The organism is Slackia isoflavoniconvertens, from assembly GCF_003725955.1.
GTDB lineage: Bacteria > Actinomycetota > Coriobacteriia > Coriobacteriales > Eggerthellaceae > Slackia > Slackia isoflavoniconvertens.
Genome location: NZ_QIBZ01000002.1, coordinates 115343 through 173013, shown reverse-complemented (window position 1 = coordinate 173013; position 57671 = coordinate 115343). Strand labels below are relative to the sequence as shown.

General features: G+C 55.4%; 38 protein-coding genes, 3 tRNA genes and 1 riboswitch (1 of these 42 cut by a window edge). Of the genes, 17 read left to right on the top strand and 24 right to left on the bottom strand.

Features of this window, described 5'->3' with window-relative positions; translation table 11 throughout:
• Positions 1 to 102: 102 nt before the first annotated feature.
• The 3 genes from DMP05_RS01675 (at position 103) to DMP05_RS01665 (ending at position 2633) form a co-directional block, all read left to right on the top strand.
• Positions 103 to 2022: a DHA2 family efflux MFS transporter permease subunit gene (locus tag DMP05_RS01675; RefSeq protein ID WP_123218879.1), complete on the top strand. Its 1920-nt coding sequence runs from the start codon at positions 103 to 105 to the stop codon at positions 2020 to 2022.
• Positions 2023 to 2258: 236 nt separating this feature from the next.
• Positions 2259 to 2346, top strand: a tRNA-Ser gene (locus DMP05_RS01670).
• A gap of 62 nt (positions 2347 to 2408) precedes the next feature.
• Positions 2409 to 2633: a DUF1653 domain-containing protein gene (locus DMP05_RS01665; protein ID WP_123218878.1), complete on the top strand. Its 225-nt coding sequence runs from the start codon at positions 2409 to 2411 to the stop codon at positions 2631 to 2633.
• A 185-nt stretch (positions 2634 to 2818) separates the two neighbouring features.
• Here DMP05_RS01665 and DMP05_RS01660 read toward each other — a convergent pair whose 3' ends face one another.
• From DMP05_RS01660 to DMP05_RS01640, 5 genes are all read right to left on the bottom strand, one after another.
• Positions 2819 to 4615: an FAD-binding protein gene (locus DMP05_RS01660; RefSeq protein ID WP_244594997.1), complete on the bottom strand. Its 1797-nt coding sequence runs from the start codon at positions 4613 to 4615 to the stop codon at positions 2819 to 2821.
• Positions 4616 to 4943: 328 nt separating this feature from the next.
• Positions 4944 to 5663 (bottom strand): 2,3,4,5-tetrahydropyridine-2,6-dicarboxylate N-acetyltransferase, encoded by a 720-nt coding sequence (gene dapD / locus DMP05_RS01655; protein ID WP_123218877.1) that lies wholly within the window; start codon positions 5661 to 5663, stop codon positions 4944 to 4946.
• Positions 5664 to 5853: 190 nt separating this feature from the next.
• Positions 5854 to 6570: a 4-hydroxy-tetrahydrodipicolinate reductase gene (dapB, locus tag DMP05_RS01650; protein WP_123218876.1), complete on the bottom strand. Its 717-nt coding sequence runs from the start codon at positions 6568 to 6570 to the stop codon at positions 5854 to 5856.
• Positions 6571 to 6607: 37 nt separating this feature from the next.
• Positions 6608 to 7498, bottom strand: a complete 891-nt coding sequence (gene dapA / locus DMP05_RS01645) for a 4-hydroxy-tetrahydrodipicolinate synthase (protein WP_211326829.1) — start codon at positions 7496 to 7498, stop codon at positions 6608 to 6610.
• Positions 7499 to 7675: 177 nt separating this feature from the next.
• Entirely contained in the window at positions 7676 to 8974 is a 1299-nt protein-coding gene (locus DMP05_RS01640; protein ID WP_123218900.1) for a diaminopimelate decarboxylase, read from the bottom strand.
• Positions 8975 to 9114: 140 nt separating this feature from the next.
• Positions 9115 to 9281, bottom strand: a riboswitch (Lysine riboswitch).
• Between the two features lie 87 nt (positions 9282 to 9368).
• Here DMP05_RS01640 and DMP05_RS01635 point away from each other — a divergent pair.
• Positions 9369 to 10505: an amidohydrolase gene (locus DMP05_RS01635; RefSeq protein WP_123218875.1), complete on the top strand. Its 1137-nt coding sequence runs from the start codon at positions 9369 to 9371 to the stop codon at positions 10503 to 10505.
• Between the two features lie 170 nt (positions 10506 to 10675).
• Here the strand turns inward: DMP05_RS01635 and DMP05_RS01630 are convergent, their stop codons facing one another.
• Both DMP05_RS01630 and DMP05_RS01625 read right to left on the bottom strand, forming a co-directional pair.
• Entirely contained in the window at positions 10676 to 16933 is a 6258-nt protein-coding gene (locus DMP05_RS01630) for a Spy0128 family protein (RefSeq protein WP_123218874.1), read from the bottom strand.
• 544 nt (positions 16934 to 17477) lie between these two features.
• Positions 17478 to 17553, bottom strand: a tRNA-Arg gene (locus DMP05_RS01625).
• Positions 17554 to 17802: 249 nt separating this feature from the next.
• Here DMP05_RS01625 and DMP05_RS01620 point away from each other — a divergent pair.
• On the top strand, positions 17803 to 21129 hold the full coding sequence (locus tag DMP05_RS01620; protein WP_123218873.1) for an ABC transporter ATP-binding protein/permease: 3327 nt from the start codon (positions 17803 to 17805) through the stop codon (positions 21127 to 21129).
• A 310-nt stretch (positions 21130 to 21439) separates the two neighbouring features.
• Here DMP05_RS01620 and galE read toward each other — a convergent pair whose 3' ends face one another.
• From galE to DMP05_RS01535, 16 genes are all read right to left on the bottom strand, one after another.
• Positions 21440 to 22507 carry a UDP-glucose 4-epimerase GalE gene (galE, locus tag DMP05_RS01610; protein ID WP_123218871.1) on the bottom strand — a complete coding sequence of 356 codons (1068 nt, stop codon included), beginning with the start codon at positions 22505 to 22507 and terminating at the stop codon, positions 21440 to 21442.
• Between the two features lie 145 nt (positions 22508 to 22652).
• A complete protein-coding gene (locus DMP05_RS01605) occupies positions 22653 to 23825 on the bottom strand; it encodes a pyridoxal phosphate-dependent aminotransferase (protein WP_123218870.1) in 1173 nt (390 codons plus the stop codon).
• Positions 23826 to 24094: 269 nt separating this feature from the next.
• Positions 24095 to 25438: a citrate/2-methylcitrate synthase gene (locus DMP05_RS01600; protein ID WP_375781747.1), complete on the bottom strand. Its 1344-nt coding sequence runs from the start codon at positions 25436 to 25438 to the stop codon at positions 24095 to 24097.
• Positions 25439 to 25608: 170 nt separating this feature from the next.
• Positions 25609 to 26889, bottom strand: coding sequence for a DUF1015 domain-containing protein (locus DMP05_RS01595; protein ID WP_123218869.1), 1281 nt, complete (start codon positions 26887 to 26889; stop codon positions 25609 to 25611).
• A gap of 183 nt (positions 26890 to 27072) precedes the next feature.
• The gene (locus DMP05_RS01590; RefSeq protein ID WP_123218868.1) at positions 27073 to 28236 is read right to left on the bottom strand and encodes a phosphoglycerate dehydrogenase; all 1164 of its coding nucleotides are present in this window, start codon (positions 28234 to 28236) and stop codon (positions 27073 to 27075) included.
• Between the two features lie 263 nt (positions 28237 to 28499).
• The gene (serC, locus tag DMP05_RS01585) at positions 28500 to 29600 is read right to left on the bottom strand and encodes a 3-phosphoserine/phosphohydroxythreonine transaminase (protein ID WP_123218867.1); all 1101 of its coding nucleotides are present in this window, start codon (positions 29598 to 29600) and stop codon (positions 28500 to 28502) included.
• A 453-nt stretch (positions 29601 to 30053) separates the two neighbouring features.
• Entirely contained in the window at positions 30054 to 31433 is a 1380-nt protein-coding gene (locus DMP05_RS01580) for an Nramp family divalent metal transporter (RefSeq protein ID WP_123218866.1), read from the bottom strand.
• Positions 31434 to 32783: a magnesium transporter MgtE N-terminal domain-containing protein gene (locus DMP05_RS01575; protein ID WP_123218865.1), complete on the bottom strand. Its 1350-nt coding sequence runs from the start codon at positions 32781 to 32783 to the stop codon at positions 31434 to 31436.
• 186 nt (positions 32784 to 32969) lie between these two features.
• Positions 32970 to 33046 (bottom strand) — tRNA-Arg (locus DMP05_RS01570).
• 124 nt (positions 33047 to 33170) lie between these two features.
• A complete protein-coding gene (gene gyrA / locus DMP05_RS01565) occupies positions 33171 to 35786 on the bottom strand; it encodes a DNA gyrase subunit A (protein WP_123218864.1) in 2616 nt (871 codons plus the stop codon).
• Between the two features lie 233 nt (positions 35787 to 36019).
• Entirely contained in the window at positions 36020 to 37966 is a 1947-nt protein-coding gene (gene gyrB / locus DMP05_RS01560; RefSeq protein ID WP_375781746.1) for a DNA topoisomerase (ATP-hydrolyzing) subunit B, read from the bottom strand.
• Positions 37967 to 38186: 220 nt separating this feature from the next.
• The gene (locus DMP05_RS01555) at positions 38187 to 38861 is read right to left on the bottom strand and encodes a DUF721 domain-containing protein (RefSeq protein ID WP_123218862.1); all 675 of its coding nucleotides are present in this window, start codon (positions 38859 to 38861) and stop codon (positions 38187 to 38189) included.
• Entirely contained in the window at positions 38858 to 40000 is a 1143-nt protein-coding gene (gene recF, locus DMP05_RS01550; protein ID WP_244594996.1) for a DNA replication/repair protein RecF, read from the bottom strand. Before recF ends, DMP05_RS01555 begins: the two co-directional genes overlap by 4 nt.
• A gap of 13 nt (positions 40001 to 40013) precedes the next feature.
• Positions 40014 to 41111, bottom strand: a complete 1098-nt coding sequence (dnaN, locus tag DMP05_RS01545; protein WP_123218861.1) for a DNA polymerase III subunit beta — start codon at positions 41109 to 41111, stop codon at positions 40014 to 40016.
• A gap of 195 nt (positions 41112 to 41306) precedes the next feature.
• Complete coding sequence (dnaA, locus tag DMP05_RS01540) at positions 41307 to 42914, bottom strand: chromosomal replication initiator protein DnaA (RefSeq protein ID WP_123218860.1); 1608 nt, start codon at positions 42912 to 42914, stop codon at positions 41307 to 41309.
• Between the two features lie 89 nt (positions 42915 to 43003).
• Complete coding sequence (locus DMP05_RS01535) at positions 43004 to 43672, bottom strand: ATP-binding protein (protein ID WP_311719061.1); 669 nt, start codon at positions 43670 to 43672, stop codon at positions 43004 to 43006.
• A 991-nt stretch (positions 43673 to 44663) separates the two neighbouring features.
• Between DMP05_RS01535 and rpmH the strand changes: the two genes are divergently transcribed.
• The 10 genes from rpmH to DMP05_RS01485 all read left to right on the top strand — a co-directional run bounded on the left by rpmH (position 44664) and on the right by DMP05_RS01485 (position 52797).
• Positions 44664 to 44798: a 50S ribosomal protein L34 gene (gene rpmH, locus DMP05_RS01530; RefSeq protein ID WP_114615639.1), complete on the top strand. Its 135-nt coding sequence runs from the start codon at positions 44664 to 44666 to the stop codon at positions 44796 to 44798.
• 17 nt (positions 44799 to 44815) lie between these two features.
• Positions 44816 to 45169, top strand: coding sequence for a ribonuclease P protein component (gene rnpA / locus DMP05_RS01525; RefSeq protein WP_114615638.1), 354 nt, complete (start codon positions 44816 to 44818; stop codon positions 45167 to 45169).
• Between the two features lie 37 nt (positions 45170 to 45206).
• On the top strand, positions 45207 to 45458 hold the full coding sequence (gene yidD, locus DMP05_RS01520) for a membrane protein insertion efficiency factor YidD (RefSeq protein ID WP_123218858.1): 252 nt from the start codon (positions 45207 to 45209) through the stop codon (positions 45456 to 45458).
• Positions 45459 to 45472: 14 nt separating this feature from the next.
• Positions 45473 to 46243, top strand: coding sequence for a YidC/Oxa1 family membrane protein insertase (locus tag DMP05_RS01515; RefSeq protein ID WP_123218857.1), 771 nt, complete (start codon positions 45473 to 45475; stop codon positions 46241 to 46243).
• 63 nt (positions 46244 to 46306) lie between these two features.
• Positions 46307 to 46879, top strand: a complete 573-nt coding sequence (locus tag DMP05_RS01510) for a Jag family protein (protein ID WP_123218856.1) — start codon at positions 46307 to 46309, stop codon at positions 46877 to 46879.
• A 129-nt stretch (positions 46880 to 47008) separates the two neighbouring features.
• Entirely contained in the window at positions 47009 to 47773 is a 765-nt protein-coding gene (locus DMP05_RS01505; protein ID WP_123218897.1) for a 16S rRNA (guanine(527)-N(7))-methyltransferase RsmG, read from the top strand.
• A 369-nt stretch (positions 47774 to 48142) separates the two neighbouring features.
• Positions 48143 to 49180, top strand: a complete 1038-nt coding sequence (locus DMP05_RS01500) for a ParA family protein (protein WP_123218855.1) — start codon at positions 48143 to 48145, stop codon at positions 49178 to 49180.
• Complete coding sequence (locus DMP05_RS01495) at positions 49173 to 50540, top strand: ParB/RepB/Spo0J family partition protein (protein WP_244594995.1); 1368 nt, start codon at positions 49173 to 49175, stop codon at positions 50538 to 50540. The genes DMP05_RS01500 and DMP05_RS01495 overlap by 8 nt, the downstream gene beginning before the upstream one ends.
• 68 nt (positions 50541 to 50608) lie before the next feature.
• On the top strand, positions 50609 to 51640 hold the full coding sequence (gene rlmN / locus DMP05_RS01490; protein ID WP_123218854.1) for a dual-specificity RNA methyltransferase RlmN: 1032 nt from the start codon (positions 50609 to 50611) through the stop codon (positions 51638 to 51640).
• Positions 51641 to 51843: 203 nt separating this feature from the next.
• Positions 51844 to 52797, top strand: a complete 954-nt coding sequence (locus DMP05_RS01485; RefSeq protein WP_123218853.1) for a D-alanine--D-alanine ligase family protein — start codon at positions 51844 to 51846, stop codon at positions 52795 to 52797.
• Between the two features lie 99 nt (positions 52798 to 52896).
• Here DMP05_RS01485 and DMP05_RS01480 read toward each other — a convergent pair whose 3' ends face one another.
• Complete coding sequence (locus DMP05_RS01480; RefSeq protein ID WP_123218852.1) at positions 52897 to 53556, bottom strand: hypothetical protein; 660 nt, start codon at positions 53554 to 53556, stop codon at positions 52897 to 52899.
• A 67-nt stretch (positions 53557 to 53623) separates the two neighbouring features.
• Here DMP05_RS01480 and DMP05_RS01475 point away from each other — a divergent pair, with 67 nt between their 5' ends.
• Positions 53624 to 56647, top strand: coding sequence for a helicase C-terminal domain-containing protein (locus DMP05_RS01475; RefSeq protein WP_123218851.1), 3024 nt, complete (start codon positions 53624 to 53626; stop codon positions 56645 to 56647).
• A 4-nt stretch (positions 56648 to 56651) separates the two neighbouring features.
• On the top strand, positions 56652 to 57671 hold the 5' portion of the coding sequence (locus DMP05_RS01470) for a hypothetical protein (protein WP_123218850.1). Its footprint extends 255 nt past the window's final position; only the first 1020 of its 1275 coding nucleotides appear in the window; the start codon lies at positions 56652 to 56654; its stop codon lies off the right edge, out of view.

Genomic DNA, 57671 nt, shown 5'->3' with positions numbered 1-57671 from the left:
TGCGCCTCTAACTTCGTGCGCACTTGGCCCAAATCGCTTCGCCGGGGTGCTATATCCGGCCCGAAAACATTGCGGCACACGCCGCGGAAGGGAGCCTTTGATTTGAAATTAGCTCGACACCAAATAATTATGCTTGTCGTCATGATTTTCGGCACATTCGTGACCGTGCTGAACCAAACCCTGGTCACACCCGCCTTGCCTTCCATCATGACGGAAATGAACGTCGATGCGGCAACGGCGCAATGGCTCACCACGGGCTTCACCCTGGTCAACGCCATCATGATTCCCATTACTGCTTACCTGATCGACCGCTATTCCACACGCAACCTATTCACGGTGTCGATGCTTATTTTCACCGCCGGTTCGGCGCTTTCGGGATGGGGCCCCAATTTCCCCGTGCTGCTCGCTGGCCGTTTGCTGCAGGCGGCCGGCGCGGGTATTTTGATGCCCATGGTCATGACGGTGCTCATGCTCACCTTCCCGCCCGAACGTCGCGGATCGGCCATGGGCCTGTTCGGCATCGTCATCGCATTCGCGCCCGCCATTGGCCCTTCGGCGGCCGGTTTCGTGATCGACGTCTACAACTGGCACGTGCTGTTCTGGATTGTGGTGGCGCTTTCGGCGGCGGGTATTATCTGCGCCTGGTTCGCGCTGAAAAGCACACCGAAGAATGAGTCGAAGAACCTGCCGCTCGACAAGCCTTCGGTCGCGCTTTCGACCATCGGTTTCGGCGGCATTCTGTATGGCTTTTCGACCATCGGTTCAAACGGGCTCAACATCGCCGACGCGGCAATCACGCTCGTTGGCGCCATTGTGGTGGCGCTGTTCTTCCGCCGCCAGCTGAAGATGGATCGTCCTATGCTCGAGGTGCGTGTGCTCGCGAACAGGAAATTCCTGGTGGGCACCATTATTGGCATGCTCGTTCAGGGCGCACTTTTGGCAGCAGGCATTCTGATGCCGATTTATCTGCAAAGCTACCTAGGTTATTCAGCGACCGTTTCGGGCTTGGTTATTCTGCCGGGCGCTATCGTGATGGGCGCGATGGGCCCCATTGCCGGACGCCTTTTCGACAAGCACGGCCCGCGCGTGCTGAGCCTCATTGGCACAAGCGCGCTCACCCTCTCGACGCTCGCGTTCGCATTCCTGGGTGACTCGACGGGGCTTATCTACCTCACCATTCTGTACACGGTGCGCATGTTCTCGCTTTCGCTCGTGAACATGCCTATCACCACATGGGCCATGAATGCGCTCGACAACAGCCTCATGAACCATGGTACGTCGGTGAACAATACCCTGCGCCAGGTGGCGGGCTCGTTCGGAACTGCCTTGCTCGTTTCCATTTCCTCTATTGCTACGAATATGAGCGCAGGCGCGACAGACCCCGTGCACGCAGGCATTTTCGGCGTGAATATGGCGTTTGCAGGAGCCACGGTAATGTGCCTTATTGGTTTCGTGCTTACCGTGATTTTCGTGAAAGACAAGCCGAGCGATGCGGCCGAGGCCGACCCCGACAACGTCAAGCGTTCTGTGCTCGAAAGCATCATGAAACGCGATGTGTTCACCCTGCCCGAGAGTGCAACGGTTTTCGATGCCGTGAAGCTGCTCGTCGACCATCATATTTCGGCGGCACCCATCGTGGATGGCGACGGCAAGCCCATCGCATTCGTCTCGGACGGCGACGTGGCTCGCTTCCTCTCGAAGCGCCACAGCACCTATACCGACCCTGTGGCGCTCATTATGCTCACTGAATCGAGCAGCGACGACTTCGCCGTGAAAGCCGCGAAGGTCATGAAAATGCGTGCGTACGATATCGCAACGCATGGCGTGATTTCGATTGACGTGCACACCGACATTCGCGAGGCGTGCCGCGTGTTGGGCGAGAATCACCTGAAGAAGGTTCCCGTGACTGACGAGGGCCAGCTCGTAGGCGTCATCAACCGAAGCGACATCGCGCACTATTCCATGAGCAAATACCTGGAGCAAAACGAATCGGAGCTGACGCAGGCCGCCGCAACGGCATAAGCACCGCCGCAAACGCGACAGCATGCACCGAGAATCGTTGCATCGCAGGCCCGAGCGCTAATTCGTGGTTGCAGTAGAACCCTCGAGATAACCCGCTGCCGAGGCGATGCAGGAAACCCGCGACAGGGACAAACATACAAGATGAACCCGAAATCGTGATGCACGCACGCAATTTCGGCGAACGTCGACGCATTTCCTTGAAGACACCACGCTTTGTGGTATGCTTTCAGGGCTTTGGAGGAATGGCCGAGTGGTTGAAGGCGGCAGTCTTGAAAACTGTTGTGCCGCAAGGTACCGTGGGTTCAAATCCTACTTCCTCCGCCAGATATGTCACAGGCCAGGCAATTTGCCTGGCCTGTTTTCGTTTAAAAGGAAGGCGACCAAGCATGGAACGCGAAATCACACCAGGCGTATATCGCCACTTCAAAGGAAACGAATACGAGGTCATTGGCGTGGCAAAACATTCGGAAACCGAAGAGTCCCTGGTCATTTACCGCGCGCTCTATGGCGAGCGCGGCCTCTGGGCGCGGCCGCTCGACATGTTCACAGGCGAAGTCGATCGCGATAAGTACCCCGACGCCAAGCAGCGATACCGATTCGAACGGGCATAACCGCCCTCCCCTTCTCAAACATTGTTTCGCGAGGACCAGCCCCGCCTAAAACAACAAAAGGCTCGAGCCGCAAAGCTCGAGCCTTTTCTAAAAAGGGGCCGATTCTTTGAAGGGAAGGTGGAGGGATGGAATCGGCCCTTACGAGTTATCGTGTTGCCGCGCTGCGAAACGTCAGCGCCAACTCATTATTTGCCGGCAGCAGCGTTTTCGCCAGCAATCTTGCCGTACACCATGCACATGCCGCAGGAAAGGCCCTTGAGCGAGATGGGGTACTGAACCGCGAAACGACCGCCCTGCGGAGCGCCACAAGCATACAGACCCTTGATGATCTTGCGATCGTTGTCGTACACATGGCACTCGTCGTCGGAATCGAAGCCGCCCAGGTTGCCCAAGGTAAGGGCGCAGCCGCACTCAGCAGCATAGAACGGGCCATTCTCCAGGGCGAACAGGCGCTGAGAGCTCTTGAAGAAGTCAGTGTCTTCGCCAGCCTTGCACAGCTCGTTGTAACGCTCGATGGACTTCTTGGCCTCGTCGACATCGATGCCCTCGATTTTGGAAAGCAGCTCATCGATGGTGTCGGCCTTCAGGCAGCGGCCGTCAGCGACAGCGTCGTCGATATCCTTCTGGGTACGCACATTGATGCGCAGGCCAGAGGCGGTGTACTCAGGAAGCTCCTCTTCGCGATAGATGCACGCAACGCCGTGGGCAGCCGGGAAGTACTTGAGCTGCTCGGGCCAGCTGGCGTCGAAGAACTGGTAAGCTTTGCGCTCAGGCTGAAGCTCAACCTGATTCTCAAGCTGCTGACCAGGAATGTCTTCGTTCATGAAGCGCTTGCCGCGCAGGTTCAGCCACAGGTAGCCGTTGTTGCCAATAACGCCACGGCCGTCGGGGCCAGCGCCGCCACCCATGTGGTGGATGACAGGAGCGTGCCACTGCTCGATGTGGGCACCAGCCCATGCGCCCATCTTGTGGCCCTCACCGATGTTGGTGTAGTTGCCCGCGGAGTCCATGTCGAGGGACAGAATCTGAACGCCGTTCTCAACGCACTGAGGAGCGTAGAACTTCATCATGTCCTCGTTACCCAAGTAGTCGCCGGTCGCGATAATAACGGCCTTCGCGTTGATCTTGATGTACTTCTCAGAGCCGGTCTTCTGGGCGAAGACGCCAGTCACGGTGCCGTCGGCGTCCTGAATAAGTTCGATGCCCTTGGTCTCGTAACGCACATCGGCGCCCGCGTCGATGGCGCACTGCAGGTTGTCCTGCATGACGGTCGCCAGGCTGCTGAAGCCGACCGATGTGGGGTAGCAGGGCAAATCTTCCTTAGTGTAATCATAGGTCTCAGGCACGGGATACATGTAAGGGAACATGTAGTTCTTCTGGCTTGCCTCGGGAATCTCGGCATAGCTTTCAGGAGCGATGTAAAGATCCTTGGAACCAGCCACAAACCAGTCGAGGGCCTCGCCCGACTTGTCGTAGTAGGTGGAAATGATGGACTGGTTCACATGATGGCTGCACTCTTCCATGTGCATGTTGACGACCATCTTCTTGTCAAGGAAGCCGTCGCCGCGGCCCCACTTGGCCTGCGTCTCGCCACCGAAAATAGCCATGTCGGAAGCAACGGAGTTGAGCTTCGGCGAAGACTCGAGCGCAACAACCTTCGCACCAGCCTCGGCGGCAGCGCGAGTGGCGGGAACGCCAGCGGCGCCCAGGCCCACAACGACAACGTCGGCGTCGACGGTCTCTTCAACGTCGGCATCGGCGATTTCAGGCTTCTCGCCAAGCCAAGGCATAGCGCCCGTGCCGTCGAAGCCCATCGTGGCCTCACCTGTAGCGGCAGCCTTGGTGTCGGCTTTGGCATCGCTCTTGGAGCTGGAAGCAGCCGGCGAGCAAGCGCTCAAGCCAGCCATGCCAGCAATCGCGGCACCCGCGACAGCAGCGCCGGACAAGAAGTTACGACGGCTCATACCATTCTCAATGCTCATGGTGTAATCCTCCCTTTGGATTGTGCAGCCCCCTCTGGCTGCGCTTTAACCATGTGGCCCTCACAGGCCTTGCTTATGGTTCGTGGCGCCTCCTGCACCCCGAACAGACGCATTGCATTATGGGAAGTTTTGCCGAAAAAAGAACCATCCCCCATGGTTGAATCAAGGGGATGGTAAGTGTTTCAAGATATGGACCAAATGTGTTGAATATATTGTTTACCCAGCTCAAAAGGCTCAACACTTAGAGATGATGATGGATTTTACCGTTGTTTTGCCATTGAAGCGCGTACGTGCGGCAAAGGGATGAGCCCTTCACCGCACCGAAAAGCTAAAGCGTGCGAAGCGCGTCGACCAGAGCAGTTTTGCCCTCGGTTTTTGCATCCTTCATCTTAATGACCTTCGCGGGAACGCCAGCGACAACCGCGCCCGCGGGAACGTCGTTCACCACAACGGCACCGGCGGCAACAACAGCGCCCTCGCCCACGCGGCAACCTTCGAGCACCACGGCGTTCGCGCCAATCATGACATTGTCCTCGACGATAACGGGGGTTGCGCTCGCAGGCTCAACCACGCCGGCAAGCACCGTGCCTGCGCCAATGTGGCAATGTTTGCCAACAATGGCACGGCCACCCAACACCACGCCCATATCGATCATGGAGCCTTCGCCGATAACCGCGCCGATATTAATAACCGCGCCCATCATGATGACGGCATTATCGCCAATCTCAACCTGGTCACGAATAATGGCACCCGGCTCAATGCGAGCGTTGATTTCCTTCATATCGAGCATGGGCACAGCGGAATTGCGGCAATCATTCTCGACTTCGTAGTAATCGAATGCGTCGGCGTTGGCTTCGAGCACAGGCTTGATGTCGGCCCAATCGCCGAACACAATCTTACCCTTGCGGCCACCAAACACCTTCACTTCGCCCTTCGTAGCGCTGGCCTTATAGTTAACCTTCTGGCCAGGCTTCTCGCGTACATACACCTTCACCGGAGTTTTCTTTTCAGACGTAGCGATGAAATTGATGATTTCTTCAGCGTTCATGTTGATCCTTTCGATTCTCGGCACCATTCGATGCCGAACGCCGCCTGGGGTCGCGCGAGACCGTCGGCGCTCAAATTTGCTCTTGTTTCTTAGTTAAGCGCCGTCAAGCGGGCGCATAGCGAGCGATAGCGAACGGTAGCCCGGTGTGGTCTTGCGCGACTCCGAGCGGCATTCGGCATCACCGCCGTCGTTAAAACATCAGCTCGTCGAAGCCGTAGAACCCAGGTTCACGTTCGACCAGCTTTTTCGCCGCAGCCACAGCGCCCGACGCGAAAATGCGACGTGACGTGGCGCGGTGCGTAAGGGCGACTTCCTCGTCTTCGCCGAAGAAGTGCACCGTGTGGGTGCCTGCGACCGTGCCGCCACGCAGGGCATGCACGCCAATTTCTCGAGCGGGGCGTTTTCCGCACATGCCTTCACGGCCGTACACTACGTCGCACTCATCGTCGGGATTCACGGCCGAGAGCAGCAGTTTCGCGGTGCCGCTCGGTGCGTCGACCTTCTGATTGTGGTGGGTCTCGACGATTTCGATATCGAAACCGGGCAGCGCTTTTGCGGCCTCGGCGGCAAGACGGCGCAATACCGCCACGCCAAGCGAGTAATTCGCGCTATAGATGACGGGCGCCTTCTCGCCGAGCGCACGAATGCGACCCATTTCAGCTTCGTCGTAACCGGTGGTACCGCTCACAAGCGCTGCACCCGTGCGATTCACGTAAGCCTCAACCAAGTCGAGCATGCTCTTATGGGAGAAGTCGATTGCGACATCGGCCGTAGGAGTCACGTCGGCGAGCTCATCCTTGTTGTCGATGCCGATAACGCCCGTAAGCTCGAGCGATTCGTCGGCTTCAACAAGCTCGCGAATGATGGTTCCCATGCGGCCATCGCCGATAACAAGTACTTTGGTCATGTTCGTTTCCCTTCATCAACTGAAAGCGGCGGCTGTGCTAGATAATGCCGGCATTCTTCATGGCAGCGGCAATCGTCGCCTTCGCCGCGTCGCTCGGCTCGCACAGCGGCTGACGATATACCGCCTTGCCAAAGCCCATGAGTTCCAGCGCGTATTTCACCGGAATGGGATTCACTTCGCAGAACAGCGAATCGACCAGCTCGATGCCTGCAAGCTGGGTTTTCAATGCGGCGGCATGATCGCCCGCGAGCCACGCGTGGCACATGTCGTGCACTTCTTTCGGCTGCACATTCGCCCAAACCGAAATAACGCCGCGGCTGCCCAACGCCATCATGGGCAAAACGATATCGTCGTTGCCCGAGAACATGCAGAAGTCATCGGACAGGTAGCGCGCGATTTTCGTCGCATAGCCAATATTGCCCGAAGCCTCTTTGATGCCGAAAGCGTTGGGGTGCTTCGCCAGGCGCGCGACATTCTTCTCGGAAATAGAGCACCCCGTACGACCAGGCACGTTGTACAGGATACAGGGAATATCAACCGCATCGAGCACCGTGGTGAAATGACGGTAGATGCCTTCCTCGTTTGACTTGTTATAGTACGGCGTGATAAGCAGCAGGCCATCGGCGCCCATCTTCTGGAAGCCCAGGCTCTTTTCGAGCATGGTCTGCGTACTGTTCGAGCCGCTGCCCGCGATAACGGGTACGCGTCCCGCCACGCGATCGACGACGAACTTGCACACCTCGTCGTCTTCCTCATGCGACATGGTCGACGATTCGCCCGTGGTACCCAACGTGAGCAGGGCATCGGTTCCGTTTTCCAAATGGAAGTCGACCAGGCGGCCAAGCGCCCCAAAGTCGACGCTGCCGTCTTCAGCGAATGGCGTGACGAGCGCCACGATGGAGCCGCTCAAGCCTTTCATGTCTGCCATGTTCTTTCCTTTCGTTGTTTCAACAAACGACGAAGTGCTCGACGCCGCAAGGCCGCCGGGCGCTTCGTCTAGCCCCTTATGCGCTTGCCCTCACGCATCGAAGTACGCTTGGCCGCACGGCGGGGCTCTTTGAAACACCGGGCGGTCTCTCGCTGACCTTCGATGGTCAGACAGCGCTTATTTCCGTTTCAACTTCTCTGTATCGTACGGGGCGTTCTGCAGCAGCTCGTCGCAACCATACAGCGTCGCGAAGTAGTCGGCTGGCGTCTCGGCGCGGCGAATAAGTTTCACGCTGCCGTCTTCACGAAGCAGCAGCTCAGCGCTGCGCAGCTTGCCGTTGTAGTTGTAGCCCATGGAGTGGCCATGCGCACCCGTATCATGAATCACGAGCACGTCGCCATCCTCGATTTCGGGCAGCGCACGGTCAATCGCGAATTTGTCGTTGTTCTCGCACAGGCCTCCCACCACGTCATACATGTGGTCGCACGGCGCGTCTTCCTTGCCCGCCACGGTAATGTGGTGGTAGGAGCCATACAGCGCTGGACGCATGAGGTTCGCTGCACACGCATCGACGCCGATATATTCCTTGTAAATATGCTTGTGGTGGATGGCCGTAGTAACCAAGCAACCGTATGGGCCCATCATGAAGCGGCCCATTTCCGTGAAAATCGCTACATCGCCCATGCCAGCAGGCACAAGGATTTCCTCATACACGCGGCGAACGCCTTCACCAATCGCCTGAATATCGTTCGGCTCTTGGCCGGGCTCATAAGGAATGCCCACGCCGCCCGACAGGTTGATGAATTCAATGTGCGCGCCCGTCTCTTGCTGCAGCTGAACAGCCAGCCTGAACAGCACGGCGGCGAGCTCGGGATAATAGTCGTTCGTCACCGTATTGCTGCACAGGAAGGCATGGATGCCGAAATGGTTGGCGCCCTTGGCCTTGAGCGTGCGGAACGCCTCGAACAGCTGCTCGGTCGTCATGCCGTACTTGGCATCGCCCGGGTTGTCCATAATGCCGTTCGAGATTTCGAAAAGGCCACCGGGGTTATAACGGCAGCTGATGGTTTCCGGAATGCCGCCAATCGTTTGTTCGAGGAAGTCGATGTGCGAAATATCGTCGAGGTTGATAATAGCACCCAGCTTCGCAGCCGCCTCGTAGTCGGCTGCGGGGGTTTCATTCGACGAGAACATAATGTCGTGGCCCGAGATGCCCATAGCATCGCAAAGTTGCAGCTCAGTTGCCGAAGAACAGTCGCATCCGCACCCGTAATCGCGCAGGATATTGATAAGGAACGGGTTCGGCGTGGCCTTTACCGCAAAGTATTCCTTGAAGCCTGGGTTCCACGCGAACGCGTCGCGCACCGCCTCCATGTTTCGACGAATGCCCGCCTCGTCATAGAGATGGAATGGCGTGGGGTAATGCTCGGTGATTTCGTCGAGCTGGGCCTTCGAAACGAAGGGTTGCTTGTTCATGCGCGTCGCCTTTCTCAAAACCTGCGCGCGGCCCGGCAGGAAAAGGGGCTTCATTCCGAGCCGCATAACAAAAAAAACGCCAGCAAGGCACGGCCTCACTGGCGTCGCATGCGCGGCCAGCGGCAGCGCAAAACATTTCACAGCAAGATAGCGCACCTGCGATTTCGCAGACAGTCTTGCGAGTGTTTCCCGCAAACCCATTCGCGCGCCGCGCCCGGCAAGGCGAATTCGGCGGGTTTGCCTCGCTTTGGGATCAATGCCCGCCGACTTCCCCAAGACCCATCGTACCCGCGCCTCTATCGTTCGAATGAAACTATCACTTTAGTGCGCTAAAGTCAAAGCGCGGAGGCTATAATGCGCGAGAATTCAAGGAACTTTTAGACGAAGAGGCACTATGAACGAATGCGAACCTTGCAGCGGCGTGTTTGCCGAACCCACGCTGGCCGACCTCACGCAATACCGCCGCGACCTGCACCAAATTCCCGAAGTTGACTTCGATTTGCCGAAAACCATCGCGTACGTGCATTCGATTATCGACAAGCTGCCATGTGAAGTGTTCGAGCCGTGCGCTTCCACGGTATGCGCGTGGTTCGATCGCGGAAGCGAGTGCGCAACCGCCATTCGCACCGATATGGACGCGCTGCCCGTGACCGAAAAATCGGGAGTGCCGTTCTGTTCCACGCATGACGGGCAAATGCACGCATGTGGCCACGACGGGCACATGGCCATGGCGCTGGGATTGGCGCGCCATATTGCCGCGAACCTCGATAAACTTGAGCGCAGCGTGCTCATCGTATTCCAACCCGCCGAGGAAACCACCGGTGGCGCACAGTACATCTGCGAATCGGGGGTGTTCGAGAAATACCACGTCGACCGCATTTTCGGCTTCCATTTGTGGCCCGATTTGCCGAAAGGCCAAATCGCAAGCCGCCCCGGCGCGCTGCTTGCCGCCACAAGCGAAAGCACGTTCACGTTCTTCGGCAAAGCTACGCATATCGCCAAGGCCGAAGATGGCGCCGATTCCATGGAGGCAGGCATGCGCTTCATTCTCGAGGCGTACGACTACATGGCGAAGCGTGCGCAGGAGGAACCCTGCACATTCAAATGCGGCCTGCTCGAAAGCGGGCAAGCGCGTAACGTGATTTCTTCGCGTACCTACATTGAAGGCACACTGCGCACCTTCAGCGAGAAAATGGGCGCTGAAGCGAAAGCAGCGTTGCGCGAGATTGCCGAACGTCGTGCCGCGGAAGCGGGCTGCACCGTCGATGTCGACTTCAGCGAAGGTTACCCGCCCGTAGTGAACAACGCGGAACTGTTCGAGCTCGCCTCGCGCCACATCGATGTAGCCGAACTTCCCAAGCCGCTGCTTATCGCGGAAGACTTCGCGTTCTACCAGCGCCACCTGCCTGGTGTGTTCCTGCTGTTGGGAACTGGCACGGGCATTCCATTGCATGCCGACACCTTCAATTTCGACGAGGAAGTGCTCATGGCGGGGCTCGAGACCTACAAGAAGCTGATTCGCATTCCGTAACCCAATATCGTCAGGCAACAACCCAATAATAGAACGACGCAGCAAGCACGACGACTTCGGAGTGCAAACCACTAGCTCACGCATGTGGCAACTTGCCACCTAGCTTAATTAACAGACGAAGAAAAGGCGCGACCCGTTTGGGACGCGCCTTTTTTCATGAAAGGCTTATGCTATTCGCTCCTCTTACGCAGACGGCGCAAAGAAACGGCACATGCAACAGCAGCAACAACGGAAGCGAGACCGAATATTCCCTGAGCGAGCATGTGGGTGGGGTCGCTCGTCTTGGCGAAGAACCCACCGTGCGGCACATCGGGGGTGCGAGAGTCCCCAGGCGTCTGAGGGTCACCAGGCGTCGGCGGCTGCTCCTCATACTTGTTGTCGAACCGAGCCGCTCCCTCGTAGGGCTGGGCCCCTTCGGCATCCTGCTTGTAGATGACCGTTGCCACAAGCCTGTTGTCGGCATTGCGCTTCAAAACTTTCACGGTAGCAACCACGTCGGGCGCCTTCACCCAGCCCTCGCCGAGATCACCTTCTTCATGGATGCGATAGGTATAAATCTCTCCGGCGTCCTTGTCGGAAAGCTCAACCACAGCAAAAACCGCCTTGCCATCGGCGTCGGTGGTCACATTCTCGAGCTTCGGGGCGTCGGAGGCGTTTGTACCCTCTGCAGTCGCGCTGAAACCGAACGTCTCACCAGCCTTGGGAGCGCCGCCGTTGACCGTCTTCACCGGGCCAAGCTGAAATACTCCCGAAGCCTGCTCGTATTTGTTGTCGAACAGCGCTGCCGAGTCATCGGCGGCGGCACAGGAGTATTCGACCGAGTTTGCCCCGAGCGTGCCGTCGCCGTTGTCGACACCAACGGTCACCTTGGCGGTAACGGGCTGAGCCATCGTCCAACCAGTGGTCGCAGGCGTGGTCTCGGCGATGACGTACTCGTAAGTCTTGCCGGCATCGGCCAGGCCGAACTCGATGCCACCGAAGGAGACAGGTTCGCCACCCACGGTCTGCACGATGTTCTTCTCAGGCATCGGCGCGCCGGGCGTCTTCGCCTCGAGCTTGAAATCGAATCTCGCATCGGCACCAGGCACCTGGCCGTTTACGGTCTTCACGACGTTTAAAGTCGCGGAGCCAATGGCTGCGTACGTATTCGCAAAGGCAGGAACAGTCTCGGAACCATCGTAGGTGGTTTTCGCGGAAAACTCGCCCGTGGTCGAATCCTGCGTCACGGAAACATGCACCTTGACCTGTTTAGTGTCATAGGTCACGCCCTTAGCGTCGGCTTCATCCTTCGCAATCTCGGAAAGAACGTAGTCGTGTTCGCCGACAACGTTGTAAGTAAGCGCGTCATCTGGGAAAACGACCTTTCCATCGACATCGTTGGTCGCAGTGGCAACCACCTCGTCCCCACTCTTGAGTTGGAAGGTGAACTCCCCCGCTTTGAGGGCACGGCCAGAGAGCGTCTTTGACGCTTCTACCGTTGCCGCCGTGGCGACAGGCCTGAAGGTATTGGTGATGGTTTGAGCTTCGGTCGACTTGCTGTCGCCATACGTAACGGTCGCGACAAGTTTGCCGTCTTTCTCGGCGACGTCAACATTGACCTTCACGACCTGGCTGGAGTATTCAATTGAGCTATCGGTGCCTTCGACTTCGGAAATAGTATACTCGCCGCCATCAGAGACGGAATTAATGGCAACATCCTTGAAAACCACCGAGCCATCAGCGGCGTTCGTGGTACGCGAGACTTCTTTATCGCCCTTCTTCAAAACAAACGTGAACTCATCAGCCTTGAGATCGCGGCCGCCATCGAGCACCTTTTTCACCTGTGCGGTAAACGACGTGGAGGTCGGCGCAGGCTTGGCGTAGGTGTTCTTGAATGCAGGGGCGTTGGTCCCATCGCCATCGTAACTTACGGCGGCGTGAAGCTGACCTTGGCCGTCGTCGGTCACAACGACCTTCGCGGCGTGCTCGGTCTCATCGTAGACAACGCCGAGCTCTGCGCCTTTAGACTCGCAAATTCCATACTCATAGGTGCCAGGGGCGGTGTATTCAATCGCGTCAAACGCCACATTGCCCTCGGTATCATTAGACTTGGTTTGCAGGATATTGCCGTTCGCGTCCTTCAGCTGGAAGGAAAACTGATTGGCAGCAAGTACCGCCCCCTCAAGGGTTTTCTTCGCAGCGAGAGACACGCTGGTCTTTTCAGCCTTATACATATCAACGAAATTCGCCGAGTCAGTATTCTCGCCGTCGTAGGTGATGCTGTCTATGACGAACGATTTGCCGTCGCCGGACTTCTTCACAACGACTTGAACGTTCACATCGGCAGCAGGCGTCCAGCCGTTTCCGTTATGGCCAGTCTCGTGAATAACGTAGTTATAAGTACCCGCAGTATCGAACGAAAGGTCGGCGAAACTGGCGGTCTCACCGTTTTTGACGGAAACAGCACCACCAACTTTCTCTTCGGTTTTCTTCCCTTGAGCATCGGCTTTGTAAAGCTCGAAGGTGAACTGCTCATCGGCGCTCACATTTGAGCCAGCTGGCGCCTCAACGGTCTTATGGACCTTAAGTTGCGCGGCCGCAGGATTGGGAGCAATCCAAGTATTGTTGAACAGCGCGGCGGTGCCATCGGCGTTCGCGTTGCTGTATTCGACCGCCACGGGGATGACCGTCGGCGCCGCATCGGTCGCCGTTCCGACCTTAACCGTCGCGACCACATCGCCCGCCATGGTCCATACGTTGCCATCATCGGGTGCAGATGAAGTCTCGTGAATGGCATAGGTGTAGGTCTTCCCTATGTCTTCCTTGGTGAAGTTGATTGCACCGAAGGAAGCGGCATTCGCTCCAATCGTTGCCGCCGAGTCGTGCTCGGGCATCTTCGCCTTAGAAGCATCATTCTCGCCCGCAACAGAGAACTCGAAACGCTCGTCGTTGACGGGGTCAGCGCCGTTAACTCGCTTCACCACGTTGAGCTCGACAGAGCCAGTCGGTTCGGTGTCCTTCTCATCAAAAACGCTGAACGTCGTGCCACTGTTGGGCGTAATGCCAAGCAACTGCGCCTTCGCGAACGCCGCAGCATAGTCGGCCTTGACCTGTTCGCTCGTACCACTAAACATCACGTAGGTCGGCGCGGTATTGGAAATCTTATAACCTGCGGGAGCCTTAGTCTCCTCGTAGCAATAAAGCGTGGCAGCGTCGAGCGGGTGTTCCTTGTCGCCGAACTTGGCAATGCCGTTCTTGCCCGTTGTCTTCGGGTTATCGCCGACGATCGCAACCTTCGACCTCACAAGGTTATCTTTCGTGGATTTATCAAGGTCGATCTGGTAAAGAGTGAATTCGGCGCCCTCGAGGGGCTCCTTGCCCGTCTCATCGGTTTTGATGACGGTAATGCCGTAGCTCGTGGCATCGGTGCCGGCGTTGGACTTCTGAACCGCCCACTTTTGACTATGCTCCGCGGATGCCGAAGCAAAGCCTTGCATGCTCACGTTGTTTTCAATTTGCACTTCAGTGCCAAGAGCGCCTTGGGGGGCAACGTCGTACGTTACCGTGAGCGCTTGAGCGTCTGGAACCGTAAGCGTAAGCACCGTCGAGGTGCTGCCGTCGGAATTCGGCTGATTCTTCAGCGTGTAGGAAACGCCGTCGGTAACCTCTTTGCCATCCTTGTCGGTAACTTTGAGGGTACCATTGGTGAAAATCGCACCTGCGTTCATGGTGTCAACCAACGTCAACGAGCCGGAGGCGCCGAGCGTCTGCGCGTTCGGGTTTACCGTGATGGTGTACTTAACATGCGAGTTGTCACTCGCGCGAACGGCCTGCTTGTCAAGTACTTTGTTGTTGATGGTAACTTTACCCGTTCCTTCAGGGAAGTGCGTCTCGCCCGCACGAGCCTCGGCGGTATTGAAGAAATCTTTAGATACACCGGCATCGACAGCGGACTGCTTGATAGCGGTCTGATAGGTTAGCTTTACGTAGCCCTTCCAAGAGCCCGCCTCATTCACCATGTCCCGCGTTGGGATGGTGAACACCACGGCGCCGTTCGAATCAGAAGGCTCCGCGTGAAGTTCCGGCCAATCGCCAGCGGTCTTGTAGCCTTCAGAGCCGTACTTCCAATAGCGAGAAGACCCGCTCACATATGACATTCCCTCGTCAAGCTTGTCTTTCACCACAACATTGTCGCCCTTAAGATCGGATGCGGCATTATGAGTCCAGGTATTCGGTTCATCGCAGTTCACATGAACTTCCCAATTAGCAATCCAGGCGCCCTTGGAACCATCGGGCCAGGTATAGTCGGCCTTCCATTGGGCATCACCAGTCGACTTTTTCGACACAGCGGGAGCAATTTCTTTATCAATCACGAAGGAATCGGACGCACTCCCCTTGTCAACGTTGCCGATCTTGACCGACGAGGTGTTGATGTAGGTACCGTTCGCGCCGCTGCACGTCGTGACATACGACACAACAACATCGTGCGTGCCGATGAGGCTCTTAACCTCATCAGTGCTTTTGAATCGAATAGTGATGTTGCTGTATTCCCCACCATCAACAAAATAATCGATGTCCTTTGTTAGCTCAGTGCCGCCATCAGTCTTAACCGCGATATCGCTGAACTTCATGTGCTCGAAATTGGGTTTTTTTTCGATGCTATCGACAAACACGACCGTACTCGGATCGGTATCCGCATCCATGGAGGAGAATTTCACGGTCGATTCCCAAGAAGCCTTGCCGTCGTTTTCGGCGGTGCTTGCATCGACGAGGCGCTTGGTCACATACGTGCGCCCATCAGTCGGCTGGTAGCTCGCGCTGCCTTCGCCAGCCATGCCTTTGTCGTTCGGCGGGGTCACCTTCGAAGTATTTGAGACCGCCTTCATGGAATCGACGTTGCTCATTGTGGTGGTATAGCTAACAGTGAGCTCTTGTTTGCCCAAGCCGTCGGGAAGCGTGAAATTGAGTTCCGAGCTATTCGGGTCCACAGCACCCGACGCCACCTGCTTGCCAGAAGCGTCGTTCACCACGTACTTCGTGCCTTCTTTGAATTTTTGGTCACCACTCAAGATATCGCTGAACTGGTACTTCGACATATCGGCCTTGAGGCTGCCCGAGTTCAGCTTGACAGCCCACATGATATTGTCGTTGGTGCTATCCGTCGCAACGGATTTCTGCACCATGGAATACTTAACTTTCTCAGGATCTTTCAGGCCAGAGGTGCCGTTGTTCTCGCCCGTGCTGCCCCAAATCCACTTCGCCGTATTGCCGACGTTGGAAACCTCCTGACCATCTTTGAGCGCATCGAGCGCCGACTGCTTCACCGTGGTTTTGTATTGAACGTAGTAATCACCTTTGGAAAGCGTGCCGAGCTCGATGGTCGCGCTCTGCCCGTTGATGGTTGCATCGCATTTTCCCGGCACCGGGTTGCCACTTTTATCAATCAGCCTGAAGGAGCCAGTGACAAAATCGAGGTTCGATCCAATGACATCCTCAATCTTTAAGTTAGTCGCAGTCGCCGATGGGGAAACCTTCACCGTCCAGGTATAGGAGTTGTCGGATGCGTCGAATTTCGGCATCTCCCCTTCTTTATTGGGATCGGCGCCGAACTTATTGCTGGAAACACTGCCATCCTTGGTTTTAATAACCACCGATGTCGCAACGCCGGGGAAATTAACTGTCACCTTCTTGCCATCACCCGTATCGTCGGCATTCATGACGAACTCGAAACTGACGTGAGCGATCACGCTAGAGTGCTCTTTTCTCAGCCAATCCTCGTTGTAGTGCAGATAAACGACACCATCTTGAATGAACCAGCTGCCCGCAACCCGGTTATCGCCGTCATAAAGCGTTTGGGGGCCGTTGTTTTCGAACTTCACATTATTCGGGAAGGTGTACTTAATGTTCGGCTGCGCGAGTGTCGGCATCTCTTTCGTCGCGAAATCAATGAACACTTTGCCATACAAATGCGCATCGGGGGCGATGACGTCATCCGAAGCGAGCTCTTCCGAGCATCCGTCGTCTTTATAAACATTCACCTTAATACCCGAAATTACCTCGCGGTAATCGCTATTTCCGTTATATTCTTCACTTTGAACTGAAGGAGTGCTAGCTTCGTCGTGCTGTGCGTCCGAGGTGTTTGAAGCAGGTTCGCCAACCATGGCGATGTTGCTAGGAGCGTCTTCAACGTTGTCGCCGCTGACAGCTGCGAGATCCTTGTTCGCGGCATCCACCGCGCTATTGCCCTCAACGGCTTGTGCGGCCTGCGTGGCAGAAGCGTTTTGGCCATCCTGCGTCGATTGCTCGTCGGAGGCGCTCGTCTGAGTCGCGGCTTCACCAATATTGGCCGCAATGGCTTGCGTAAACGGCGTAAGCGACTGCCACGACATAAGCATGCACGCCAGGGCGATTGCTACCAGACAACGTGGTTTTTTCAACTTCTCAAACATATGCCCCCCTTAAGAGCAACGCAAAAAGCCCGCAAAAACGAATGCGGGCGATACGACTCGCATATCGCGAGCCTTTTGCATATAAAGTTGAATACGATTGGATTTTGCGCAGAAAACGCCTATCGCTGCGTGCATGAACACACAATCAGAGAATCGAAGCATCATTCACTCGACGTACGCATGGCCAGCGATGCCTTCTTCCTTGTTCTGCGCCATTTATTCGCACGGAATGGTAACGCACCCCCCCCCGAACGTCAATAGACGCCGATAAATAGGTAATTCCTATTTATCCATATTGGGACGGATTTTATTCCGACTTCGAGAATCGCTTCACCGAAGCGAAGCCGAGGCACCAATCCTGAACCTAGGCCACAAAAGCACACGCGCTCGATATGATCGAGCGAATACGAATATGTCTAAGAATGCGCGGCAGGAATCGCATGTCATTACTATTCGTATAGCCGCCAGTGGCGAGCATGCATTCCCCTTGCCGCGAACCACCAATACGCAAAACGGCGCCGTTGCCGACGCCGAACGAAATCAATGGTGCCCCCGGGCGGATTCGAACCGTCGACACCCGCTTTAGGAGAGCGGTGCTCTATCCCCTGAGCTACGGAGGCATTTGAAAACCTTGTTATTCTAGCATGTCTTTCGCGCACGCGGGAGAAAGGTACGCCTCGCTTTTGCCAAGCAAACAGATGTTGGCCATAAATAACAGCGATTGCGACCAGAGTGAAGCTTCATCGATCACGCCCCGCTCAATCATGGCGTTTTCTTTTGCGGCTGGGCAACGAAGCAAGGCGAGCCGCGGCGATTGGGGCATAATGCTTTAGAAGCTCAATTATTTTCGCATTTTCGAAAGGCATTGCATGCTACAACTCAAAGACGTATGCAAGTCATACACCACGGCCAGCTTCACGCAGGTCGCGCTCGACCATGTGTCGCTCGCATTTCGCGATAACGAATTCGTCGCCATTTTAGGCCCTTCGGGTTCGGGAAAAACGACCATGCTCAACATCATCGGAGGCCTCGACCATTACGATTCGGGCGACTTGCTCATCGATGGCATCTCCACCAAACAATACCGCGATCGAGACTGGGACACTTACCGAAACAATCGCATCGGCTTCGTCTTCCAGGCATACAACCTCATTCCCCATCAAACCATTCTGGAAAACGTCGAATTGGCCCTCACGCTTTCGGGCGTGTCTCGTGCGGAGCGACACGAGCGAGCATGCGCGGCGCTCGAGCGGGTAGGCCTTCGCGAGCATATCAACAAAAAGCCAAGCCAACTTTCTGGCGGCCAAATGCAGCGCGTCGCCATTGCGCGCGCCCTGGTCAACGAGCCTGAAATTATCCTGGCCGACGAACCCACCGGCGCCCTCGACTCGAAAACGAGCGTGCAAATCATGGATTTGCTCACCGAAATCGCCGGCGATCGCCTGGTAATCATGGTGACGCATAACCCCGAGCTGGCCGAACAATATGCTACACGCATCGTGAACCTCGCCGACGGCGTTATCAAAAGCGACACGCGACCCTTTGACCCCAACGCAAGCAATGAGCCACGCCGCGAAGCCAAAGCCGCACGTCAAACAAGCATGTCATTTTTCACAGCGCTTTCGCTTTCATTCAAGAACCTGCTCACGAAAAAAGGCCGCACACTCATGACCGCCTTCGCGGGCAGCATCGGCATTATTGGCATCGCGGCCATTTTGTCACTCGCGAACGGCGTGAACCAATACATCGCCAACGTCGAAGAAAACACGCTTTCGGAATACCCACTGCAAATCCAAGACCAGGGCTTCGACATGACCAGCATGATGACGATGGGCATGGGCGGCGCAGAAGACGATTCAAACACAGGCACAAACTCGCAGGCAAACGATGCGACCGCTTCGAGCGATTCGGGCAAGCCGGTGCATGAATCGAAAATGATCACAGGCATGTTCTCGAGCATCGGAAGCAACGACCTCGCATCGCTGAAAGAGTATTTCGACAACGACGGCACCGACATCGATAGCTACGTGAATTCAATCGAATACGGCTATAGCGTCACTCCGCAGATTTTCAATTCAAACACCGACGACGGCATACACCAGGTAAACCCCGATAAATCGTTCGCGAGCGTGGGATTAGGCGCATCGAGCAACGGCATCATGTCGTCGATGATGAGCACGAACATTTTCTACAAGCTGCCTGCGAACATGAGCCAGGTCGATAACCAATACGACGTCGTCGCAGGCCATTGGCCTGAAAATTACGACGAGGTCGTAGCCGTGCTCACACCGAACGGCAACGTGAGCGATTTCATGCTGTACTCCATGGGCTTGCGCGACCATAAGGAACTCGAAGAAATGGTGCGCGAGTTTGCCAACGAGGAAGAAGTGCAGGTACCCGACAACACGCTCGACCTCGACTACGACGACCTCATGAATGTGGAGTTCAAGCTCGTCAATGGCGCCGATTTCTATCAGTACGACAGCGATTACCAGGTTTGGAAAGACAAGAGCGGCGATGCCGACTACATGAAAAGCTTGGTCGACCATGGCGAAACGCTTAAGGTATGCGGCGTTGTAAAGCCGAAAGAGGGCGAGAAGATTACTTCGCTTTCAACGGGCCTGTATTACTCGAACGATTTGATCAACCACCTCATTGATGAGGCGGGCGACAAACAAATCGTAAAAGACCAGCAGGCAGACCCCGCAACCAATGTGATTACAGGCAAATCGTTCGCCGAAGAAGAAGACGAATCGAAAGACGGCAATGGGTTCGATATGTCGAGCCTATTCACGATTGACGGCGAAAAGCTGCAGAGCGCGTTCACGTTCGACGAAAGCGCACTGGCCGCAGGCCTCTCGAACGCCGACCTCTCGAGCAGCATGGATTTGTCGAGTGCCAATATCGACTTGTCCAACATGCCAGCCTTCGATGCTTCGGGCATTCAAATCGACCCGAGCAAGATTGACATGAGCCAGTTAAACCTCGACTTCAGCAATATCAAGCTCAACTTCGATGGCGCCCAGCCCGATATCAAAACCGATGTTCTAACCCAGGGCATCATGAATATCATGGGCGCGTACCCCTCTTGGCTCCAGGAACAAATCAAGGGCGACCACCCCGAATACGCCACCGATCAAAAAGCGGCAGTTGAGGCATATCTCGCAGACCCCGTCACGAAAGCCGCCATGCAAAAGGCCATTGCCGACAGCATCGATTTCAGCGGAGTGAGCGAACAAATCCAACGGCAGCTTCAAGAGCAGTTTTCACAGCAACTACAAGCGCAGCTTCTACCCGCACTTTCTGCAGCTATTTCGCAGCAGCTGCAAGAGCAGCTTTCCGTCGCTATGCAGTCGTATATGCAAACAGCAATGACGCAGGTCATGACGCAATATGGAACAGCGATCCAAAACCAAGTCTCCTCCGCGATGACCACCTATATGTCCACCCTTTCGGCAAATATGTCAAAAGCCATGGGCATCGATGAGAGCGCTTTTGCCGACGCATTCCAAATGAATATGAACGAGCAGGAGCTTTCCGAGCTCATGGCGAGCCTCATGTCGACCGAGCAGAGCAGTTACGATAACAACATGAAGAAGTTCGGCTGGGCCGACTACGCGAAGCCAGCGAGCATCGACATTTACCCGAAGGATTTCGAAAGCAAGCAAAGCGTGATTGACATCCTCGATGGTTACAACGACAAAATGAACGCCACTGGCGACGAAGATAAAGTCGTGAACTATACCGACATCGTGGGCGCACTCATGAGCAGCGTGACTACCATCGTGAATATGATCAGCTATGTATTGGTAGCGTTCGTCGCGATTTCGCTTGTGGTGAGTTCTATCATGATTGGCATCATCACCTACATTAGCGTGCTTGAGCGCAAGAAAGAAATTGGCATTTTACGCTCGATTGGTGCGAGCAAGGGCGATATCAGCCGTGTATTCAACGCCGAAACCATCATCGTCGGTTTCGCGGCAGGCGTTATCGGCATCGGGCTTACGGCTCTGGCATGCATTCCCGCGAACGCGATTGTGTACTCGTTATTTGACGTGGAAAACGTCGCGATCCTGCCGTGGCAGGCCGCAATTGCCCTGGTCGGCATAAGCGTGTTGCTCACATTCTTGGCAGGCCTCATCCCTTCAAGCGCCGCCGCGAAGAAAGACCCGGTCGAAGCGTTGAGAAGCGAATAGGGAAACGACGAGAAACTTCCCCAACAGCTATTAAGAACAAGAAGCTCGCAGCTATCATGGCTGCGAGCTTCTTAATTGACTCGTTTCAATAAGAAAGGGGTGGCAAGATTACCCAGCCACCCCACAGCATGCTTTTTTGCCACATCCACACCCTCTACGAGCTTCTCTTCGCCGCTATAGGTAAAGAAAATGAGGATCGACGGCCAACCAAGGAATTCGGTACAACGAGCAACGACCGAACAGCAAATCGCCCGCCAAAGGCCTTTGCGGGCGTCGGCAATGAGCACCGTTGGACAAAACTGCGCATCGTTTAGTCGGCATACCCGTTCGGGTTCATCGATTGCCAACGCCACGAATCAGCACACATGCGATCGAGGTCGTATTCCGCAACCCAACCGAATACGTCTTTGGCCTTCTGTGGGTCGGCATAGTTTTCCGCAACATCGCCCGCACGGCGTGGCTGAATGTCAACGGGAAGCTCACGGCCGCATGCGCGGCTGAACGCCGCCACCACATCAAGCACACTCGAGCCTTTGCCGGTGCCGAGGTTCACAACCTCAACGCCCGTCTTGCCATCCATCCAGTTGAGCGCCGCTACATGGCCGCGTGCCAAGTCAACCACGTGGATGTAATCGCGCACACCCGTGCCGTCGGGCGTGGGATAATCGTTGCCGAATACGCGAACGGCCTTCATTTTGCCAATCGCGACCTGCGCGACATACGGCACGAGGTTATTCGGAATGCCCTTCGGGTCTTCGCCGATGAGGCCGCTTTCATGCGCGCCAATGGGATTGAAGTAACGAAGCAACACAACGTCCCATTCGGGGTCGGCGGTGTGCAGGTCGGTAAGAATCTGCTCGATCATCCACTTCGTCCAACCATAGGGGTTAGTGGCCGGCTTCTTTTCCGCAGTCTCGCTCAAAGGCACGCTATCGGGCTCGCCATACACCGTGGCGCTCGAGCTGAACACAATGCGCTTGCAGCCATGCTTGCGCATGACGTCGCACAAAATGAGCGTGTTGGTGATGTTGTTGTAGTAATACTCGAGTGGCTTTTCGACACTCTCGCCCACAGCTTTGAACCCAGCGAAGTGAATAACGCCGTAAATATCATTCTCGGCAAAGATGCGCTCGAGTGCGTCGCGATTGAGCACATTGTCCTCGTAGAACTTCATGCGCTCGGAAGCACCCGCCGGAGCCTTGCCGTCGGCTTCTGCCTGCTTCACGATTTGAGCGATGCGATTAACGGCCTTCTCGCAGGAATTCGACAGGTCGTCGATAATGACCACGCCATAACCAGCCTGGAGCAACTCGACGCACGTATGGCTGCCAATAAAGCCAGCGCCGCCAGTGACCAGGATATTCTTAACATCAGACATATATGTCCCCTTCTTGGTTGGAAAACCGCCGAACGAAATCGCACAACAGCGTTACGCACAACCATCTCGATACGCGAGATTGTGAACGACGTTATTCTACACCGCATTTGAGAGAGCAGGCCCTATCCACGGGAAACCCGTTCCACTATACGAAACGCTGTTCCAAGGTTTGGACAAAGGCCGCCAAGCGGTTTAATCCTTCCTCAAGGTTTTCCATGCTACAGCAATATGACAGACGCACGAATCCTTCGGCGGCAAAACAAGAACCGGGCACAAGCGCGACGCCCTTCTCTGCAATGAGACGCGTGCAGAATTCATCCGAAGACATGCCGAATTTCTCGATAGAGGGGAATACGTAGAAGGCGCCGTCGGGCTCGACGACATCAAAGCCGATTTCCCTCAAGCGAGCAAGCACGTAGTCGCGGCGGCCGCGATACACTTCGCGCGCCGGTGCAACGTCTTCCTTCAACGCTCGAATCGCCGCGCGCTGCACAAACGAAGGAACTGACGACACCATATACTGATGCATTTTTGCGATTTGTGCCGAAATCGGAGCATCGGCCGCAACCCAACCAAGACGCCAACCTGTCATGGCGTACGGCTTCGAAAAGCTGTCGCACACGATAATGCGGTCGCGTAGTTCGCCATAGCAACTCGCAAAGCCAAGATGCACGCCTTCGTCGCTTTTGTACACGCCTTCGTAAACGAGGCTTGTATACACATCGTCGCAGATGACAAATACGTCATGAGCTTTTGCGAATTTCGCAACCGCATCCAAGGAACGCGGATCGAGCACGCAACCCGTGGGATTGTTCGGGGACGTGAGTACGATTGCCTTTGTGCGATCGGTTGCCGCCGCCTCAAGCTGCCCCAATGTGAGCTGGAATTTGGTTGGACGCGTGTCGACGGGAACGAACGTCGCGCGGTTTACCGAGATGATCGATTCATACAAACCAAACGCCGGCGTAGGTACGAGCACTTCATCGCCAGGATTAAGAATGCTCGAAAGCGCCGCGAACAACGCTTCGGTCGCGCCGCAGGTCACGATGATTTCGTCTTCGCCATAGGCAAGGTTGCGCTTTTCCATGTGGGCCGCAATCGCACGACGCAATTCCACCGTGCCATTATTGGGCGGATAGTGCGTTTCGTTTGCAGCAAGAGATTTTGCAACTTCCTCCTTCACGACATCGGCGGTATTGCCATCTGGTTCGCCGAGCGTAAGCAAAATGCACCCAGGCGTCTGCTTCGCGAAAGCCGTAATGCGACGAATACCCGAAGGTTGCAGCTGCGCAAGCGCGGTATTGGTGGTCAGGGCCATAAGATTCCTTCCGTACACACATCTTCCAGCATTGTACGCGCCCTTTCCGCAGACACGACGAAGCCTTAAGAAAGAAATAGGCCGCCGAAGCGGCCTTTCTGGCAGAAAATTGCGGTTGTGAACGGTTGTTTTAGCGCCCTTGCATGCTTTCTGAATGGAAGCATGTATTTGAACTGGGGTTATGCGGAAGACTTTTCAGAAAGCCCATTATTTCAAGCACGAAAATCGTTCACAACCGCAAATTCGTGCCACAATTTAGTCAAACGGGACTATTTTCGATCGGCGATGTCGACATACTCGCGCGCATGGCCCGTTTTCTTGAACGCGGGGCGCATAATACGCTTGCCCGAGACAATTTCCTCGAAACGGTGCGCGCTCCAACCAGCCATGCGAGCGCTTGCAAACATCGGCGTGAGCAATTCGCGAGGAACGCCCAACGTGGAATACACGCAGCCACTGTAGAGGTCGACATTCGCGCAAATATCTTTGCTCTTGCCAGCCTCGGCGAGCAGCTGCGGCGCCAGGCGCTCGATAATCTCAAGCAAGCGGAATTCCGCTTCATGCTCGGTACCCACAACCAAACGCTCCGCATATTTATGAAGCAACTCAGCGCGCGGGTCGGAAAGAGTATACACCGCATGGCCCATGCCATAGATAAGGCCCGTGCGATCGTATGCTTCTTTGCGAACGATTTTACGCAGGTAATCGGCCACTTGACCTTCGTCGGTAATGTCGGCGACGTGCTGCTTGATGTCGTCGGTCATGCGAAGCGTGCGATTATTCGCGCCGCCATGGCGCGCACCCTTCAAGCTGCCGATCGCCGCGGCGTAAGCGGAATACGGGTCGGTATCGGCACTCGTAACAGCGCGGCAGGTAAACGTCGAGTTGTTGCCGCCGCCGTGCTCTGCATGCAGCATAAGCATAATGTCGAGCGTTTTTGCCTCGGTGTCGGTAAATTGTCGATCGGGGCGCAGCATCGACAGAATAGTCTCGGCGGTCGACTGGCCGGGAATGTAGTGATGAATGAACATGGAGTCGCCGAAGAATTTATCGCGCATCACATGGTAAGAAAGCACCATGATGCGCGGAAGGCGCGAGAGCAGCATGATAGCCGTATCGATTTCATGTTCCGGGCTGCGGTTTTCCGCTTCGTCATCGAAAGCGTAGAGCTGCAGCACCGCGCGGCTCATAGCATTCATCAGATCGCGCGTAGGCGGCTTCATAATGTAATTCGCCGTGAATCCATCGGGCAGGTCGCGCTGGGCGGCGATGAGGTCGTTGAAGGTTTTCAGCTGCTCGGCCGTCGGAAGCTCGCCCGCCATAAGCAGGTATGCCGTTTCCTCGAAGCCGAAACGGTTTTCGGCAACAGCATGGTCGACCAAATCGGAAATGCTGTAGCCGCGATACGACAAGCGCCCGCGATCGGGAACTTTATCGCCCTCGGAAACAACGTAGCCATGCACGTTCGAGATATTCGTAACGCCAACCACAACGCCCGTACCGTCGGCATTGCGCAAGCCTCGCTTGATATCGTAAGTGGTGTAATAACACGGATCGATTGAATGGCATTTCTCAAAATCGGTGTAAAGCGGCAAGCTTTCCTTCATGAGCATCAACCCTCCCGGCACCAAAAGCACCCACGATGTACTGCGAAAGAAAAGTGTATGACGAGCTTATAGCGGTTCAGACGGCCTTTCGGTAAACGAAATATACTTGTAACGCAGCGGTGCACCGCTGCTTGGCCTCACGAATGGGAAAGCAGCGGCAAGCTACCACGCCGCGATTAAATCAAATGAGCAAACAAACCACTGCGAAGCTTCGGCTCAAACCATGTCGACTTCGGCGGCATAAGGCGACCGGCGTCGGCCACATTGAGCAGCTCGTCGATCGACGTGGGAAACATCGCAAACGCCACCGCGGGACCATCGCCACGCGCATCGATGCGGTTCACCTTGCGCTCGAGCTCGCGCAAGCCACGAATTCCGCCCACGAACTCGATGCGTTCATCGGTACGCGGGTCACCAATTCCCAGAATAGGCGCGAGCACCTTTTCCTGAAGAATCGAAACGTCGAGGCCTTCAACGGGGTCGCTGCTCTCGAATTCGGGCTTCACGCCAAGGCCGTACCATTCGCGATCGAGATACATTCCCACAGCGCCCTTGTCGATTGGCTCGAGCTGGGACTCTTGCTTATGGATAATCTCGAACGGGCCATTTTCGCCAGCGAGGGCGTTTAGGAATTCATCCTTGGTGAGGCCGTTAAGGTCGCGCACCACGCGGTTGTAAGCAAGAATCGAAAGCTGCGACGCAGGGAAGAGCACGCTCATGAAGTAGTTGAATTCCTCGGTTCCGTCGTAACCCGGATTCGCCTCGCGGCGCGCCAAACCGACCTTCACGGCCGATACCGCTCGATGATGCCCATCGGCAATATAGGCGCATGGCACCTTGGCGAACGCCGCGACCAAACCGGCATACGCTTGAGAACAGGCAGTTTCCTCCGACGCCGCAGCCATGCGCCATACACGGTGCGTAACGCCATCTTCACCGACGAAATCGTAGAGCGGTGCGGTCTTCTTCACTGCCGCAACCAAAATATCGATTGCATCGGAATCGCGATACGTAAGGAAAATGGGGCCCGTTTGCGCATCAAGGGCATCGATATGGCGAATCCGGTCGAGCTCCTTCTTCTCGAGCGTATTCTCATGCTTCTTGATAACGTTTTCGAGATAGTCGTCAATCGCACAGCATGCAACGACACCCGTTTGCGAGCGCCCGTTCATCGTGAGCTCATACAGATAGAAACACGGCGCAGGCTCGGTGACGAATGTGCCATCGGCGCGGCGAGCGTCGAAGAGCTCGCGAGCTTTCGCATACACCTCGGGCGCATACATATCGACATCAGCCGAAAATTGCGTTTCGGGGCGATCGATGTTCAAGAAGGAGAGGGGCTCGCCATCGACGGCAGCAGCAGCTTCAGCTCGGTCGTACACGTCGTAAGGAAGGGCCGCAACCTGGTCGGCGACACTTACAGTTGGTCGAACAGCAGCAAACGGTTTAACAATCATGTTCTTTCCTTAGCAATGATCCAGGTCAAACAAATGTCAGCGAGCATGGGTTCTGGCGAGTGCGATTCGGGCGTGGGCGCGGCGACGCGTACTTCGGTACGCGAGCCGGGGCCAAAGCCCGAAACGTGCCGCCAGAACCCAGCGCAGCGTCGAGCAATTACGCCGTTCGTAGAACGGCGTAATTTATTTAATAACGCGCACGCGATAGATGCTCGGAATCTGCTTCAAAGCCTCGATGGTCTCGTCGTCGAGATGCTCATCGGTATCGAACATGGTGTAGGCATTCTCGCCGGCGCTTTCGTTCGTCATACGCTGCACATTGGCATTATCTCGAGCGAGCACTGCCGTAATTTGGCCAATCATATTCGGAACATTCGCATGCAGGCAAGCCACACGGCTCGCCGCACGTGCTTTGCCCATGGAGCAGGGGGGATAGTTTACCGAATTGGCAATATTGCCGTTCTCCAAGTAATCTTTAAGCTCGGAAATTGCCATATCGGCGCAATTCGCTTCAGCTTCGCCCGTGCCAGCACCCGAATGGGTGGTAATGAACGTGTTCGGCATAAGCACGGTTTTCTGGGTCGCGAAGTCGGTCGCGAACCATGCGATTCTGCCAGCACGCAGGGCGGCATCCACGGCATCCTCGTCAACGATGGTTTCGCGGGAATAATTGATGAGTACGGCATCGGGAGCAAGCAGGTTCAGCTGCTCCTCGCCAATCATATGAATTGTGTCGGCCTTCGAGGGCACATGCAGCGTGAGGTAATCGCGGTCGCGGCACGCATCCTCGAGCGTCGATACGCGCTGAACCTTCTGGGAAAGCGCCCACGCATGCTCGACGGAGATAAACGGATCGTAGCCATACACATCCATCCCCAGATCGGCGCAGGCGTTGGCGACCTTCGAGCCCACGTTGCCCAAACCGATAACGGCAATGCTCTTGCCCTTCAGCTCGCGGCCGACGAATGCCTTCTTCGCCTTTTCCGCATTCACGAAAATATCGGGGTCGGCAGCGTTTTCACGCACCCAATTCATCGATTGCACAACACCACGGCTCGAAAGCACGAGCATCGCCAAAACGAGCTCTTTTACGGCATTGGAGTTCGCGCCTGGCGAATTGAATACCACGACGCCCTTCTTAGCGTATTCCTCAATGGGAATATTGTTTACACCGGCGCCGCAACGCGCGATGGCGCGAATGCTTTCAGGTAGCTCATAGCCATGCAGGTCGGTCGAACGCATAAGAATCGCATCGGCTTTTTCGACTTCGGTCACAAACTCGTAACCGTCACCAAAGGTAACCTGGCCGTCTTTCGTGATGTCGTCGATGGTTTTGATATAGCGCATGGAAATCTCCTTTTAGATTATCGAACCCGCATGCCAGATTCAACGGAAGTCCTCGATTTCCGAAGACCGTGGCGACCCGTCGATTCCCTGGCAGACTCAAGGTTCGCATTACAACAATGATTATGTGTCGAGTATGACCACCCACCAAGCGCCCGACCAGTCAAAGGGCGGTGGGCGCGCGCCGAAAGGCGTACGCGGGTGTGCGAATCAAGCCTGGCAACGCCACGCTTGAGAAGAAAATGAATTTGGGGCGAAGTCTCGCCCTAGATAGATCGCGAACTCGCGGGGTTGCGCAATTCAAAGTCGCGCATGAAGTCGACGAGAGCCTGCACGCCCTCGATAGGCATAGCGTTGTAAATGCTCGCACGCATTCCGCCCACGCTGCGGTGACCCTTGACATTCTTCAGACCGGCAGCATCGGCTTCCGCGATGAATTTCGCATCGAGTTCAGCGTTGCCCGTAACGAACGGCACATTCATAAGCGAACGGTCTTCCTTGCGAGCGGTGCCATGGAACACATTGCTCTCGTCGAGCGCGTTATAAAGCAGCTGAGCCTTGGCGACGTTGATGTCGCGCATGCCCTCAAGACCACCCTGGGCCTTAATCCACTTGAAAACTTTTCCGCATACGTAAATCGCGTAGCACGGCGGGGTGTTATACATGCTGCCACCGTCAACATGTGTTTTGTATTGCAACATCGTGGGAACGCTGTGCAAATCATCGGTGGGGATAAGGTCGTCGCGAACAATAGCAATCGTGACACCCGCAGGACCCACGTTCTTCTGAGCGCCACCATAAATGAGGCCGTACTTGGCCACATCGATAGGCTCGCTCAAAAAGCACGACGAAACATCAGACACCAGCGGCACGTCGCCCGTTTCGGGCAGCGCGTGGTATTTGGTGCCATAGATGGTCTCGTTTTCGCAGATGTACACGTAATCGGCGTTCGGATTCACCCGCAGCTCGGCCACATTGGGCACATAGCTGAAATTACCATCGGAAGAATCACCCAGAATACGGGCATCGCCAAAGCGCTTCGCTTCCTGGTACGCCTTTTTGCTCCAAGAGCCGCTCACGACATACTCGGCAAAACCGCCGCGCATAAGGTTCAGGGGCACCATGGCGAACTGCGTAGAACCGCCGCCCTGCAAGAACAGCACCTCATAGTTATCAGGGATACCCATGAGGTCGCGCAAGTCGGCTTCAGCCTCTTCGATAATCGCCTTGAAAGCTGAAGATCGGTGGCTCATCTCCATTACCGACATACCGCAACCGCGATAATCGAGCATTTCTTCGGCAGCTTCACGAAGCACGCTCTCGGGCAGCACCGCGGGACCCGCGGAGAAGTTGTAAACCCTACCCATGTCGATGACCCCCTTTTCTTCAACGAGAGATTTTTAGCGTCTAAGTACGGTATTGTAGTTCAAATGCGAGCGAAACAGTGCACTTTATTTGGCTATAGTGAAGAAACCACTGAATCATCCCGTTTCCCTGGGTATGGGACGGTGCGCCGATATGGCTCTGCGTTCATCCTTGCTCTTCATTTCAAAACGAAACGCAGCGAGGTGAGCGCATAGTGAGCCGAAGGCGAACGGTAGCGAACCGTCCTCTTCAGCGCACCGTCCCATACCCAGGGAAACGAAGGGGATGAATGCGGCAAAAAATGAGGAAGCGAAGCCCAAGCACCCACCGAGATAAAAAACGTCACATAGCCCAGGTCCGCAAACTACGCGACATGGTGAATCAAAACACCGGTCATCGCAGCCCCAGAATTATCCAAAAGAAAACGCTCTTGGGTTTCCAAGGGCGTTCCAGACCTATTCGATTCCGAGCACCTGCATCACAAGCAGCGCGACAGTGAGTATCGTAACGATGGCCACGGTGAACCAAATAAGGCCCCGTCCCACAACGCCACTCGCATACTTTCCCATAATGCGCTTATCGGCTGCAATAAGAGCCATGAACACAAGCAGCACCGGCAGCACAACACCATTGATAAACTGGGCAGTAAGCATGATATTCATAAGGTTGAGACCCGGAATAAGCACCACAATCGCCGAGAACACGATGACGGAAGTGAAAATGCCCTTGAACATGGGCGCTTCCTTCCACGTAAAGTCGACGCCAGCTTCCCAACCGAACGCTTCGCAAATAACAAACGACGTCGTAAGCGGCAGCACGCACGCAGCCAGGAAACTCGCCGCGGTAAGGCCAGCCGCGAACAGAATTTGCGCGTATTCGCCCGCGAACGGGGCCAGCGCGGTAGCGGCATCTTGCGCGGAGTCGATCGAGATGCCCTGCGGATAGAGCACCGCGCCCGTGGTAACGATAATGAACCAGGCGACCAAGCAGGCAACAACCGTACCAGTCGTCACATCAACCTTCTGCAGGAACATTTCCTCATGGTCGGTTCCAACGCCTTTATCGACAACGTTGCTTTGTGCAAAAAACATCATCCACGGCGCAATGGTGGTACCAATCATCGAAATAACAAGCGAAACGAAATGCACGTTCGCAGGAATCTGCGGCACCACGGTAGCATGGGCAACATCGCCCCAGTTGGGACCAGCTAAAAACGCAGCAACGATGTACGTCACGAACACGAGGGAAATCGCGAGGAAGATTTTCTCGACGCTTTTATAGCTTCCCTTCACCACGAGCAGCCACACGATCATGGCGGAAATAGGCACGCTTACCCAGGTAGGCACGCCGAAAAGCCCCATGCCCGATGCAATACCGGCAAATTCGCTGAACGTCGTAGCGACGTTGCCAATAAGCAGCGCGCACATGGCGAATGCGGTAAGGCGAATGCCGAAGCGCTCGCGAATAAGGGCAGCGAAGCCTTTGCCCGTTACCGCGCCCATGCGAGCAGCAGTCATTTGCACGACGAGCAACAGCACGCACATCACGGGGATAACCCAAAGTGTGGCATACCCGAAATCGGCACCCGCCGTCGAATACGTCGAAATGCCGCCCGCATCGTTACCGGCCATGGCGCTTACGACGCCAGGACCCATAGCTGCAAGCACGAGCAGGAAGAACGGCTTCTTCTTTTCGTCGGCCGATTCCTCTGCGACAGCAGAATCGGATGAGGTTTCCGCAAGTTCGGGCTTTCCCGCCTTGTGCGCGGCATATTCAGCCTCGCGGCGTTCTTGCATGACCTCGTCATACGTTGCATCGCGACGCGCGGCGGCCATTTACAGCACCCCCGCGATTTCGAGCACGATGAGCGTATACACGGCAAGAGCCGCCGCGCCGCCGATAACGCCGGCAACCACCGTAAGGGCGCGTGACGTACTCTTTTCGCTCTCGGTGCTTTCTTCCATGACCTCCATGGCGTCGTCGACAGTAACCAAGCCAAGCATGCGTCCCGATTCGTCAACGACAGGCAACGCGACCATGTCATATTTCGAGATATCGGCAGCAACCTCTTCTTCATCCTCATCGGGCGGCACAGAGATGATCTCGGTGTACATGATGTCTTTGAGCTGTGATTCGCGATGCGCCAGCACCAATGTGCGCATCGACAGCACGCCGACGAGCTTCTCGGAGTCTTCCTCAAGCACATATACGAAATGGACGGTCGGGAAGTCTTCATCAAGGGCACGCAGCACTTCAACCGTGTCAAGCACAGTATCGGTTTCCTTCATGGCGACAAACTGGGTGGTCATCATACCGCCGGCAGTGTCGTCCTTATAGCCGAGCAGGGAGCGAATCTCGGCCGCATCCTCAACGCCCATCAGGCGAAGCAGCGTTTCAGCCTTTTCATAAGGAAGGTCACGAATAATATCGGCCGCATCGTCAGGGTCCATTTGACCCAAAAGGCCGGAAGCCTCACGGTCGCCCAAATCGTCGAGCGTTTCAGCCTGGTATTCATCTTCCAGCTCGGCGATAACCTCGGCCGAACGCGCATCGTCAAGGTGTTTGAACACCTCGGCGCGCTGCTTGGGGTCGAGCTGCTCCAGAATGTCTGCGACGTCGGCAGGATGCATCTCGTTCAAGCGGCGGTGCGTCACGGAAAGCTGCACCTTGGACAAGTCGCGATCGAGCAGGTCCATATAGTTCCAGGCAATAATCTTTTCGTCGATTTTCTTGCCGAAGAGCTTCGCCGCGCTCACAACAGCTTTCTCGAGAAGAGGATGAAGGCCGCGCAGAATACCGCGCACGCCAACCTCGGCGCCCAGAAGACGCAGCTGCGTGCCAGAAGGGGAGAGCTTCAAGTCGTTAACGCGCACGAGTTTGAGGCCTTGCGTGTCGACGATTTGCTGGTCGAGCAAATCGCGGGCAAGCAAGACTTCATCGGGCTGCAGATAACTGAAGCGAATGTTGTATGACTCGGTATTAAGACGAACTTCGTCTTCCGAAAAACTGTCGACGTACTTACGCCAACTAATCATGAACGGCGTGCGGCCGGGGCCTTTAAACGCCAAAGAAGTAATGCGTGGAAACATCTCGCCTGTGGAAATAGCGAGATCAGACACAACACCGAGCTTTTCCCCCGTCGAATCGTATACGGGATTACCCAGCATGTTGGACAAGTAGAGCAAAGCTTGCCTCCCCTCGAACAATGCGGCCTGAGGCCCACGAAGGAAAGCGGAGGACCTCAAGGTTAGCGAACTATGTGTTTTCGAACCTTCAAAATGGCCCTTTTCTCCTGGACAATAAAAAAGCCGCTCTCGCGGCGCAACTGCTTATCGGCTAATTTTAATCCGATTTTGCAATCGGCGAGAAAATGGTGCGCCGTGAGGGATTCGAACCCCCGACGTACTGATTCGTAGTCAGTCCCTCTATCCAGCTGAGGTAACGGCGCACTTCATAAGCAGCTCGATAATAATAACCCATACAGCTTAGAAGTCAACGAGTTTTTGAAAAAATTTTTCAAAAACTAGTGGCCGACCGGATTTGCCCCGATCGGCCACCTTTCTCACGAGCGACTATTCGTCGTCTTCGGTTTCGTCGAATTCGTCTTCGGCTTCATCAACCTCATCTTCAACATCGACGTCGGCTTCAACCTCGGTGTCGTCGGCGTCGTTCAAGTCAGCGGTTTCGTTTCCATCGAAATCGTCCGCATCGTCGTCTTCGTCGCCGTCTTTCTTCTTATCCTCGGTCGCGATGGCGCAAGTGCACACCTTGTCGGAATCGGCGACGTTCATCACGCGCACGCCCTGGGCGGAACGTCCCAGCTGGCTAATGCTCTCGACGGAAGTGCGAATCACGACGCCTTCCTCTGAGATAATCATGAGCTCATCACTTTCCTCGACGACCTTCATGGCCGTAAGCTGGCCCTTCTTCGCCGTCATGGTAATGGTGAACACGCCCTGGCCGCCGCGGTGGTGCAGCGGATAGTCGGCAACGGGGGTGCGTTTGCCATAACCTTTCTCGGTGATTACGAACAACTCAGTGCCCGGACGGGCGATTTCCATGCCAAGCACTCGCACGCCGGCGGGAACCGTCATGCCGCGCACGCCCATGGTATCGCGACCCATCGAGCGAACCTCAGATTCGTCCCAGGTAATCGCTTTGCCGGCGCTCGAAACCATCATCACGCGCTCGCCTTGCTTCACGCGGCGCACGGCGATGAGATTATCGTCTTCCTTCAGGTTGATAGCGATAAGTCCATCGCGGCGGCTGCGATCGTACAGGCTCATGGAGGTCTTCTTCACCATGCCTTGTTCGGTACCGAACATGAGGTATTCATCCTCAGGGAAGTCTTTCGTCGCGATAATCGCCGAGATGGTCTCGCCCTTCTCGAGCGGCAGCAGGTTCACGATTGCCGTGCCGCGAGCCTGGCGACTTGCCTCAGGAATCTCGTAAACCTTCAAGCGATAAACCTTGCCGCGCGTCGAGAAGAACAGCATGTAGCTATGGGTCGACGCGATGAACAGGTGCTCAACGAAGTCGTTGTCCTTCAAGCTCACGCCCTGCATGCCCTTGCCGCCACGTTTTTGCTGGCGATAGGTCGCGACAGGCAGGCGCTTCACGTATCCGGCCTTCGTCACCGTGATAACCATGTCTTCCTCAGCGATGAGGTCTTCAACATCGATATCCTTGGCAGCGGCGGAAAGCTGCGTACGGCGAGGAGTGTTGTACTTCGCTTTGATTTCGAGCAGCTCTTCTTTGATAACCTGACGCATGAGGTTCTCGTCGGCAAGGATGCGCTTGAAGTAATCGATCTTCTCTTTGAGCTCCTTCAACTCGGCCTCGAGCTTGTGACGCTCCAAACCAGTGAGGCGGCGCAGGCGCATTTCCAAAATGGCCTGTGTTTGCGCGTCGGTAAGGCCAAAGCGCTCGGTAAGGCGAGCAGACGCCTCTTTGTCGGTCTCGCTGCTGCGAATAATTTGGATAACTTCGTCGATGTTGTCCAAGGCAACGAGCAAGCCTTCAAGAATATGGGCGCGCTCCTCGGCCTTGCGCAGTTCGTACTTGGTACGACGCGTGACGACGTCCTCCTGGTGGAGGATGTAGTAATGCAGCATTTCCTTCAAGGAAAGCGTACGGGGCACGCCATCGACCAAGGCCAACATGATAACGCCCCAACCGACCTGCAGCTGGGTATGCTTATAGAGCTTATTGAGCACGACCTGGGGAATCGCGTTCTGTTTGAGTTCGATGATAATGTCGACCGGCGAGTTGCGGTCGGCACCGTCGTGCACATTCGAAATCTCGGGCAGCTTTTTGTCGCGAATGAGCTCGCCGAGCTTCTGCATGAGGTTCGTACGATTCACCTGATAGGGAATCTCGGTAATCACGATGGAGTGCTTGCCGTTCTTGCCCTCGATGATCTCGTGCTTCGAACGAATCGTGAGATTTCCGCGGCCGGTCTCATATGCATCGAGAATGCCCTTTTTTCCCATGATGACGCCACCGGTCGGGAAGTCGGGGCCGGGCATCACGGTCATGAGCTCTTCGGTCGTGCAGTCGGGGTTGTCAAGCATCATGCACGTCGCGTCGATGGTTTCGCCCAAGTTATGGGGCGGAATATTCGTCGCCATGCCAACAGCGATGCCGTTCGAGCCATTCACCAACAGGTTAGGGAAGCGCGCGGGGAGCACGGAAGGCTCCTGCAGGCTTTCGTCGTAGTTGGGATTCCAGTCGACCGTTTCCTTTTCAAGGTCGCGCAGCAATTCCATGGCGGGTTTGGCCAAACGAGCCTCGGTGTAACGCATAGCAGCGGCGGAGTCGCCGTCGATGGAGCCGAAGTTGCCGTGGCCGTCGACCAGAGGCACACGCATCGAGAAGTCCTGAGCCATGCGAACCATGGTGTCGTATACCGCGAAGTCGCCATGCGGGTGGTATTTGCCAATAACGTCGCCAACCGTACGCGCAGACTTGCTGTGCGGGCGATTGGGCGTAATGCCGCTGTCGTACATGGCATACAGAATGCGGCGGTGAACCGGTTTCAAGCCGTCGCGCACATCGGGCAACGCGCGAGCGACGATAACGCTCATCGAGTATTCGAGGAACGACGAGCGCATCTCGTGGCCAAGTTCAGCCAACTTGATGCCCGAAGCCCCCGAATCAGAGCTTGCAATAATATCCTGATCAGCCACTTTTGTCCTTTCGTAAGAACGGCTAAATCTTAAGTTGGGGAATATCCCGGATACGGGTATTCCCCGGATGCTTTCGAAGCAAATGCCAGCGAGCATGGGCTTCAGGCGAGCAGATTGGCCAGAAAGAGAAGCAAAGCGTACTTCGGTACGCGAGCTGCGATTGATGGCCAAGATGCCGCATAAAACCCCGCGCAGCGTCGAGCATTAGCGCCGGCCTGACGGCCGGCGCAAACTTAAATATCCAGGAAGCGAACGTCGAGCGCGTGCTTCTGGATGAATTCCTTACGCGGCTCAACCTGGTCGCCCATGAGCTCGGAAACCGCCAGCTCGGCCGCGGCGGCATCTTCGATGGTCACTTGCAGAAGCGTACGCGTCTCGGGCTCCATGGTGGTTTCCCACAACTGCTCGGGGTCCATCTCGCCCAAACCTTTGTAACGCTGAATGTCGTACTTGTCTGGGTCATCGAGTTCGGCCATGAGCTTGTCTTTAGCTTCATCGTTGTAGATGTACTTCAAAATCTTGCCCGACTTGGAGTTCTTCTTTTTCAAACCGTACAGCGGGGGCTGCGCGATATAGATATAGCCGCGATTGATGAGGTCGGGCATATAGCGATAGAAGAACGTCAACAGCAGAATGCGAATATGCGCACCGTCGACATCGGCATCGGTCATGATGATGATGCGATGGTAGCGGGCCGCGTCGCCGTTGTAATCTTCGCCGATATTCGTGCCAATTGCCGTAATAAGGCTCGAAATGGTGTCGCTCGAAAGTGCGCGATGCAAACCAGCACGCTCGACGTTCAAAATTTTGCCACGGAGAGGCAGAATTGCTTGGTATTTGCGGTCACGCGCCTGCTTGGCCGAACCACCTGCGGAATCACCCTCGACGATGAAGATTTCAGACAGGGAGGCAACTTTGCTCGAGCAGTCGGCAAGCTTGCCCGGCATGCTGAACGAATCGAGCACGCCCTTGCGGCGCGTCATTTCGCGAGCTTTGCGGGCGGCCTCTCGCGCTTTAAGCGCCTGGGTCGCCTTGCTAATGATGCGTTTGGCTGGGGCGGGGTTCTCCTCGAGGTATTCAGAGAGGCCCTTCGTCACGGCACCCTGCACCAAACCGCGAATCTCGGTGTTGCCGAGCTTGGTTTTCGTCTGACCCTCGAACTGTGGATCATGCAGCTTCACACTCACGATAGCCGCCAAACCCTCACGGGCGTCGTCGCCGGAAAGGTTGCTGTCCTTTTCCTTCAGGATGGCATGGGCGCGAGCGTATTCGTTGATCGTACGCGTGAGGGCATTCTTAAAACCATCGAGATGCGTGCCGCCCTCGTGCGTGTTGATGTTGTTTGCAAACGCGAGCACACCGTGAGCGCTGTAGCTCGTTGACCACTGCATAGCAACTTCCACCGTGCCCTCGGCGCTTTCAGCCGTAAAGTAAATCGGGGTATTCAGCGTTTCCTTGCCACGATTGAGCCACGTGACGAAGTCGACGATACCGCCGGCATACTGGAACGATTCGGTCTTAAAAGAGCCGTCTTCCTCGTGTTCGCGTTCATCGGTGAGTTGAATATGGAGACCCTTGTTCAGAAAGGCCATTTCACGGAAACGTTCGGCGAGCGTGTCGTAGTCATACACGACCGTGTCGGTGAAGATTTCAGGGTCGGGCCAGAAGGTGACCATGGTGCCCGTATGGTCGGCGTCGCCAATGCGGTGCAGCTTCTCGACCGTTTTGCCGCGCTCAAACGCAATTTCATGCTTGCCACCATCGCGGCACACAACAACCTCGAGACGCGTGGAAAGCGCATTCACGCACGAAACGCCAACGCCGTGCAAGCCGCCGGAAACCTTATAGCCCTCGCCGCCGAATTTACCGCCAGCATGAAGGATGGTGAGAACGACCTCGACCGTAGGAATTTTCTCTTTCGGATGTTCGTCGATAGGAATTCCGCGGCCGTTGTCGATGACCGTGATGGAATTGTCCTCATGAATCGTGACATCGATTTTGGTGCAATAGCCGGCAAGGGCCTCGTCGACGGCGTTGTCCACAACCTCATACACAAGGTGGTGCAAACCACGCGGACCCGTCGAACCGATATACATGCCGGGGCGCATACGCACGGCTTCAAGGCCCTCGAGGACCTTAATGTCTGAGCCGTCGTAGTGGTCGGGCTTTTCTTTGACCACGACCTCCTCCTTTCCGTCCCGATGCAAATCGGGATGCGCCGACATACGCCGGCGCCATAGGCATAAAGCGTTTCAACCGCCAATTTCGCATAAAACAGGACGCCGAGGAGCACGCCAGCCGGAGAGGGCGCGAAAACTCAAGCAATCCAACTAGCGAATTTTACCATATTCAAGGTTTTATACCGCGCTTCAGCACGCGATTTAAGATAGTCCACACGGCCTACAAGGCCCCATTGTCGCCTTTTTTGGCTGCCGCAGCGTTTTTTACCTCTAAATCGGAAATCATGGCGCGTTTAAGCGCTTCTCGCACCTTTTTATCGGGAATCGTGGACAGCTCCTCATCAATCTGGGCTATACGCGCCTCAGAAAGCGCCACACGCGGCGCTTTCTCTTGAGCCGCCATTTTTTCGGCTTCTTCGCGGTAGGGATGAGAGAGTTTATACTTGCCGCGCGAGACGCGAATGCGAAACTCGTCGATTTCTTCGCCGAACAGCTCAAGGAACTTCAACTTAATCATTTCACGGCGCGCGTCGACCTCCGCTGCGATAAGGCTATCTTCCACATACACGATGAGCTCGCCCGCAGGAGGCTTTCGACGAACGAATGCGCCACCCGTCGAACGAGCGGCGGCCTGCGAGGTGCGCGAGGCTTCATCCCGTTCAGATGTTTCACGTGAAACATCAGTTTCTTCTTCGGCCTTACGAATGATGTAAATCGAATTCGTGTGGTCGAGAATCACCGCAGCAGCAGGGCCAGCGCACGCTTCAAGCGCCGACTTCCACATGCGCTTCACCTTCGCGGCGCGTGCCGCTTTAGCCGCAAGCACATCCGAAGACGCCTGCCCACGCAGAGTCTTTTGAAGGGCCATGGAAAACGATTTCATGGAGTTACTCATGCACGAACACCCGCCTTCGACAAATCGAGCACAGATGCCCGATCGACGATATCGTCCTCGAAACACGTCAAATCGGTGGCGGTCACGAATGTCTGGATGTCTTCATGCAGTAAATCAACGAGCGCACTGCGGCGGCGGGCATCGAGCTCGCTCATCACGTCGTCAAGCAAGAGCACCGGTTTGACGCCAAGCATCTTCTTAACCAATTCAACCTCAGCGATTTTCCACGCAAGCGCAATGGAGCGCTGCTGGCCCTGCGAAGCGAATGTGCGAGCATTGCGCCCGTCGATGAAAAATTCCATACGGTCGGCATGCGGACCCACAACCGCGCGATGGCGGGCGCGCTCCTCAAGGCGACGCGAGAACATCGCATTCGCCGTTGCATCAAGAACCTCATCTTTCGACATCTCCGCATCGTACGGGCGACTTTCAGCCAACTCCGCCAAATCCTCCGGAAGCCACGAAGGAATGTACGAATACGAGAGCTCCTCCGCGCCGTCAGTAATGTCACCGTATATGCGAGCCATGCGTCCGCATAGATTGCGGAACAGCGCGACGCGATACATATGCAGGCGGGCAGCTACGGGGATAAGCGCATCATTCACGCTATCGATGAGCACATCGGACGCTTCGTCTTTCAGAAGCGCATTCTTGTTGCGCAAAAGCTTTTCGTAATCGCGGCGAATGACGCGATGATTCTTCGAAAGCTGGCTGCCAAGCAAATCGATCGCGGAACGCTTGGGCGTTTGGGAGCCCTTCGCAAGCTCAAGATCGTCGGGAGAGAACGCCACGGCGGGCAGAATTCCCTGCAAATCTTGCGCAGCACGACGCTTCCCATTGAGCGTGTACGACCTCGATGCCGGTTCAATAACCGTCGCGACGCTCAAATCGCGCGAGTCGGATACGAATCGCGCTTCGAGGCGAGCGAATGGCGCGCCCCACATAATGAGGTCGCGGCCGCGGGCCGAACGAAACGACCCATGGGCGCACAAAAGTTGAATTCCCTCGACGACGTTGCTTTTGCCCGTGGCATTAGGACCCACGAAAATCGTGAGTCCACCTATGTTGCCCAATGCGAGGCTTCGATAATTGCGAAAACCAGCCAGGCGCACTTCCTGAATGCGAAGATCGTTTGCCACGGCGAGCACGTCCTTAAGATACGCGAACGGGCATAACGAGATACAGGAAGTTCTCGCCTGCGCCCGCACGGAAAATGCCGGGCTTCATGGGCGACGAGGTCTCGAAGAACACCTGGTCGGTAGAGACAGACATAAGGCCGTCGAGCACATACTGGTGATTCAGAGCGATTTGAATGCTTTCGCCCGCCACTTCACAACCGACAACTTCCTCGGCCGAGCCCACGTCTTGCGTGGCCGCGTTGATAATCGCGTTACCCGCTTCGGCGTTGATGTCGATTTTCACGGGCGACGAAAGCGCGCTCACCAAGCCCACGCGCTTCACTGCAGTAATGAGCTCTTGCGTAGTGAAGCACGTCTTCGTTGCCCATGTCTGAGGAATAATCTGACGATAGTTCGGGAAATTGCCCTCGATGCGGCGATTGATGAGCACCATATTCTGATAGGTGAACACAATCTGGTTCGCCGTAAGGCCAATGGTAATGTTTTCTTCCATCTTCGGCAGGCCGGCAACCTCCTGAAGGAACACGCCAGAAACAATCGCCTCGAAATTCTCCTGCACGCCCTCAAGCGCGATATCGGCCACAGCAAGGCGATACGAGTCGGTCGCAACCATGCGCAAGCCTTCGTCAGACGTGGAGATAAGCACGCCCGTGAGCACTGCACGGCTTTGGTCCTTCGAGACAACCTTCGCCACACGCTTAACCATAGAACAGAATTCCGCGAACGGCACCTCGATGGAACTCGAAACGTCAACGTTGGGGAACGGGGGGAAGTCGGCCGCATCGAGCGTTTTGAGCGTGAACGACGATTTGCCGCACGATACTGTGACGGTGGAATCGTTCGTCTGGAACTCCACAGCTGCCTCAGGCAGGTTTTTTACGATATCCAGAAGAAGCTTCTCGGGAATAACGGTTGTTCCCTCTTCTTCAACGAGAGCAGGAACGCTGTAACGAATAGAGCGTTCAAGGTCGGTGGTTTCCATAACCAGCCCCATACCCTCTGCTTTAATGTAGACGCCAGAAAGCACAGGGATGGTAGAGCGCGAAGCTGTGCCCTTGGACACGATGGTCAACGCATTAAGGAGTTCGCTCTTGTTGATATTGAATCTCACTTTTTTGCCCTTCTGCTCTTAAATAAATAATTAATGATTGTAGTAGTAATAAGGACGGTGGAAAAGTGGAAAAGGTTGCATCGTGCCTGTTCAGTCATTGTTTATGATGACTGAAGAATGTTTGACAACCTGCACCCGCTTTCCACTGCTTTTATTGCCTATATTATCTTTCCACCGCTTTCCTCAAGTTTTCGACTAGTTTTCCCGAATGTTTTTAATAATGATCTCGAGCTCTTCTTGAAGCTCTCGACTCTCTTTGGTCTTCTTCTCGATCTTCTCGACGGAGCTCATAATGGTCGAGTGGTCGCGATTGAACCGCTTCCCGATATCGTTGTAAGGAATGTCGATCATCTGGCGGCACAAATAGATCGCTACGTGGCGCGCATAGGCGATATTGCGCGATCGCTTCGTGCCAATGAGGTCGGCATGGCTCACCTGGTAGTACTGCTCGACTTCGTGCTGCACGGCTTCGACGGTGATTTTCTTCAACGCACCGGCCGAGAAATGGTTCTCGAGCAGCGATTTCACGTCGGAAAGCGTGATGTCGGGGTTTCCGAACGCGGTCATTTGCGAAATGACCTTTGTTACGGCGCTTTTGAGCTCGCGTACGTTTGAGCTCGATATTTCCGCGATATACATCTGTATATCTTCGGGGACATATAAATCCCAACTGCCTTCGGAGCGCTTGTATTCCTCGATGAACGACTTAATAATGCCGAGCTTCGTTTCGACCTCGGGCGGCTGAATGTCGTAGGTGCCGCCCGAATTGAAGCGGCTCTTGTAGCGTTCGTCGATATCAATGCTCTTCGGCGAACGGTCGGCCGAAAGCACGACTTGTTTGCCGGCGTCGGTGAGGCGGTTAAACAGCTGGAACACGATATTTACTGTGGCCGATTTGCCTTGGAAATACTGCACGTCGTCGATGAGCAGCGCGTCGGCGTCGAGATAGCGGCTTTGGAACGCCTGGAAGCTCGATTTGTCTTTGCTGTGGTCAATCGCGGCGATGGAATATTCCGTGATGAACTCCTGCGCGTCGATATACACCACGCGCATATCGGGCCGCGTTTCCAGAATGTAGTTCTGGATAGCTCGTAGCAAGTGCGTTTTGCCCAAACCGCTTTTTCCATAGATGAACAGGGGATTCAGGGTCGACTTGCCGGGCGATTCCGCTACCGACACGGCCATCGAATAGGCCAAACGGTTCGAATCGCCGATGATGAAGTTCTCGAAGGTCAACGCGGCGGCGCCCGTGTCCATGCCGTTCGCGCGCGCGATTTGGCTGCCGGTGAGGTGGCTTGTCGCCGCCGGCGGCTGCGGGGAGCTCGGCTGTGCCGCAATAGCAGGCTGAACTTGCGGTGCGACCTGGGGCTGGGATTGAATCGGCTGCGCGGCTGGCGCTGCAGGTTCGGAATGTGCGGGCGCGATGGGTGCGGCACCCGCCTGCGCTCCCGCTGCCTGAGGGGCTGCCGGTTGTGCAGGCGGCGTGTAAGGTGCCGCTTGCTGGGCATTTTGCGTGGCGATTTGCTGCATGAACGCCGAAGAACCCGGGTCGACCTCGATTTCTACCACATATTCGGTTTCGAACAAGTCGCGCAGCGCCTGCTCGATTTGCGAAAGAAAGCGCTTTTCGATTTGGCCTTTAATGAAGTCGGTATCGACGGTGGCGAGCAGGAAACCCACACTCGATGCCTGCGGCTGCATGCGTCCCAGAAACGCGTCGACCTGCGCCGGATTCACCGTGCCATACGATTTGACCTTTTCGATAACGGCTTGCCAGGTTTCATAGGGGTTGTTTGGATCCATGTTTATTCAAGCCGCCTTCCCTCCGTAGATGGTATCGAAATTATAGCGGCCAATCCTCCAATTGTGGTGTCTTCAGCGGGGTGTGGAAATTAAAACAACGCGTCGATGACGCGCAGACCTTCGTCAGTGACCTGTCGCATTTTTCCGACGGTGGAAATAAGGCCTGCCTCTTCGAGCTTTTTGAGCGCGCGGTGGGCGCTGCTCGCCGCAAGGCCAAGTTCTTCGACGATGTCGGTCACGCGCAGCGTGGGCTGGTCCAAGAACAAATAGAGCACGTCTTTCTCGCGGTCGGAAAGGGCGGGCACCATTTGTTTGCGCTGCTCGCGCGTGGGTGCGCCCCTCGGCACGTCGAAATCTTCTTCGGGTTTCACGCTGATGGTTACCACGGAGCCGCATTTGATGTTGTCTTCGATCGTGATGCGACCGTGCGAGAACGAAAGATATTCCTTTACCAGGGGCAATCCACTGCCGACGCCGCGAATGTAGCGTTTCATGTCGCTTGTGGCCGACGAAAAGCCAGGCATTTGCGCCTTTTCCTTTTGGGGAATGCCGGGACCTTGGTCGGTGAAGCGAATCGTGTTGCCCTTATCGAAAATCGAGACCACGATTTCCTTGAATTGGGCATGGATGAAATTCTCGCTGACCTCGCGAATCGCAGTATAGGGAATGCTGCCGCCGGCCTGCTGGGCCTGGGTGTAGATAGTGGAGGCAAGATTCTCGATGAACTCCGCCGTGGTGGTAGGAGCTATTTCAGTCACGCGTGGCGCGCTTCGGAAGTCGTCATAGCAAGCGATTCGTGCGCTCGCGATAGCGCGAGAGTAATCCTCGTTGACTCCAGATGCGGGCTCGGGTGCGTTTTGTGCTGTGTTTAGTGTAGGTTCCAACGCTTTTCCCAAGTTATTCCAGGTTTTCCGCTAATTTTCACTCGCTTGGAAAATTGTAAAAACTTTTTCACGAATGAGTTCCACCATTCTAGAGGTGGAAAGTCATGTTTTTCAAGACTCTTTCCACTCATGGTGGAAATTTCCATAGCCATCAACCTCATGTTTTCCGAGTTTTCCACTTTTTATTCAAGGAATGTGGAAAACGGTGGAAATGAATGGAAACCAATGCGGAAAACCTTAAAAAACAGCTTGACTTACTGGAAAACAAGGGGGAGAGAACGGAAAAACACGACAGTTTGTACGCTTTCCTGAAAAGTCCAGAGCAAGTTTTGAATTCATACTGGAAAAATTGGCGAAAACACGGAAAAGCCCAGTTCATAACCGCTTTCTGAAGTTTTTGCAAAGCAGTTTCCGCGATGCTGGAAAACATTTTTCCAAAACGTGTTTCACGGTTTTCTGCGTAGTTTTCCACCGGAAAAACCGCGTAATGCCTGGGTTTTCCTCACTTTCCACATTTTGAGACGGTGAATAAGCTCAGTTTTCCACAATAGAGCTCATTTAGCCCTCGATCGTGCGGTGGAAAGAGCCGCAACGGCGCCTCGGCAGTTTTCCGCGGTTGGAAAAGTCGTTGTTTTCCGTTCCATTTTCCACTCGTGAAGAATTCGTCGTGAATTGAAACCTATATATAGTGTTGAAAACATAAGCGAGCCTACTAGTAGCGTTTTTTCGCCCGAAAGCGCCGTTTTCTTTCGAAAATGCTTTATGAACTGCGTGAAAAGGGGGTTTACATCCGATTTCGCTACGTTATACTTGTACGGCTATTCATTGAGAAACACATGCTGCAATAACGTGAAAGGGAGTCGAAATGAAGCGCACCTATCAGCCGAATAACCGCAAGCGCGCCAAGACCCACGGTTTCCGCGCACGCATGGCGACCAAGGGCGGCCGTGCCGTTCTCGCTCGTCGTCGCGCCAAGGGCCGCAAGCGTCTGACCGTGTAAAAACCTCGGAGGTCGGCGTGAAATCGACAATTAGGTCGAGCGTCGACGTTTCGCGGCTTTTTTCGCAGGGAAAACGCTTCAGCACACCGTTCGCAACGGTGCTTGTGCTGAAGAGAACTGAGCAACACGACCATGATTTGCATGGTCGTGTTGCTTTTATAGCGGGAAAAAAGCTTGGCAACGCCGTTTGGCGCAATGCCGCGAAACGCCGGCTCCGTGCAATCGTGTGCGATCTTGGGGGCCCGTGGGAGGGTTGGGACGTCGTAATTTCGGCACGCTCCGCCATTCTGAAGGCTTCTTATAGTAAAGTGAGCCACGCATGCGAAAAGGCCCTTGAAAAGGCCGGTTTAATCAATCCTGCTTCGCGATAATGCTCCGGGCGGGAGTTTGTGGAAGAAGGCATATTCGATGAATGCCGTGTTTGCGTTTGTGCGCTCGCTGCCTAAGCGGGCCGCTTTGCTTGCGATTCAATTCTATCGTGCTGCCATTTCCCCAATTTTTGGCCCCTGCTGCCGCTATGTTCCCACGTGCTCAGAATACGGGCTCGAGGCGATTCGACGTTTCGGCTTACGCAAGGGAGGCTGGCTCGCCATAAAACGCATCGCAAGGTGCCACCCTTTCCATGAGGGCGGCTATGATCCTGTTCCCGACAAGCTCTAGAAAGGCAGTGCCGTATGTGGGACGTGTTTAAGGACTGGATATTCGATTGCATCGCATTCTTCGCCAATTTCCTTGGCGACTGGGGTCTTGCGATCATCGTTATCACGGTTATCTTCCGTTTGCTCGTTGCTCCTATCATGCACAAGCAAATCAAGTCGACCTTCCAAATGCAGAAGGTCCAGCCTCTTATGCAAGAGATTCAGAAGAAGTTCGCCGACAACCCCGTTCGTCAGAACGAGGAAATGCAAAAGCTCTACGCTGAAACCAAGTTCAATCCCTTGGCTGGCTGCGTGCCCATGCTCATCCAGATGCCGATCTTCTTGGCCATGTTCCAAACGCTGCGTGAGATTGGTTACTCGCACCCCGACGAGGTATACAGCTTCTATGGCATGGTTACCGACCTTACGAAAACGCCTGCAAACGTGATTTCTGACGGTTTCGGCGCATTCTTCCCGTATTTGGTACTCATGCTCGTGTTCGCCTTGGCAACGTTTTTGCCTATGGTTCTGCAGAACATCAAGAACGATTCCGCACAGCGCAACCAGATGCTTATCATGGGTGGCGTTATGACGATCTTCATGCTCTGGATTTCCTGGAGCTCGCCCGCTGGCGTTCTGCTGTTCTGGGGTGCGTCTTCCGTTATCGGCATTCTGCAGCAGCAGCTCACCATGCGTCACCTGAAGAGGGTTGAGGCTCAGGCCGAGGCTGCTCGCATTGAAGTCGAGCCCGTCAAAGTTGACGTCGAGCGCAAAGCCAAGAAGAAGCGTCCGGCCAAAAAGCACTAATATCGATCCGACCATGCTGCGCGCCACATCTGGCGCGCTTGCATATACAGAAAGGATTGAACCATGTCCGACGAAATCATGGACGATCAGGTTAACGAAGAAGCGGTCGAAGATACCACCGAAGACCAGCTCAAAGGCGATGAGCCGCACAGCGAAGAGCATGATGTGAGCGAAGAAGAGCTCGATGAAATCGCCGACGCCGCCATTGCCGCGTTAAAGGGTATTCTCGAGCACTTCGATGTGGGTGAAGTCACCATCGACGAGTACGAGGGCGACGAGGGCGAGCTTATTTTGGATATCACGGGCGACAACCTGGCTATCCTCATTGGCCGCCATGGCAAAACGCTCGACGCGCTGCAGTTCATCATTTCCGCCATCACAACGCGCACCATGGGCTTCCGTTACCCGGTTATCGTCGACGTCGAGGGTTATAAGAACCGCCAACGTCAGAAAATCGAGTCGGTGGCATACTCCGCCGCTCGACGCGCGAAGTCGCAGCATCGCAGCGTGAAGCTGCGCCCCATGACGCCCTATGAGCGCCGCCTGGTTCATCTTGCTCTGCGCAACGAGCCTGGCGTTGAAACCGCTTCCGAAGGCGAGGGTGCCGCCCGTCACGTGGTGATCATCCCCTGCTAGGGAACAAACTCATACGCATGCTTTTAAGGCCCTTCTTCTGAAGAAGGGCCTTTCTTTATGGCGCGTTTTGGCCAACACGGTACAATTGCAGGCAATGAACACGCGCACCGCGCAACGAGAGAGGTTTTCATGGGCACGCTTCGCGATATTCTGGCCACGCGCCACGGCATCGATATCACCGAACAGCAGGAACGAATCCTGTTCGACGACCTCCATGCCATTATGGAAATCAACAAGACCATGAACCTCACGCGCATTCTCTCCGAGGAAGACGGTATGGTGCTGCATCTGGAAGACAGTGTGCTCGGTTTGCCGTACGTGAACGATGCGCCGGCTGGCCTCTATGGCGACTTAGGTACCGGCGGCGGTTTCCCTGGCATTCCCCTGTGCGTGCTTACAGGCCGCGAAACTCTGCTCGTCGATTCGGTTAAGAAGAAGGTTCGCGCTCTGGAGCCTGTTGCCGAAGAGCTCGGCGTTGGCGATCGCCTTTCTACATATGGCGGCCGTATTGAAGACCTCGCCCTTGAGCGTCCGAGGGAGTTTTCGGTGCTCACGGCTCGCGCCTTGAGTTCGCTCGGGTCACTGCTCGAGCTGGCCTCGCCCCTTTTGCGTAAGGGCGGTCGTTTGGTGTGCTACAAGGCGCAACCGACTGAAGAGGAACTTGAAATCGCCTTCGGCATTATGAAACCGCTTGGCTTCGACCTTGTATGCGATGACAGCCATGAGCTAAGCGATGGTTCCACGCGCCGTATTTTCGTGTTCCAGAAAGCGGCAAACCCGCGTATCGCGCTTCCTCGCCGCGTCGGCATGGCGCAGCGCAACCCCCTTACGCCTGCCGACTTCGCTCAGAAGAGTGGTCAGAAGAGCGGTCAGAAGAGCAGGAAACGCCGATAACAAGCCCGATCCCCTCTTCCCAAGACCGCTTACAGTGCGGTTGAGTATCCGCGTCTCGGGGTTGCTCTAAGAAGCGTCGATCTCGTGTTCGGTTCTTCCCGCGTCAAAACCGTCGATGTGCCAAAAATTGGCGAACCAGGAATTTTTGGCACGGCTGTGGATTGCTGCGGCTAATTCCCTTACTGAATATATAATGGAACAGCTTAGCGATGGAAATGCGCTTGACGGCTCGCCTGTGAAATTTGCAATGGCTTGAGCCTCGCGTTTTTTTACCGTCGGTTTCGATGTTTCACGTGAAACATCCTTCATCTTCGTTCTACATTGGCTATAAGCCTCACATATACACGCAGTATCAATGAAGGAGGACGCGTGGGACTGTTTGATGGTTTGAAGAACCAGAGTCGAAAGCCTAAAGATCAGGAAGGCAACGCCGCCGAAAGCGAACAGATCGGCTACAACCCTGAGAACGCTCCGGTTATCGAGCGCGATCCAAATGTTTCACGTGAAACATCCGTTGTTTCTTCCACCCAGGAAGATCTTCAGGCTGACGCATACACGAATGAACCCGCTCCTTCTGAGGCGGTATATACCGCGACTCCGCTCCGCTCGTATGCTGAAAAGAAACCCGTGAGGCACGTCGTGGGCACTACGAAGGTTATTGCGATTCTTAATCAGAAGGGTGGCGTCGGTAAATCGACGACGACCATTAACCTTGGTGCGGCATTAGGCGCCATGGGAAAACAGGTGCTGCTTATCGACCTCGATCCGCAGGGCAATACCTCGAGCGGCTTGGGCATCGAAAAGAACCTTTTGAATGAATGTATCTACGATGTGCTCATCAGCGACACCCAGCTTACCGATATCATCATTCCTGATGTGTGCGAAGGCCTCGATGTTGCTCCCGCAACTATCAATCTTGCAGGTGCCGAAGTCGAGCTCGTTTCCGAAATGGCTCGCGAGGGACGCCTGAAGGAAGCGATTGGCCATGTGCGCGGCAAATACGATTACATTTTCATCGATTGCCCGCCTTCGCTCGGTCTGCTTACGGTGAATGCACTCGTTGCTGCCGATAAGCTGCTTATTCCTATCCAATGCGAGTTTTATGCGTTGGAAGGCGTGACGAAGCTGCTCGATTCAATGAAGCGCGTGAAGAGCCTTCTGAATCCCGGCTTGGAAATCTACGGCGTGCTGCTCACGATGTACGACGGACGTACCACGCTTTCGAAGCAGGTTGCCGCCGAGGTGCGTAATTTCTTCGGTCGCACGGTTTTCGATACGGTGATTCCTCGTACGGTTAAAATCTCTGAAGCGCCGAGTTTCGGCCAACCGATTAATGAATACGACCCGACTGGTAAAGGCGCGGAGGCGTACTGCGCCCTTGCAAGAGAGGTGAGCCAGCGTGGCTAAAAATAAGAAGGCCGGTCTCGGCCGTGGTTTGAATTCTCTTCTTGGCGGGTATGAAGCGCCCGCCGAGCCTGCTCGTGTAGCGCCCGAACGTCAGGTGGAACGCATTGAGACGCAGGCGGCTTCGGTCGCGGAACCCATACCCGCCGCACCTGTCCCCGTTGTCGAACGTGAAGTGATTCGTGAGGAAGACCTCGCTCCCGAAGATCGCGAAACGCTCGATGGCGAGAAGTATTCCGCTCCGAAGCAATACGCGAAGCCGACCGCCGCAACCGAGCCGCTGAGTTCGCGCATTGCGGTGAAAGATGTGGTAGCGAAGACGGAGCTCATCGAAGAGCCCGATGGCGTAACCATTAAAAGCGTCACCGAACGTCCCGCGACGCCCGCTGCCCGCTATATGGAGGAAGTTAATCGTCCGAGCGCTCTTGATGCGCGTTTGATGCAGCGCGAGGTTGCGTCCGCGCCTCAAGCGACAGTTCCCTCGCCTCAAGCGACGGCTCCCGCCGCAACCCAGGCTCAACCTCAAGCTGAAACCGCTGGAGCTCCTGAATCTTCCGCTGAAGCAGCACCTCATCATTTGGATGAGGTTCCTATCGAATTGGTGCATCCGAATCCGAACCAGCCACGTATGCATTTCAATAAGGAAGAGCTCGACGAGTTGGCTCTTTCAATTGAGAAAGATGGCCTGTTGCAGCCTATTTTGGTTCGCGAAGATGCTGAGGGCTATGAGATTATTGCCGGCGAGCGTCGTTGGCAGGCTTCCCAACTTGCTGGCCTGAAGAAGGTTCCGGTTCGCATCAAAGAGGCCGACGATATGAAGGTACTCGAGCTTGCGCTTATCGAGAACCTCCAACGTAGTGATTTGAACCCTATCGAAGAGGCATATGGCTACAAACGCATGATGGAGCGTGGAAACCGCACGCAGTCTGAAGTTGCGAGTGCGGTTTCAAAAGGCCGCTCGACCATCGCGAACGCTTTGCGTTTGCTTGACCTTCCCGAAGACGCCCAACAGATGCTGTACGAGGAGAAAATCACGGCCGGTCACGCCCGCGCGATTTTGGCCATTCCTTCCGATGAAGGTCGTGCAAAGCTCACCGAAAAGCTTGCCAAAGAAAAGCTTTCGGTTCGCGAGGCCGAATCGCTCGCTCGCCTGATTGCTGGCCGCGAGAAGCAAAAGAACAATCCGGTGAAAAAGCCGCCGAAGCCCCGCTTCTTCCGCCGTGCCGCGAAAGACCTTTCTGAGTCGTTCGATACAAAGGTTCAAGTTCGCAGCGTGAACGGAAAGAATAAGATCGAAATCGAATTCAAGGACGAAGAAGACTTGCATCGTCTCTACGACCTTATGAAGCATTCTGCTGAATAGCGCCGACATACAACCAAGGGCCTTCGCGATATTCCGAAGGCCCTTTCTTTCGACGAGGGATATACAACATGGTAGATATCGAAAAGGGCATTAAAGCGTATTCAAGGGAAGGCCTTGCCGAGTTTATGAAAAGCGCCGGCATGCCTGCATTCCGCGCGAAGCAAATCGAGCAATGGCTCTATCAAAAAGGAGCTACCTCGTATGATGAAATGACGAATCTCTCGAAGGGCATGCGCGAGAAGCTCGCCGAAGCTGCCCCGCTGTATAGTGCGGAAATCGACGATCGACAGGTTTCTTGTGACGGCACGAGGAAATATATCGTTCGATATACCGATGGCTGCACGGCGGAAATGGTTGCCATGCCGTCGGGCGATCGCCTTACGGTATGCGTTTCGTCGCAAGTCGGTTGCGCGATGGCGTGCTCATTCTGTGCTACAGGTAAAGAGGGATTCACGCGCAATTTGCTCCCCGGGGAAATTGTCGAGCAAGTACTGATCGCTCAGAACGATATGGGCACCCGCGTGAGCAACGTGGTTATCATGGGTCAAGGTGAACCGTTTTTGAATTACGGCAATACCCTTGCAGCCCTCCGTTTTCTGAATGGCAAAGATGGACTCAACATTGGCGCGCGCCACATTACGGTTTCGACGTGCGGCATTCTCGATGGCATTCGAGCATTCGGCGCAGAACCCGAGCAGTTTATTCTGGCGGTTTCCCTGCATTCCGCCATCCAGGAAACTCGCGATACTCTTATGCCTCGCGTGAAAAATCAATCGCTTTCCGCTTTACATCGGGCAATTGAGGAATACCAAGCCGATTGTGGCCGTCGAGTTTCGCTCGAATACCTTCTTATCAAAGGCTTCAACGACGATGACGACCACCTGCAGGCGCTCATCGATTTCTGCGAGGGCATTTCCGCCCACGTGAATTTGCTGCCTCTCAATAATGTTCCGGGCTCTCCTTTTCAGCCCGCCTCCAAACATCGCGTCGATGCATTCATTCGAACGCTTGAACGCGCGGGCGTCGAAGCAACCATGCGAGATTCGCGTGGTGGCGACATTGCGGCGGCGTGCGGCCAGCTTAAAAATCAAAAACGCTAGGATCCGTACGCGATTCAAAAACGCTGAGATTCGCATCGTCGATACGAAGAATTGGTAACTTCAAATGCGGTTCGGCGTATGTTGTGTCGGCAGAAAATACGCCCAATGCAAGCATGGCTTACGTGCATGGGTTATATTGGGCAAAGGCAATTTAAGAGGGCGCGAGCCCATCGCGAAAAGCTGCGATAAGAGTGAGGAATGAAATGGCGTATTCAGGCAACCCGAAGGATTATTCCGTCGCTGTGGTGTATGGCGGCACAAGCGGCGAGCGCGAGGTGTCTTTGAATTCCGGCGTCGCATGCGCCGATGCATTAAAAGAAGCTGGCTTCGCTGTTGACCTTGTCGACTCCTCGGTGAAAGAGGATCTGAAGAAGCTCATCGACGGCAATTACGACATCGCGTTTTTGGCGCTGCATGGCAAAGGCGGCGAAGACGGCACGATTCAGGGGTTCCTCGAAACAGTAGGCATTCCTTATACAGGATCGGGCATTCTCGCAAGTGCGCAGGCCGTGAATAAGGGCAAGGCAAAAGAGCTGTATGCCGCCGCTGGTTTGAACGTTGCTGCTTCCGCCGTTATTGGCAAGGGCGACGAGCTTGATGACGAAGACCTCAAAGAGATTTCCGCCGAGATTGGCATTCCCTGTGTGGTGAAGCCCACGACCGAGGGCAGCTCCCTCGGTATGACGATCGTCCATGAGTATGATGAATTGCGCGGCGCGATCGACTTGGCTTTGAGCGTCGACGAGGAAGCCATGATCGAAGCGTTTATCGAAGGCACCGAACTTACCGTGGGCGTTATTGGCAACGACGACCCGCGCGCGCTGCCTGTTATCCAAATCGTACCCACTGAGGATGAGTTCTATAACTTCCATGCGAAGTATGCTCAAGGCGGCAGCAAACATTTGTGCCCCGCTCCGCTTTCCGCAGAGGCAACCGAAGCTGTGCAGGAGCTCACGGTTGCGGCACATTCGGTTTTGGGTTGCCGCGGCATTTCCCGCAGCGACGTGATGATGGATGCCGACGGCGTATGTTGGCTTCTTGAGACGAACACCCTGCCCGGCATGACGGGAACCTCGCTTGTTCCCGATGCGGCGAAAGTTGCAGGAATGAGCTTCCCTGAGCTGTGCGAAAAAATCGTTGCGCTCGGTTTGGAATAGACCAAATCGCTTAAATCAAATGAAACGAGCCCTGCGGTGGGTTTTCTCCTCCGCAGGGCTCGTTAGTCTACTAAGGCTTCGAAAATGTCTTAGAACGGCTTAGAAAAGGCCGAATTTATGGAGCGCCCAAACCACGAGCGTGACAACCGCCAGAATAAAGGCCCAACTTACGATGTAGCAGCCGACCTTTTTGGAACGAGCGGCGTCGAGCATGGAGTCGTGCACGCTGCGATGGTCTTTCAAAATCGCAGTGCGTCCGCCGCCGCGCGGGATTTTGATTTTTGAGGAAGGCTTCCATTCGGCAGGGTTGGCAAGCACGGAAACGATGCTGTCGTTGCTGAGCTTGGGATCAGGGCGCGATCCGTCGCCAGCTGCCTTTGCGAACGCCTTCAAGAAAACATTGAATTCCTCGGCGTAACGCGGTGCGAAGGCGATAAGGGCAACCTGGCCCCAATACTCGCCCGGTTCAGGCTCTTCGCTGTAGGCGGTGAAGCTGAGCACGTAATGCAGCTCCCAGCCTTTTGCGGCCATGACGGCCGCGTTGTATGAGTCGTGGTTATTCAAAAAGCCAACCAATTGCCCGTAAGGGTTTTTAAGCCACGCGACTTGCCTTTTGGAGTCGTCGAGCACGAATTCAATGGTGCCAATGTCGCCCACGGCATTATCGGGGCCCGCGAGCGCTGCTCCTACTTTTTTATCCGAGGTGGAAAAGCGAACATACTCGCCAAAATATATATCGCCGGGCTTATGAGAGGTCATGCGGCGTCCTTTCGTGGTAGGCTTCAAAACATATATGGATGAATGAATCGAATCGGAAGTGCAACGAATGCAAATAGACGATCAACACACGAGTGTATACGACTTTGTGACCGATGGCACGCCCGCCGATGTGGTGGCGCGTTACGCCTCGTTAAAAACGCAAGCTTTGCATGCCGACTATGGTGACCTCGACCGCAATATCGTGGTTATCGATACCGAAACCACGGGCGTTTCCGAACGGAAAGACGAGCTCACGCAAATTGCCGCCGCCCGTCTTGAGCGCGGCGAAATCACTGAATGGTTTGTGACGTTCGTGAATCCCGGCAAGCCTATTCCCGATGAAATTTCTCATCTTACGAATATCTTTGATACCGATGTCGCCGATGCGCCCACGCCCGTTGAGGCGTGCGAGCAGCTCGCGCGTTTCGTGGGCGACGCCACGCTCGTCGCGCATAATGCCGCATTCGACCGCCATTTCGTGACGAAAAACGCGGGTGGCGCATGCTTGAAAGAAAACCTTTGGATCGATTCCCTCGATTTGGCGCGCATCGCGCTTCCGCGTTTGAAGTCGCATCGCCTGATCGATTTGGTTCACGCGTTCGACGCACCTATTTCAACCCACCGTGCCGACGCCGACGTCGAGGCTCTGTGCGCGGTATACCGCATTCTTTTGGCCGCTGTGAGCGATATGCCGAACGATTTGGTCGAGTATATTTCCAAACTTGCGCCCATTGAGGAATGGTCGACGGGCGCGGTGTTTGCACTCATCGCGACCCAGCAGCGCGAACATGCGACATCGGCGGCGGGCGAGAAGGCGGAAACCTTCCCGTTTTCGCTTTCGGCTATGCGCCGAGGTCGCTTCTCGCAGGCGAACCAGCCGAAGCCTGCTTCCGAAAATAATACCCCCAATGCGCAATCGGAAGATTTGCCGATGGAATTCCCCGCTGCCGAGGAAATTGAAGCGGCATTTTCCCCCGATGGCCTGGTAGGCAGCCTGTATAACGACTTCGAGCCGCGCGACGAGCAGGTCGTTATGGCTAAAGAAGTGCTCAAGGCGTTCTCCACGAGCACGAATTTGGTGGTTGAAGCGGGTACGGGCGTCGGTAAGTCGATGGCTTACCTGCTGCCCTCCGCGCTTGGCGCCCTTCGCAGCGGCTCGCGCATTGGTGTGGCTACGAAAACCAATGCCCTGCTTGACCAAATCGTCTATAAGGAACTGCCGCTGCTGAAAAGCACGCTTGCCGATGCCGGTGTAGGCGACCTGTCATACGTGGCCTTGAAGGGATTCTCGCACTACCCCTGCATGCGAAAAGTGTCGCATATCGTAAGCGACGGAGCGCGCACGGTAAATGTGACGGGCAAAGATGTGAGTCAGGCGCCGTCAATCGCCGCCCTGCTTTCGTATATTGAACAAACTGAATATGATGACATGGACGGCCTGAAGCTCGATTATCGTGTGCTTCCCCGCTATGCCATCACCACCACGTCGCGTGAATGTCTGAAGCGCAAATGCCCCTTCTTTGGCCCGCAGTGCTTCGTGCATGGCTTGCGCAAGCGCGCCGAATCGGCGAACGTGCTCGTAACGAACCACTCATTGTTCTTCTGCGACCTTGCCGCCGAGGGTTTCTTGCTGCCTCCGACGCGCTATTGGGTCGTCGATGAGGCCCACGGCGCCGAGGCGGAAGCTCGCCGCGCGCTTGCCGTGAAGCTCGATGCCGCCGAAATCGTGCGCCTTGCGAATCGTTTGGCCGCGACCGACGCGAAGCGCAACCCGTTCGTGCGTCTGGAGCGTCGCGCGCCCATGAACGAGGCGACGATACCCGAAGCGAGTTCGCTTTTCTATGGCCTCACCGAAAAGGCAGCCAAGGCCGGCCGTGCGTTCTCGGGCGATGCAATCGCGTTCTCCCGCCACATGAAAGACCTGGTGGCGTGTGACACGAATCGTCAGAATCGCAACTACGAGAACATTGAGCTGTGGATCAACGACGAGGTGCGCGGGAGCCAGCAGTTCGCTGGCCTGCGCGAATATGGCAAGAAATTTCAAGAATCGGCCGAAAAACTCGTCGCCGCGGCGAGCGAGCTCGTCGCATTCCTCGAAGGCGTCGACGGTGTTGCCGATGTGCAGCGAGATGTTGCCACAGTAGTCATCGATGCGAAGGGCATGCTGCAAGCGTGCGACCTTATTCTGAATAAAGTCGACGAGAACTACGTGTATGCCGCGAAGCTTTCGCGCAAGCCCGAGCGTGTCGCCGAATGCCTCGAGGCCCTTATCGTGAATATTGGCGCTACGCTCGACGAAACCCTCTACGAGAAAACGCATTCCGTGGTGTATGCGAGCGCGACAATCGCCGTGGGAGACGATTTCAAGAACTTCCTCGGTGCCATGGGTCTTGGCGAGACCGAGGAGTCGCGGGCAAATACCTGCATGCTGGGCTCGAGCTATGATTTCGACAAAAATATGCAGGTGCTTGTGCTCACCGATATTCCCGAGCCTAATCAGCCTGGCTACTTGGAAACGCTCGAAGATTTCCTTATGCAAGCGCATCTTGCGCAAAACGGAAGCATGCTCACGCTGTTCACGAATCGTCGCGAAATGGAAGAATGCTTCGGCGCGGTCGACCCCTCGCTGAAAGAAGCGGGGCTGCGGCTCGTATGCCAAAAATGGGGCGTTTCCACGAAGGGCCTGCGAGACGATTTCTTGAAAGACGAGCACTTGTCGCTGTTCGCCCTGAAGAGCTTCTGGGAAGGCTTCGATGCCCCCGGTGCCACATTGAAAGGCGTGGTTATTCCGAAGCTGCCGTTTGCCAAGCCGACCGACCCGCTTTCGTGCGAGCGCGCAGTGCGTGATTCGAGCGCCTGGTCGCATTACACCCTGCCCCAGGCGGTTATCGAAGTGAAGCAGGCGGCAGGTCGCCTTATTCGCTCTCAAACCGATTCCGGTACACTTGTGTTGGCTGACAAGCGATTGGTTACGAAGGGCTACGGAAGGGTGTTCCTGCGTTCGCTTCCGTCGAAAAACATCGTGAAATGCACGCGCGCCGAAGCGATCGAGGCGCTGCGTCGGGGCGTTGTGAGCTCTGCGATACAATAGCCGCATGAAGAAAAAAGCCCATACTGGTGAGCACCGCACCATTGCGGCGAACCTCCATTTGAAAAGAAACACCAAGGGAACGTCCAACGAGCTGTCGCTTTCGGTGCTCGGTGGCCTCAGCGCGCAAAAAGACGAAGAAGATGCGTCGCAAGGCGGTTCGGGCGCTTCCCCCTCATTCACCATGCCCCACGTTTTTTCAGGGAAGTCGAAACGCGCACCGGGCGCTTCCTCGAAAAAGCAGCCCATTACGGGTGCCGACGTCGCGGGCATCGCTCTGTCGATTTCCGACCGTCGAAACAGAAGCGCCCAGGCGCGAGATCGTGCGCTCGCGAACCCCGAAGCCGAAATCAAACGCCGCAAAACTGCGCGCCGCGCTTGGCGCGCAGTGGGCCTCGCATTCGCGCTTGCGGCGTTTGCGGGTGCTTCGGCGTTCGCAGTGCACGTGTTTACGACCGCGTATGAAGACAATCAACAACACAAATCGCTGCTCAGCCAAGGTTTCAGTGAACTTACCTCGGCCGATGAGGTCGTGCTCGCCGCCGATGAATTGGTGGTGGCTTCTTTTGACGACCTCGATGAATCGAAGATTCCCGATGTAATAGGCAAAATTCCCGATGTCAACGTGAAGCTTTCCGCCGCGAAATCGTTTGCCGAATCGGCCAAAGAGGGTGTTTCGGGCGACGACGAGAAGGCCGCCGATCAGCTTGCGGCTTCGGCCGAAGCTCGGAAAACCATGCTCGAAGTCGCCGAAGCAATTTTGACCGAGGAGCAGGCTGCCAAGCAAGCCTCAAACCTCATGGCTTCGTGCTGGGAAAACGTGCTCAGCGCCGACGCCCTTCTTCGAGAGGCCGCCGAATTGGTGACCGATACCAATGAGGAAAACACGCGCACTTCCCAAAAGAAATGCGAGCAGGCCCGCGAGCTTTTGACGCAAGCGTCGTCGCAATTCGAACAAGCGCAAGCCTTGTATCCCGCCGATTATGGCCCGTTCGACGACTACATTGCGGCGCGGCAGCAGTCGATT

Coding starts and splice junctions, on each gene's coding strand:
- DMP05_RS01665 (WP_123218878.1), top strand. CDS start 2,409: ATGGAACGCGAAATCACACCAGGCGTATATCGCCACTTCAAAGGAAAC.
- DMP05_RS01580 (WP_123218866.1), bottom strand. CDS start 31,433: ATGGCCGCCGCGCGTCGCGATGCAACGTATGACGAGGTCATGCAAGAA.
- DMP05_RS01595 (WP_123218869.1), bottom strand. CDS start 26,889: ATGATTGTTAAACCGTTTGCTGCTGTTCGACCAACTGTAAGTGTCGCC.
- DMP05_RS01555 (WP_123218862.1), bottom strand. CDS start 38,861: ATGAGTAACTCCATGAAATCGTTTTCCATGGCCCTTCAAAAGACTCTG.
- dapA (WP_211326829.1), bottom strand. CDS start 7,498: ATGGCAGACATGAAAGGCTTGAGCGGCTCCATCGTGGCGCTCGTCACG.
- dnaA (WP_123218860.1), bottom strand. CDS start 42,914: ATGGATCCAAACAACCCCTATGAAACCTGGCAAGCCGTTATCGAAAAG.
- DMP05_RS01620 (WP_123218873.1), top strand. CDS start 17,803: ATGCTACAACTCAAAGACGTATGCAAGTCATACACCACGGCCAGCTTC.
- serC (WP_123218867.1), bottom strand. CDS start 29,600: ATGGGTAGGGTTTACAACTTCTCCGCGGGTCCCGCGGTGCTGCCCGAG.
- DMP05_RS01635 (WP_123218875.1), top strand. CDS start 9,369: ATGAACGAATGCGAACCTTGCAGCGGCGTGTTTGCCGAACCCACGCTG.
- yidD (WP_123218858.1), top strand. CDS start 45,207: ATGAATGCCGTGTTTGCGTTTGTGCGCTCGCTGCCTAAGCGGGCCGCT.
- DMP05_RS01660 (WP_244594997.1), bottom strand. CDS start 4,615: ATGAGCATTGAGAATGGTATGAGCCGTCGTAACTTCTTGTCCGGCGCT.
- DMP05_RS01475 (WP_123218851.1), top strand. CDS start 53,624: ATGCAAATAGACGATCAACACACGAGTGTATACGACTTTGTGACCGAT.
- DMP05_RS01600 (WP_375781747.1), bottom strand. CDS start 25,438: ATGCTCATGAAGGAAAGCTTGCCGCTTTACACCGATTTTGAGAAATGC.
- DMP05_RS01640 (WP_123218900.1), bottom strand. CDS start 8,974: ATGAACAAGCAACCCTTCGTTTCGAAGGCCCAGCTCGACGAAATCACC.
- DMP05_RS01510 (WP_123218856.1), top strand. CDS start 46,307: ATGTCCGACGAAATCATGGACGATCAGGTTAACGAAGAAGCGGTCGAA.
- galE (WP_123218871.1), bottom strand. CDS start 22,507: ATGTCTGATGTTAAGAATATCCTGGTCACTGGCGGCGCTGGCTTTATT.
- dapD (WP_123218877.1), bottom strand. CDS start 5,663: ATGAACGCTGAAGAAATCATCAATTTCATCGCTACGTCTGAAAAGAAA.
- DMP05_RS01485 (WP_123218853.1), top strand. CDS start 51,844: ATGGCGTATTCAGGCAACCCGAAGGATTATTCCGTCGCTGTGGTGTAT.
- rpmH (WP_114615639.1), top strand. CDS start 44,664: ATGAAGCGCACCTATCAGCCGAATAACCGCAAGCGCGCCAAGACCCAC.
- dapB (WP_123218876.1), bottom strand. CDS start 6,570: ATGACCAAAGTACTTGTTATCGGCGATGGCCGCATGGGAACCATCATT.
- DMP05_RS01630 (WP_123218874.1), bottom strand. CDS start 16,933: ATGTTTGAGAAGTTGAAAAAACCACGTTGTCTGGTAGCAATCGCCCTG.
- rlmN (WP_123218854.1), top strand. CDS start 50,609: ATGGTAGATATCGAAAAGGGCATTAAAGCGTATTCAAGGGAAGGCCTT.
- DMP05_RS01505 (WP_123218897.1), top strand. CDS start 47,009: ATGGGCACGCTTCGCGATATTCTGGCCACGCGCCACGGCATCGATATC.
- DMP05_RS01605 (WP_123218870.1), bottom strand. CDS start 23,825: ATGGCCCTGACCACCAATACCGCGCTTGCGCAGCTGCAACCTTCGGGT.
- DMP05_RS01480 (WP_123218852.1), bottom strand. CDS start 53,556: ATGACCTCTCATAAGCCCGGCGATATATATTTTGGCGAGTATGTTCGC.
- DMP05_RS01515 (WP_123218857.1), top strand. CDS start 45,473: ATGTGGGACGTGTTTAAGGACTGGATATTCGATTGCATCGCATTCTTC.
- DMP05_RS01590 (WP_123218868.1), bottom strand. CDS start 28,236: ATGCGCTATATCAAAACCATCGACGACATCACGAAAGACGGCCAGGTT.